We start from the raw sequence: 55,542 nt of genomic DNA, 5'->3' as shown, positions 1-55,542 counted from the left end.
AGACCGTCTTGAGGTTCAGCGGGGCCACCGCGTCGCCGAGGAAGTGGTACATGGCGATACGTCCCTGCATGGCGGCGACGGACGCGAGCGCGAAGACACCGGTCACGTCACCGGCCGCGTAGACGCCGGGAGCGGTCGTACGCGAGACCTTGTCGGTCCAGATGTGGCCCGAGTCGCGCAGCTTCACGCCCGCCTCCTCCAGCCCGAGACCCGCGCTGTTCGGGATGGCGCCGACGGCCATGAGGCAGTGCGAGCCGGTGATGACGCGGCCGTCGGCCAGCGTCACCTCGACCCGGTCGCCGACGCGCTTGGCGGACTGCGCGCGGGAGCGGGCCATGACGTTCATGCCGCGGCGCCGGAAGACGTCTTCCAGGACGGCGGCGGCGTCCGGGTCCTCACCCGGCAGCACGCGGTCGCGCGAGGACACCAGGGTCACCTTGGAACCGAGCGCCTGGTAGGCGCCGGCGAACTCGGCACCGGTCACACCGGAGCCGACCACGATCAGCTCTTCCGGCAGCTCGGTGAGGTCGTAGACCTGGGTCCAGTTGAGGATGCGCTCGCCGTCGGGCTGGGCGTCGGGCAGCTCGCGCGGGTGACCACCGGTGGCGATGAGGACGGCGTCGGCGGTGAGGGTCTCCTCGGTGCCGTCGGCGGCGGCGACGACCACCTTGCGGGAACCGTCGAGGGCCTGCATGCCGTCCAGCCGGCCGCGGCCGCGCATGACCCGGGCGCCGGCGCGCGTGACGGACGCGGTGATGTCGTGCGACTGGGCGAGCGCGAGCCGCTTCACACGGCGGTTGACCTTCCCCAGGTCCACGCCCACCACCCGGGCCGCCTGCTCCAGCGGCGGGGTGTCGTCGGCGACGATGATCCCCAGCTCCTCGTAGGAGGAGTCGAAGGTGGTCATCACCTCGGCCGTAGCGATAAGGGTCTTCGACGGCACGCAGTCGGTCAGCACCGACGCTCCGCCCAGACCGTCGCAGTCGACGACGGTCACCTCCGCACCGAGCTGAGCGGCGACCAGCGCCGCTTCGTATCCGCCGGGTCCGCCACCGATGATCACGATCCGAGTCACGTACCCCATTGTCCCGCACGCTTCAAGGTGCTACTGCCCGGGGGGCGTCGGGCGGCTGTCTCCGGTACGGAAGAGACAGGTGTTTCTCCTGCCGTACCCTCTCCCCATGTCGCTCTATGCCGCGTACGCCGGAAACCTCGAAGCGCGGTTGATGTCCCGCCGCGCCCCGCACTCCCCGCTGCGCGCCATCGGCTGGCTGAACGGCTGGCGGCTGACGTTCGGCGGCGAACAGCTGGGCTGGGAGGGCGCGCTGGCGACGATCGTCGAGGAGCCCGGCGCCCAGGTCTTCGTCGGCCTGTACGACGTCGCGCCCATGGACGAGGAGTCCCTCGACCGCTGGGAGGCCGTCGGCCTCGGCATCTACCGCCGGATCCGGGTCCGCGTGCACACCCTGGACGGCGAGGAGTCGGCATGGACGTACGCCCTCAACGCCTACGAGGGCGGCCTGCCCTCGGCCCGGTACCTGGGGGAGATCGCGGACGCGGCCGAATCGGCCGGGGCGCCCCACGACTATGTGATGGAACTCCGCAAGCGCCCCTGCTGAGGCCGGCCGGGCAGCGGCCTTCCTGCGGCTTTGCCCACGCTTCGTCGGAAACGACAAGACAACGAAAGCATTCCCGTGAGGTCTGTCATCTACGCGCGTAGGCGAAGACCGGCTACCCTCATCGGCGTGAACGCATCTCTTCTTCCGGACGACATCCAGGGCGACCCCTACGCCGCCGCCGACGCCGCCGCCTCGCGCCTGCGCGAACTCACCGGCGCCGAGACCCACGACGTCGCCCTCGTGATGGGCTCCGGCTGGGCTCCGGCCGTCGACGCCCTGGGCGCTCCCGACGCCGAGTTCCAGGTCACCGAGCTGCCCGGCTTCCCGCCGCCGGCCGTCGAGGGGCACGGCGGCAAGATCCGCTCGTACTCCTTCGGTGACAAGCGCGCCCTGGTCTTCCTGGGCCGCACGCACTACTACGAGGGCCGCGGCGTGGCCGCCGTCGCGCACGGCGTCCGCACGGCCGTCGCCGCCGGCTGCAAGACCGTGGTCCTCACCAACGGCTGCGGCGGCCTGCGCGAGGGCATGCGCCCCGGCCAGCCGGTCCTGATCAGCGACCACATCAACCTGACGGCCACGTCCCCGATCGTCGGCGCCAACTTCGTCGACCTGACGGACCTCTACTCCCCCCGTCTGCGCGCCCTGTGCAAGGAGATCGACTCCTCCCTGGAGGAGGGCGTCTACGCACAGTTCCCCGGCCCGCACTACGAGACCCCGGCCGAGATCCGCATGGCCCGTGTGATCGGCGCGGACCTGGTCGGCATGTCCACGGTCCTCGAGGCGATCGCCGCCCGTGAGGCCGGCGCCGAGGTGCTGGGCATCTCCCTGGTCACCAACCTCGCGGCGGGCATGACCGGCGAGCCCCTCAACCACGAGGAGGTCCTCCAGGCGGGCCGTGACTCGGCGGCGCGCATGGGGCAGCTGCTGACGCAGGTGCTGGGCAGGCTGTAAGCGGGCTCTGCGGCCCACCGATCCGGGTGGGCCGGTGGGCGAACGGGGGTCTGGGGGCGGAGCCCTCGGACGGCAGGCAGACACAGGAGAGGTTGATCCCAAGGTGCACGACGATCTCATCGCCAAGGCCAGCGCATGGCTCGCCGAGGACCCGGACCCGGAGACCCGCGACGAACTGGCCAAGCTGATCGAGGCCGGGGACGTCACCGAACTCTCCGCCCGCTTCAGCGGCACCCTCCAGTTCGGCACAGCCGGCCTGCGGGGCGAACTCGGCGCCGGCCCGATGCGCATGAACCGCTCGGTGGTCATCCGCGCCGCCGCCGGCCTCGCCGCCTACCTGAAGAACAAGGGCCGGCACGGCGGCCTCGTGGTCATCGGCTACGACGCCCGCCACAAGTCCGCCGACTTCGCCCGGGACACCGCCGCCGTCATGACCGGTGCCGGCCTGCGCGCGGCCGTCCTCCCCCGTCCCCTGCCGACCCCCGTCCTGGCCTTCGCGATAAGGCACCTGGGCGCGGTCGCGGGCGTGGAGGTCACCGCCAGCCACAACCCGCCCCGGGACAACGGCTACAAGGTCTACCTCGGCGACGGCTCCCAGATCGTCCCGCCTGCGGACGCGGAGATCGCCGCCGAGATCGACGCGATCGTCTCGCTGAACGACGTCCCCCGCCCGGACGGGGGAAGCTGGGAGACCCTGGACGACTCGGTACTGGACGCCTATCTGGCCCGTACCGACGCCGTCCTTGCCGCCGGCTCGCCGCGCACCGCCCGCACGGTCTACACGGCGATGCACGGCGTCGGCAGGGACGTCCTGCTGGCCGCGTTCGCCCGCGCCGGCTTCCCCGAGCCGGTGCTGGTCGCCGAGCAGGCCGACCCGGACCCGGACTTCCCGACCGTCGCCTTCCCCAACCCGGAGGAGCCGGGCGCGATGGAACTGGCGTTCGCGCAGGCCCGCGCGACCGACCCGGACCTGGTCATCGCCAACGACCCCGACGCCGACCGCTGCGCGGTGGCCGTCAAGGAGGGGTCCGACTGGCGCATGCTGCGCGGCGACGAGGTGGGTGCGCTGCTCGCCGCACATCTGGTGAGCCGCGGAGCCACCGGCACCTTCGCGGAGTCGATCGTCTCCTCCTCCCTGCTCGGCCGGATCGCCGAGAAGGCGGGCCTGCCGTACGAGGAGACCCTCACCGGCTTCAAGTGGATCGCCCGCGTGGACGGCCTGCGCTACGGCTACGAGGAGGCCCTCGGCTACTGCGTGGACCCGGACGGCGTCCGGGACAAGGACGGCATCACCGCCGCGCTTCTGATCACCGAGCTGGCCTCGGTGCTCAAGGAGCAGGGCCGCACCCTCCTCGACCTGCTGGACGACCTGGCCGTGGAGCACGGCCTGCACGCCACCGACCAGCTGTCGGTCCGCGTCCAGGACCTCTCCGTCATCTCGGACGCGATGCGCCGCCTGCGCGAGCAGCCCCCGACCGAGCTGGCCGGTCTGGCCATCACCCGCGCCGAGGACCTCACCCAGGGCACGGACAAGCTCCCGCCCACCGACGGCCTGCGCTACACCCTCGACGGCGCACGCGTCATCGTCCGCCCCAGCGGCACCGAGCCCAAGCTCAAGTGCTACCTGGAGGTCGTCGTACCGGTCGCGGCCCACGCCGGCCTCCCGGCCGCCCACACCCGCGCGGCCGACCTGCTCGCGGCCATCAAGCGGGACCTGTCCGCCGCCGCCGGCATCTGAGTTCACCTACGCCGAAGGGGTGCCCCTGGAATCAGGGGCACCCCTTCGGTGTACCCGGGCAGCGGCCTACGGGCGGAACACGACGGCCGCCGTCCATGCCACGGCCAGCACCACCGCGAGCGCCACAGGTGATCTCGGCCGCCGTCCGCTCGTAGGGGTTTGGAACTGCTGGCTCTCAATTGCGTTCAAGCGCGTCCTGGCGGGAGCGAGCGAGTACCGCCTGTCGGCGCCTGGCCCGGATGACAGGTTTGCCACGCACTCGACCTTCCTCAGGTCGTCCCAGGCGATGTGCTGGCTGCCGCGCAGCCCGGTGAACCACGGCCCCTCGCTGTCGGCGGTGATCCGCCAGGCGAACCTGCGCGGCAGCCTCCGGATGCCGCCGATCCAGAGGGCCGTGCCGAGCAGGGATGCCACGGGCCGCTCGCGCCACAGAGGACGTACCCGCCCCACAGCATCAGCAGCAGCCCGCTGAGCCAGTCGAGCAGGCCCGCCCGCCGGCGCCGTACGCCCTCCGGGGCCTCGGTGGGCGTCCCGTGGGCGACGGCCGCGCGAACCGCCTGGCGGCACTCCTCGTAGGCCGCCTCGCGCACCGCGGTCCGCTTCTCCTTGGCCAGCAGAGGCCGTAGCGCCCCGTCGGACAGGGGCCGCACCGGCCCCGTCGACCGCTCCGGCAGCGGCGACTTCCAGACTGTCGGACGGCACAGCAGGTCGCGGTCCCGGCGGTTGCGCGCAGCGGCAGCCGATGATGACCCGTACGACTGTGAGCGGGCTGGGCGTCAGGCCCCGGCGGCCGCCCTCACCCGATCGCCAGCAGCACGGCCAGCAGCACCGCCCCGGCGACCACGGGCGCGATCACCTCGTAGGCCCAGCGCACGGTCACCTCGCCCTGCGCCGACTTGGCCTGCCCGCGCCGCTCCTGGGCGGCGCGCAGGTCGTCCATGATCTGGTCGGTCTCGGCACGGGTCGGCCCGTCGTGGCCGCCGAAGCCGCCGAAGATGCCGAAGCCGGGCCCCGGGCCGGAGGAGCGTCCCTCGCCCTTGGCCGCCGCGTTCGCCCGGCTCTGCTGGCGCGCCGCCTTCTTGCGGGCGCGCAGCGACACGGGGATGGCCCACAGCTGGTACTTGGTGCCGGAGTTGTCGATGACCTCGTTGGTGTAGCCGGAGCGCAGGGAGGCGACCTCCCCCCAGGGCAGGGTGATCAGCCGGAACGGGTTGCGGACCCGCAGCCGGTCCTCGCCCGAGAAGACCGCCGGCCGCAGGGTGAAGGCGATCACCAGCGGGACGACCAGGATCAGCACGGCGAGTGCGATCCAGGGGGTGCGCCCGCCGCCGTGCACCAGCGCGTCGAAGCCCAGCCAGGCGGCCAGCGCGAGCAGCAGCACACCGGCCATGAGCGCCAGGGGCGAGCGGTAGGTCAGGTCCTTGGTGGTGCCCGACTGGTGGTCCGGGGTCGTCATGGTCCCGATTCTGCACGACGCCGGCGCGAGCGCCGCCATGCGCCCCCGTGGCGGCGCTCATCCGTGATCGACAACGAGGCAATGAGCACCCGGGGCTATACAGCCGCTACGCGCGTAGATATGCTCGTCTGGTGACCATGCCCACTGCACCCACAGCACACGCTCTCGCTGACGTCGCCGCGTCCGACAGCACGCTGCGCCGCTTCCTCCACGGGCTGCCCGGCGTCGACGCGGTCGGCCTGGAGGCGCGCGCCGCGTCTCTCGGCACCCGTTCCATCAAGACCACCGCGAAGGCGTACGCCATCGACCTCGCCATCTCGATGGTCGACCTGACGACGCTGGAAGGCGCGGACACCCCGGGCAAGGTCCGGGCGCTCGGCGCCAAGGCGGTCCACCCGGACCCGACGGACCGGACGACGCCGACCACGGCCGCCGTCTGTGTCTACCCCGACATGGTGGCCGTCGCCAAGGAGGCCGTCGCCGGCTCCGGCGTGAAGGTCGCCTCGGTGGCCACCGCGTTCCCGGCCGGCCGCGCCGCCCTCGACGTGAAGCTCGCCGACGTCCGTGACGCCGTCGCCGCGGGCGCCGACGAGATCGACATGGTGATCGACCGGGGCGCGTTCCTCGCGGGCAGGTACCTGAAGGTGTACGACGAGATCGTCGCCGTGAAGGAGGTCTGCGGGTCGAGCGCCCGGCTGAAGGTCATCTTCGAGACCGGCGAGCTGTCGACGTACGACAACATCCGCCGGGCGAGCTGGCTGGGCATGCTGGCGGGCGCGGACTTCATCAAGACGTCCACCGGCAAGGTCGGCGTGAACGCGACCCCCGCCAACACCCTGCTGATGCTGGAGGCGGTGCGCGACTTCCGCGCCCAGACCGGCGTCCAGATCGGCGTGAAGCCCGCCGGCGGCATCCGCACCACCAAGGACGCCGTCAAGTTCCTGGTCCTGGTCAACGAGACCGCGGGCGAGGACTGGCTGGACAACCACTGGTTCCGCTTCGGCGCCTCCTCGCTCCTGAACGATCTGCTGATGCAGCGTCAGAAGCTGGCCACCGGCCGCTACTCCGGCCCCGACTACGTGACGGTGGACTGATCACCATGGCATCCGCATTCGAGTACGCACCGGCGCCCGAGTCCCGCTCCGTCGTCGACATCGCGCCCTCCTACGGCCTGTTCATCGACGGTGAGTTCACCGAGGCGGCCGACGGCAAGGTCTTCAAGACGGTCAGCCCGTCCACCGAGGAGGTCCTCTCCGAGGTCGCCCAGGCGGGCGAGGCGGACGTCGACCGTGCGGTGAAGGCCGCCCGCAAGGCGTTCGAGAAGTGGTCGGCGCTGCCGGGCTCCGAGCGCGCCAAGTACCTGTTCCGCATCGCCCGCATCGTCCAGGAGCGCAGCCGTGAGCTGGCCGTGCTGGAGACGCTGGACAACGGCAAGCCGATCAAGGAGACCCGCGACGCGGACCTCCCGCTGGTCGCCGCGCACTTCTTCTACTACGCGGGCTGGGCGGACAAGCTCGACCACGCCGGCTTCGGCGCGAACCCGCGCCCGCTGGGTGTCGCGGGCCAGGTCATCCCCTGGAACTTCCCGCTGCTGATGCTGGCATGGAAGATCGCCCCGGCGCTGGCGACCGGCAACACGGTCGTCCTCAAGCCCGCCGAGACCACCCCGCTCTCCGCGCTCTTCTTCGCGGACATCTGCCGCCAGGCGGGCCTGCCCAAGGGTGTCGTCAACATCCTTCCGGGCTACGGCGACGCGGGCGCCGCGCTCGTCGGGCACCCGGACGTCAACAAGGTCGCCTTCACCGGCTCCACGGCCGTGGGCAAGGAGATCGCCCGCACGGTCGCGGGCACGAAGAAGAAGCTCACCCTCGAACTGGGCGGCAAGGGCGCCAACATCGTCTTCGACGACGCCCCGATCGACCAGGCCGTCGAGGGCATCGTCACGGGCATCTTCTTCAACCAGGGCCAGGTCTGCTGCGCGGGCAGCCGCCTCCTGGTCCAGGAGTCGATCCAGGACGAACTGCTGGACTCCCTCAAGCGCCGCCTGTCGACCCTGCGCCTCGGCGACCCGCTGGACAAGAACACCGACATCGGCGCGATCAACTCCGCCGAGCAGCTCTCCCGCATCACCTCGCTCGTCGAGCAGGGCGAGGCGGAGGGCGCCGAGCGCTGGTCCCCCGCCTGCGAACTGCCGGCCTCCGGCTACTGGTTCGCCCCGACGCTGTTCACGAACGTCACCCAGGCGCACACCATCGCCCGCGACGAGATCTTCGGCCCGGTGCTGTCGGTCCTCACCTTCCGCACGCCCGACGAGGCCGTCGCCAAGGCGAACAACACCCAGTACGGCCTCTCCGCCGGCATCTGGACCGAGAAGGGCTCCCGGATCCTGGCCGTCGCGAACAAGCTGCGCGCCGGCGTCGTCTGGTCCAACACGTTCAACAAGTTCGACCCGACCTCGCCGTTCGGCGGTTACAAGGAGTCGGGCTTCGGCCGCGAGGGCGGCCGCCACGGCCTGGAGGCGTACCTCGATGTCTGAGAAGTCCGAGAAGACCGAGAAGTCCGAGCAGCAGCGGCTCAGCGTTTTCAAGACCTACAAGCTGTACGTCGGCGGGAAGTTCCCGCGTTCCGAGAGCGGCCGGGTGTACGAGGTGACCGACTCGAAGGGCAACTGGCTGGCCAACGCTCCCCGGTCCTCCCGCAAGGACGCCCGTGACGCGGTCGTCGCCGCCCGCAAGGCGTTCGGCGGCTGGTCGGGGGCCACGGCCTACAACCGCGGCCAGATCCTCTACCGCATCGCGGAGATGCTGGAGGGCCGTCGCGAGCAGTTCGTCCGCGAGGTCGCCGACGCGGAGGGCCTGTCCAAGTCGAAGGCCGCCGCCCAGGTGGACGCCGCGATCGACCGCTGGGTCTGGTACGCGGGCTGGACCGACAAGATCGCCCAGGTCGTGGGCGGCGGGAACCCGGTCGCGGGCCCGTTCTTCAACCTCTCCTCGCCGGAGCCGACGGGCGTCGTGACCGTCCTCGCCCCCCAGGAGTCCTCCTTCCTGGGCCTGGTGTCCGTGATCGCCCCGGTGATCGCGACCGGCAACACGGCGATCGTGATCGCGAGCGAGAAGTCCCCGCTCCCCGCCCTGTCGTTGGGCGAGGTGCTGGCCACCTCGGACCTGCCCGGCGGTGTGGTCAACGTCCTCTCCGGCGGTACGGCGGAGATCGCGGCCCCGCTGGCCGCGCACCAGGACGTCAACGCGATCGACCTCGCCGGCGCCGACGACGTCCTGGCGAAGGAGCTGGAGATCGCCGCGGCCGACAACCTGAAGCGTGTCCTTCGTCCACAGCCTGTGGACGACTGGTCGGCGACTCCCGGCATCGACCGCATGACGGCGTTCCTGGAGACCAAGACGGTCTGGCACCCGACGGGTTCGCTGGGCGCGTCGGGTTCGTCGTACTGACGGCCTGACGGCCCCGCAGAGCCGGAGAGCCGCGCCACCCCTCCGTCCGGGGGCGGCGCGGCTCTCCTCGTGCCGGTCGGGGTTCAGCCCAGCGGGGCGCCCGTACCACCGCCCAGCAGGCCGGTCACCAGCCCCACTCCCGGCACCGCGTTCAGCGACCGGGCCTGCGCGACCGGAGCCGTCAGCATCTGCGAGCCGACCGGCTTGAAGTCGGCGACCTGGGTGCTCACACCGTTGTCGAGCGGGTCGACGCCGGTACCGGCGAGCGGGTTGGGCTTGAGGCCGGCGACCGGGCCGGTGACGTAGCCGACCGTCCCGGTGAGGGCCGTCAGGCCCGCCTTGGGGTCGACGTTGCCGAGCGAGGTGGGACGCCACGGCACGTCGAGGACCGGGGCGGCGGCCGCGTGCGCCGTCGCCGCGCCCGCTCCCAGGGCCGCTCCGGCGGTCGCGAGGGCGATCAGGGCGCGCTGCGCGGTGGGGTGCTGGGGGGAAGCGTGTCGGGCCATCGCTGGTGCCACCTTCTGGTGCGCAGGGTAATGAGGTCGGCACATAGGGTAGTTGAGGTGAGGGTCACGCTCAAAAGCCGACCCGCGGGGTCGGCAGGCGGCCGACCATGCGTCAAACTGGTGTTCCGTGAGCATTCATCCCCCGTCCCCCGCCCGCGTCGTGCTGCTGTGCGGCCCCTCGGGCTCGGGCAAGTCACTCGTCGCCGCCCGTTCCGGGCTCCCCGTCCTGCGCCTCGACGACTTCTACAAGGAGGGCGACGACCCGACACTGCCGCTGGTGGACGGAAGTTCGGACATCGACTGGGACCATCCGGAGTCGTGGGACGCGGACGTCGCCGTCGAGGCCATCACCCGCCTGTGCGCCTCCGGGTCGACGCCGGTACCGGTGTACGACATCTCGCTGAGCGCCCGTACCGGCGAGGAGACGCTGCACATCGGGCGCACCCCGCTGTTCATCGCGGAGGGCATCTTCGCCGCGGAGATCGTGGAACGCTGCCGTGAACTGGGGGTGCTGGCGGACGCGCTGTGCCTGACCCGCGGCCCGGCCACCACCTTCCGCCGGCGTTTCCTGCGCGACCTCAAGGAGGGCCGCAAGTCGGTCCCGTTCCTGCTGCGCCGAGGCTGGCGGCTGATGCGCGCGGAGCGGTCGATCGTGACCCGCCAGGTCTCGCTGGGCGCTCACCCCTGCGACCGGGACGAGGCGCTGGGCCGGCTGGCGGCCGCCGCCGCGGGGCGGCAGGCGCGGCAGCAGACGGCGGCGTAACAGAACGCGCGAGCACGCAAAGCGGGACTGGACGGACCCCCCGGCCCTCCAGCCCCGCTTCTCGGTGCTCCCCCGTGTTTCCCCGTTTCCCCCGTGGGCCCACCCCCCAGTGGTCCCCCGTTGGCCCCCCGTCGTTCCCCCCGAACCTTCAGGCGACCAGCTCGCCGAAGGCGTCCTCCTCGTCACGGCCGAAGCTGAGGACCTCGTCCTCGCGCAGCCGACGGAGCGACCGCCAGATGCTGGACTTCACCGTGCCGACACTGATGTCGAGGATCTCCGCGATCTCCGGGTCCGTGCGGCCCTCGTAGTAGCGCAGGACCAGCATGGTGCGCTGGAGTTCGGGCAGCCGGGACAGCGCCTGCCACAGGACCGCGCGCAGCTCGGTGCCGCGCATCGCGTCCGTCTCGCCGGGCGTCTCCGGCAGTTCCTCGGTCGGGTACTCGTTCAGCTTGCGGCGCCGCCAGGCGCTGATGTGCAGGTTGGTCATGGTGCGGCGCAGATAGCCGCCGACCGCCGCCTTGTCGCTGATCCGGTCCCACGCCTTGTACGTCGAGAACAGCGCGCTCTGCAGCAGGTCCTCGGCCTCGAAGCGGTCACCGGTCAGGTGGTAGGCAGTGGCGTACAGGGAGGCGCGGCGCTCCTGGACGTAGGCGGTGAACTCCGCCTCGGTCAGCGAACGGCGCTCCCCCGAGTCCTCCCTGTACGCGGATCCCCCGTGCGTTTCCCCCGTGTACGCGTCAACCACCGTGATGTAACCGGTGTGCTGACGCCCGGCGCCGCGAGCGCACCCCCGCCCGCTCACGGCGCCGGACTTCTCGGAACCCCGGTGCACGTCGTGCAGGCGCGTGACCACTGCGCTGGTGCTGATGCTGTGCAGCGTGTTCATCTCGCGCTCCCCCGTCGTGGACTTCCGGTGTCCGGCTTGCTCGGCGTTACTTCCTTGCCTGTGCCGAAAAGCTTGCCGATCGACCTTCATGGCCGTGTCCGCCGACTGTCACAGACCTGTCACAGGGGTGCGGCCCAGGACCGTCACAGAGCGCGCACAGGAGGTGGCGGTAGGGAGGGCATGGTGTCGGCAGGTCGTACGAGAGCCCGTCCATGGGCCAGAATGAGCCCGTGCCTTCCCTGTTGCTGATCGAGGACGACGACGCCATCCGCACGGCCCTGGAGCTCTCCCTGACGCGCCAGGGTCACCGGGTGGCCACCGCTGCCAGCGGTGAGGACGGTCTGAAGCTGCTGCGTGAGCAGCGACCGGATCTGATCGTGCTGGACGTGATGCTGCCCGGCATCGACGGATTCGAGGTGTGCCGGCGCATCCGGCGCACCGACCAGCTGCCGATCATCCTGCTGACCGCCCGTAACGATGACATCGACGTGGTCGTGGGACTGGAGTCCGGCGCCGACGACTACGTCGTGAAGCCGGTGCAGGGCCGCGTGCTGGACGCCCGGATCCGGGCCGTGCTGCGCCGCGGCGAACGCGAGTCCAGCGACTCGGCGGCCTTCGGCAGCCTGGTCATCGACCGGTCCGCGATGACCGTCACCAAGAACGGCGAGGACCTGCAGCTGACGCCGACCGAGCTGAGACTGCTGCTGGAGCTGAGCCGGCGGCCCGGTCAGGCGCTGTCCCGCCAGCAGTTGCTGCGGCTGGTGTGGGAGCACGACTACCTGGGCGACTCGCGCCTGGTGGACGCGTGTGTGCAGCGGCTGCGCGCCAAGGTGGAGGACGTGCCCTCGTCCCCGACCCTGATCCGTACCGTCCGTGGTGTCGGCTACCGCCTGGACACCCCTCAGTGACCGATACGCAAGGGGGGCTGCGCGGCTGGGCCGCGGGGCGCAAGGGAAATCTGTCGCGGCTGCGGTTCACCAGCCTCAGGCTGCGACTGGTCGTCGTCTTCGGTCTGGTCGCGCTCACCGCCGCGGTGTCGGCGTCCGGCATCGCGTACTGGCTGAACCGGGAGGCCGTGCTCACCCGGGCCCAGGACGCGGTGCTGCGCGACTTCCAGCAGGAGATGCAGAACCGGGCGGGTGCGCTGCCGGTGCACCCCTCACAGGACGAACTGCAGCACGCGGCGGGCCAGATGGCCGGCAGCAGCCAGCGGTTCAGCGTGCTGCTGGTCGCCCAGGACCCGAGCGGCGGCACGGTGTACGGCAACTCGGGCGGCATCAACGGCTTCGCGCTGGAGGACGTGCCGGGGTCGCTGCGTGCCGCGGTGAACAAGCGGCAGAAGGTGACCGACTCCAACCAGTCGCCGTACCACCTGTACTGGCAGCGGGTCGACAACCACGGCACGCCGTATCTGGTCGCCGGCACGCGGCTGATCGGCGGCGGTCCGACGGGCTACATGGCCAAGTCGCTGGAGCCGGAGGCCAAGGACCTCAACTCGCTGGCCTGGTCGCTGGGGATCGCGACGGGTCTCGCGCTGATCGGCTCCGCGCTGCTCGCGCAGGCCGCCGCCACGACCGTGCTGAAGCCGGTGCACCGGCTCGGGGTGGCCGCCCGGCGGCTCGGCGAGGGCAGGCTGGACACCCGGCTGAGGGTCTCGGGCACGGACGAACTCGCGGATCTGTCACGGACGTTCAACAACGCGGCCGAGGCGCTGGAGAAGCGGGTGGCCGAGATGGCCGCGCGCGACGACGCGTCCCGGCGCTTCGTGGCCGACATGTCCCACGAGCTGCGCACCCCGCTGACCGCCATCACCGCCGTGACGGAGGTGCTGGAGGAGGAGCTGGACGCGGACGCCGGGAGCATCGACCCGATGATCGAGCCGGCCGTACGGCTGGTGGTCAGCGAGACGCGGCGGCTGAACGACCTGGTCGAGAACCTGATGGAGGTCACCCGCTTCGACGCGGGCACCGCCCGCCTGGTCCTGGACGACGTCGACATCGCCGACCAGATCACCGCCTGCATCGACGCCCGCGCCTGGCTGGACGCCGTCGAGCTGGACGCCGAGCGCGGCACCCACGCCCGCCTCGACCCGCGCCGTCTGGACGTCATACTGGCCAACCTGATCGGCAACGCGCTCAAGCACGGCGGGTCGCCGGTGCGGGTGTCGGTGCGCATGGACGATGAAGAGGGCGCCGACCTGGTCATCGCGGTGCGCGACCACGGACCCGGCATCCCCGAGGACGTCCTGCCGCACGTCTTCGACCGCTTCTACAAGGCCAGCGCCTCCCGGCCGCGTTCGGAGGGCAGCGGCCTGGGCCTGTCCATCGCCCTGGAGAACGCCCACATCCACGGCGGTGAGATCACCGCGGCCAACTCCCCCGACGGGGGTGCGGTGTTCACGTTGCGGTTGCCGCGGGACGCCTCACGGCTGACGGAGGAGAGCGGCGAGGGCACCAAGAACGACGAGGTCGGGAATTCCGGGAAGGAGGGGTCATGAGAGCAGGGACCGTACGCAGTCTGCTGGCGGCGCCCCTCCTGGCCGCGCTGCTCACCGGCTGCGGGATCCGGCCCACCGAGGTGCCGACGGACTTCGGCGGTGCGCCCTCCCGGGTCCCGTGCACGCCGTCCGGGCCCGGTGTGTCGACGCAGTCCTCGCAGGGGGTGGCCGTGCAGGTCTTCCTGCTGTGCGGTTCGTCCCTGGTCGCCGTCGACCGGACCGTCCGGGTCCCGCAGGGCACCCCGGACGCGCGGCGCCGGGTGATCGTGGCGCAGGGTCTGCTGGACCAGCTCGCCGCGTCCCCGTCGGCCGGGCAGAAGGCGGCGGGCTACACGACCTACGTGCCGGGCGGCCTGAGCGTGACCGGGCCGGGCCCGAAGGACCCGGACGACACGCTCAGGCTGAGCACCGCGCCGGAACAGCTCACCTCCTACGCCCTCGCCCAGCTCGTGTGCACGCTGTCCGACTCGGCGGCGACCGAGGGCGACGGTTCGGTCGTCCTGGGCGGCCCGGGCGCCGCCCCGCTGCGCCGCTACGAGTGCACCGACGACGTCCGCAACCGCCCGGGGACGACCGAGCCGCCGTCCAGCGAGGTCACGGCGGGCTGAGCGGCCGCGCGCGGGCGGGTGTGGCGGACACCTCATGTGCATCCGCGTGACGGATGCGGAACCGATCGTGCACAGGGGTGCGTCTAGGGGGGCGTGCAGCGTCAAGGCTCCATCGGCGGCAGTGCCGCGATCCGCATCCGTGCGACAGGGGGTGTCCTCCTCGTCGCGCACCTCGGGCTCGTCGCCTGGCTGATGCTGCGACCCCTGGACGTCCCCTGGGTGATGCCTGCCAACCTGCGCCCGCTGGCCGGCATCCGGGCCGATCTGTCGCTGGGCTGGCCCGAGGCCGCCAGACGCCTCGGCGAGGGGCTGGCGCTGCTCGCGCCGCTCGGTGTGCTGCTGCCGATGTCCGGCAGGCTCGACGTCTCCCCGCTCACCTCCCTGGTCCGTACGGCGGCCACGGGCGCCCTGATCTCGCTGGGCATAGCCCTGCTGCAGACGGGGGTGCCCGGCAGGGTCGTGGACGTCGACTCGCTGCTGCTGAACACCGTGGGCGTGATCCTGGCCCACCTGGCCGTGGTGCCCGCGGGCCGGGCCTGGCTGCGGCGCCGGGGCGAGCGCGAACCCCAGGAGGCGGAGCAGGTCACCGTCCAGGAGGACCTCCCTCAGGGTCGTACCCCGACGATTCCCAGGGTCGGGATCGCCCCGTAGAGCGACGCTTCGTCCCCTTCGTCTCCGTACCGTGGAAGACAGTTGAGGCGATCGACGGGAGAGCCTCACCCGACGCTCACGAAGGAGCCGCAGATGTCCAGCCTCGCCCGCCCCACCCACGGCCGCATGATCGGCGGAGTGTGCGCCGCGCTGGCCCGGCGCTTCGGCACCTCCGCGACGACGATGCGGGTCGTCTTTCTGCTCTCCTGCCTGCTCCCCGGCCCGCAGTTCCTGCTCTACATAGCGCTGTGGATCCTGCTGCCGGCGGAGGACAAGGCCAAGGCCGCCGCCTGGTGAGTCCGGGCGCGCGAACGCCGCTGGGGCGCTCCGGACTCCTCCGGGGCGCCCCAGCGGCGTCGGGCGCGCGGCGGATGTCAGCCGAGCGGGATGCCGTTCACCGGCACGCCGTGCGTGGGCAGACCCTGCAGCGGCAGTCCGCCGAGCAGGCCGGCGGCCGGCGCGGTCGGGCCGCCGGCGAGGACCTTCTGGACGGTCGGCTGCGCGGCGGCCAGCCCGGCACCGAGGGCACCCTGCCCCTGGGCGAGCGCCTCACCGGCGCCCGGCAGCGCCTTGCCGACGTTCTCGGCCGGCAGCGTCTTGGTGACGGTGTCCAGGGCCTGCGTGGCGTCGGGAACGGCCGGGGCCGCGTTGGCCGCGCCCGCACCGACGGCGGCGAAGGCGGCACCGAGGGCGGCGACACCGAGGGTCTTGGCAGCAGACTGCTTCATGGTGAATGCGTCCTTGAATGCGGAGACAGGAGACAACAAAAGATCTGAGCGGTCCACGACCGTAAACATGCCGGACCGCCGCCCGCAAACACCGAAATGCGGACGACTTGTGAAAGCCCGTCCGCATTCCGTGCCGCCGTTCGCCCCGCCGCTACCCCTCGGATCCGAAAGAACCGCTGGTGGAGGCGGTCTGCTGGAACAGCCACTCGGACTTCAGCTCTGCGTATCCGGGCTTGACCACGTCATTGATCATCGCCAGCCGTTCATCGAAAGGAATGAACGCTGATTTCATCGCATTGACGGAGAACCATGCGAGGTCGTCGAGCGTATAACCGAACGCCTCGACGAGATGCTCGAATTCCCGGCTCATGCTGGTGTGCGACATCAGCCTGTTGTCGGTGTTGACCGTCGCCCGGAAGTGCAGGCGCCGCAGCAGCCCGATCGGGTGCTCGGCGTAGGAGGAGGCGGCCCCGGTCTGCAGGTTGGAGCTGGGACACAGCTCCAGCGGGATGCGCTTGTCACGGACGTAGGAGGCCAGCCGCCCGAGCCGCACCGAGCCGTCCTCGCGGACCTCGATGTCGTCGATGATCCGCACCCCGTGCCCGAGCCGGTCGGCGCCGCACCACTGCAGCGCCTGCCAGATGGACGGCAGTCCGAAGGCCTCGCCGGCGTGGATGGTGAAGTGGTTGTTCTCGCGCTTGAGGTACTCGAACGCGTCCAGGTGCCGGGTGGGCGGGTAGCCGGCCTCGGCGCCGGCGATGTCGAAGCCGACCACGCCCAGGTCCCGGTAGCGGTTGGCGAGTTCGGCGATCTCCAGGGCGCGGGCCGCGTGCCGCATGGCGGTCAGCAGGGCGCCGACCCGGATGCGGTGGCCGTTCTCCCGGGCGAGCCGCTCGCCCTCCCGGAAGCCCTCGTTGACCGCCTCGACGACCTCTTCGAGGCTCAGCCCGCCCTCCAGGTGCTGCTCGGGGGCGTACCGCACCTCCGCGTAGACGACCCCGTCCTCGGCGAGGTCCTCGGCGCACTCGCGGGCGACCCGGACGAGCGCCTCCCGGGTCTGCATCACGCCGACGGTGTGCGAGAAGGTCTCCAGATACCGCTCCAGCGAGCCGGAATCGGCCGCTTCGCGGAACCAGATGCCCAGCTTGTCGGGGTCGGTCTCGGGGAGCTGGGAGTAGCCCGTCTCCTGGGCGAGTTCGACGACGGTTCCGGGACGGAGCCCGCCGTCGAGATGATCGTGCAGCAGAACCTTGGGGGCCCGGCGGATCTGGTCCGGCGTCGGGACGTGCGTCGGGACGGTCCCAGTCGGTGGAATCTGGCTCGTCATTGCCGCACTGTAGCGCCTACGCGCGTAGAGAGCCGCTGTACGGCATGTACTTTTCCGTCGATATTTAACGGTGACCGCACGGACGGGTTTCGTACACCGTCGCTTCTGACACTGTTCTGTCATGGGACAGCAAGCGACGCCGGTCCGAACGGCCAGGCTGGGAAAGGCAGTCGGCCCGGAGCCGACGTCAGTGAGCGGAGCGGTACTGCTGCTCCCCGGGGGCGAGGAGGTCTCCGCCCGCAGGCCGTCGCCCCTCCATGCGACGGCCTTCGTCCGCTCCCTCGGCCGCCGGTTCGCTCGCGCGGGCCGTACGGAGGGCTTGGCTGTCCATACCGTCCACTACCGCTACCGGGGCTGGAACGGCAGCGAGGCGCATCTGGCGGGGGACGCGCAGTGGGCCGCCGACGAGGTCGTCCGGCGGTACGGGGACGTTCCCGTGTGCCTGGTCGGACTCGGCATGGGCGGACGGGCGGCGCTGCGGGCGGGCGGGCACGAGGCGGTGAACTCGGTCGTCGCGCTCGCGCCCTGGCTGCCGGAGGAGGACGTGGCCGCGGCCGTCGAGCCGGTGAAGCAGCTGGTGGGGCGGCGGGTGCTGGTCGTGCACGGCACGAACGACGAACGGACCGATCCCGAGCTTTCGTTCCGGCTGGCGGCTCGGGCCAAGAAGGTGAACCGGGACGTGTGCCGGTTCGAAGTGCACTCCGACGGTCACGGGTTGCATCAGCATCGGGACGAAGTGCTGAGCCTTGCGGTGGACTTCGTGATGGGGGCCTTGTTCGGGTGTTCGGTGTCGCGGCCTGTGGAGGATGCGCTTGCTGCTCCGCCGCCCATCGGGCTTCGGATGCCGTTGGCTGCGGGGTTCGGCAAGTCGCTGAGACGGTAGAGCACCCCTAGGTGGGGAGCAGATTCCCTCTTCTGGAGAGCAGGAACTTCTTGAAGGCGGCCACCGGTGGGGTGTCCGGGCGGTCGGCCAGCCAGGCGACGCCGATCTCGCGGGCCGCCCTGGGGGCTGTCACCGTCAGTTCCACCACGCCCGGACGCGGGACCGTCGGCGGGGGCAGGAGAGCGACACCCAAACCCGCTGCCACCAGTCCCCTCAGGGTTTCTGCCTCCTCGCCCTCGAAGGCGACTCTCGGGCGGAAGCCTGCTTCTTTGCACAGGTCGTCGGTGATGCGGCGGAGGCCGTAGCCGGGTTCCAGGGTGACGAAGGTTTCGTCCGACGCCTCGGCCAGGCGGATGCGGCGGCGGGTGGCCAGGCGGTGGTCGGCGGGGACGACCAGGCGGAGTTTCTGTTCGTCCAGGCGGCGGGCGACCAGGTCGGGCGCGTCGGGGACCGGGGAGGTGAGGCAGAGGTCCAGCTCTCCTGCGCGCAGCCGCTCCAGCATCGCCTCGCCGTAGTTCTGGACCAGGCTGAAGCGGATGCGCGGGTGGTCGGCGCGGAAGGCGTGCAGCAGGCCGGGTACGGTCTCGGCGCCCATGGTGTGCAGGAAGCCGAAGGCGACCTTGCCGGTGGCCGGGTCGGCGTCGGCGCGAACCTCCTCGGCGGCGCGCTCGACCTCGGCGAGCGCGCGTTCGACGGAGGCGAGGAAGGTGCGGCCGGCGGTGGTGAGGGAGACCGTACGGCCGTGTCGGGCGAACAGGTCGACGCCCAGGTCCTGTTCCAGGCGGGCCATCGCGCGCGAGAGGGTCGACTGGGGGACGTTCATCTCGTGGGCGGCGCGGGTGACGTGCTCGGTGCGGGCTACGCCGGCGAAGTAGGCGAGGCGGGGGGCGAGCAACCTCGACATCGCAGTCATGTCTTCTGTGTCACTGGACGGTGACAGTCGCGCCTGTGAGCTCTGCTGATGCACCATGGGAACGATTATGGCGAATCCATGCATTGGACGGATGAGTGGATCCGTACGTAGCTTCGAGGCATGTCTCCCGCCAGTACCGGGGCGTCCACCAGCGTGGACGCCGTCTCGCCCGTCCGTTCCTCCCACTCCGCGTCCGACTCCCGCATGGCGCCGGGCGGCCCCGGTTACCGCCGGATGAGCTTCGCCCTCTTCCTCGCCGGAGTCGCGACCTTCGCCCTCCTCTACTCCACACAGGCACTGCTGCCGCTGATCTCCGGGGAGTTCGGGGTCGCGGCGAGCGAGGCGAGCTGGACGGTGGCGGCCGCGACCGGCGGTCTGGCGCTGTTCGTGCTGCCGATGAGCGCCCTGTCGGAGCGCTTCGGCCGCCGTACGGTGATGACGGCCTCGCTGGCGGTCGCGGTGAGCGTCGGGCTGCTGGTGCCGTTCGCGCCGTCGATCGGCGCGCTGGTGGTGCTGCGGGCGGTGCAGGGCGCGGCGCTGGCCGGTCTGCCGGCCTCGGCCACCGCGTACCTGGCCGAAGAGGTCCGGCCGAAGGCGCTGGTCACTGCGATCGGGCTGTTCGTGGCGGGCAACAGCGTCGGCGGGATGAGCGGCCGGGTGATCACCGGCTGGGTCGCGCAGGAGTGGGGCTGGCGGGTGGCCGTCGGCGTGATCGGCGCGATCGCGGTGGCCTGCGCGGTGGCGTTCCGGCTGCTGCTGCCGACGCCGAAGCACTTCAGGCCCGGCTCGCTGCGCCCCCGCGTCCTGCTCGGCACGGTCCGCGACCACCTCTCCGACCCGCTGCTGCGTCGCCTGTACGCGATCGGCGCGCTGTTCATGACGGTGTTCGGCGGTGTCTACACGGTGATCGGGTACCGGCTGACGGAGGCCCCCTTCTCCCTCCCGCAGGGCATCGTCGGCTCGATCTTCCTGGTGTACCTGGTCGGTACGGTGTCGGCGTCGACCGCGGGCCGCCTGGTGGGTCGCCTCGGCCGCCGGGGCGCCCTGTACCTGGCCGGCGGTACGACGGCGGCGGGCCTGCTGCTCTCCCTGGCGGACTCCCTGCCCCTGGTCCTGCTGGGCCTGGTCCTGATCACCGCGGGCTTCTTCGCGGGGCACGCGGTCGCCTCCTCGGCGGTCAGCAAGACGGCCACCCGCGGCCGCGCCCAGGCATCGGCCCTCTACCAGTCCGCGTACTACGTCGGCTCCAGCGCGGGCAGCACGGTCGGCGCGATGGCCTTCCACTCGGGCGGCTGGGCCGGCACGGTCACCGTGGGCGTCCTCGCGGTCCTCGGGGTCGTGGCGATCACGGTCCTCGGCTCGCGGGCGGCCCGGGTGGCGGCCCGGCGGCAGCCGGTGGCGGCGCACTGAGCCGGTGCCAGGTCCGCTCAATTCCCTGAAACAACCGGTCTGAACTGCGCTTTTCCGCGCTCGGGGGGCCATTGTCAGTGGGCTGCGGTAGCTTCCGGAGTGCTGGAGCGCGAAAGCGCGTGAACAGAACGGCCACAGGGGTGGGTGGACGATGGGCGACAGCACGGCGACGGCGGACCTGGACGTCGCACTGGAGAAGCACCGGACCGAGCTGACCGGGTACTGCTACCGCATGCTCGGCTCCTCCTTCGAGGCCGAGGACGCGGTGCAGGACACCCTGGTGCGGGCCTGGCGGAGCTACGACAAGTTCGAGGGCCGTTCCTCCTTGCGCTCGTGGCTGTACCGGATCGCGACGAACGTGTGCCTGGACATGCTGACGGCCGGGAACAGGCGGGCCCGTCCCATGGACCTCACCGACTCGACACCCCTAGCCCAGGCGGCTCTCGCCCCCCGCCCGGACAACACCTGGCTGGAGCCGGTGCCGGACGCGCGCGTGCTGCCGACGGTCGAGGACCCGGCGGAGGCGGCCGTCGCCAGGGAGTCGATTCGGCTGGCGTTCATGGCGGCCCTGCAGCAACTGCCGCCCAAGCAGCGGGCGGTGCTGATCCTGCGCGAGGTGCTGGCCTGGAGGGCGAGCGAGGTCGCCGAGCTGCTGGACACCACGGTCGCCTCGGTCAACAGCGCGCTGCAGCGGGCCCGGGCGACGCTCGCCGAGCGGGAGCAGGCCGGTGCCGAGGCGGCGGTCTCCGACCCGCTCGACGAGGAGCAGCAAAAGCTCCTGGAGCGCTATGTGAAGGCCTTCGAGGGCTACGACATGACGGCGCTCACGGCGTTGCTGCACGAGGACGCCATCATGACGATGCCGCCGTTCGACCTGTGGCTGACCGGCCACGACGACATCACCGGCTTCATGACCACCCTGGGCGCCGCCTGCGCCGGCTCCCGTCTGCTGCCCGTGCAGGTCAACGGGCTGCCGGGTTTCGCCCAGTACAAGCCGGACCCGGAGGCGGGCGGCTTCACACCGTGGTCGATCCAGGTCCTGGAGATCTCAGACGGCCGGCTGACCGGGTTCCACTTCTTCCTCGACACCCAGCGCTGGTTCCCGCTCTTCGGCCTCCCCCTCCGCCTGGAAGCGGAGCCCGACAAGATCGAGTAGGGCGCGTAGCGCGGGGTCCGGATCGCGCAACCGTATCCGGCCCCCGGCCCGCCGTGCGGCCAGCTCCAGCCGCGCGAGCAGATCGACCACCGCCAGGCCGGGCGGCCCCAGCCCGCCCACGTCACAGACGACGACCCCGGCCCCGGTGACCTCCAGCAGCGCCCGTACGTCGTCGCACAGCCCCGCCACCTCGTCCCTGGTGACGGGGCCGGCCGGCACGAGCACGGCGGGTGTCCTCTCATCCACGTGCGGTAGACCGGCGAGCCGCCCGTAACTCATCGCGCCGGCCCGCACCCGGGCGGAGATCACATTGACCCGCCGCCCTGCTCCGCCGGAGGGTAAACTCCGTGCAGGGGGTGCTGAGCGGGTTCGCGGTGATCGCGGTCGTCATCGGGGTGGGTTACGTACTCGGGCGGCGCGGTTCGCTCGGCGACCAGGGCCGCGAGGTCCTGACCGGGCTGGCGTTCACCGTGGCGGGCCCGGCGCTCCTGTTCACGACCCTGGCCAGGGCCGACCTGTCGGTGCTGTTCTCCAGCCGGCTCCTGGTGACGGCCCTGAGCACGGCCGCGGCCTGCGGGGTCTTCGTGGCGATCGGCGCGCTGCGCCGCTGGGGCGTGGGCCGCACCACGATCGGCGCCCTGTGCTCCGGCTACGTCAACTCGGGCAACCTCGGCATCCCGATCGCCGCGTACGTCCTGGGCGACGCGTCCCTGGTGGCACCGGTACTGCTCTTCCAGGTCGTCCTGGTCACCCCCATCGCCCTGACGGTCCTGGACCTCTCGGGGATGGGCGAGAAGGGCGCGCTGTGGCGCCGCCTGCTGACCCCGCTGCGCAACCCGATAGCGGTCGGCTCGCTGTCGGGCGTCGTGGTGTCGGCGGCAGGCTGGAAGGTCCCCGCCCCGGTCATGGATCCCCTCACCCTGATCGGCAACATGTCCGTCCCTGCCGCCCTCCTGGCCTTCGGCATGTCCCTGCACGGCAGCGCGGCCCCTGGCCGGGGGCGGGACCGCCAACTGGTCCTGTTGTCGGTGGCGCTGAAGTCGGTGGGGCAGCCGCTGGTGGCGTGGGTGCTGGCGAGCGGGGTCTTCGGGCTGCACGGTGCGCCGTTGCTGGACGTGGTGGTGACTTCGGCGCTGCCGGCCGCGCAGAACCTGTTCACGTACGCGAGCCGCTATCGGGTGGCCGAGTCGTTGGCCCGGGAGTCGATCCTGTTGTCGACGGTGGTGTCGGTGCCGGTGTTGGTGGGGGTGGCGGCGGTTCTGGGGTGAGGGTCGGTCGGCAGGGCGGCCTCGGGGCGCTCCGGCACCGGAGTCACCATCAGGTCCGGGATGAGGAGATCACCGTGTCACCTGCTCCCGCAGCATGCCGAACGGGACCGGCAGTGGTCTACCGATCCCGTTCACCCGAAGAGGGAAACCGCAGGTCAGGCAATACGCTCCAGCACCACCGGCGAAGCCGTGAAGTCCGTGCCCGGGGCCGCGATGTCGTACGAGCCCTCGACCGCCTGGAGGGCGTACTCGAAGCGCTCCGGGGTGTCCGTGTGGAGGGTCAGCAGGGGCTGGCCCTCGGTGACCGTGTCACCCGGCTTGGCGTGCATCTCGATGCCCGCCGCCGCCTGCACCGGGTCCTCCTTGCGGGCGCGGCCCGCGCCGAGGCGCCAGGCGCCGACACCGATGTCGTAGGCGTCCAGGCGGGTGAGCACGCCGGAGGAGGGGGCCTTGATGACGTGCTGCTCGCGGGACGTGGGCAGCACCGCGTCCGGGTCGCCGCCCTGGGCCGCGATCATCCGGCGCCAGACGTCCATCGCCGAGCCGTCGGCCAGGGCCTTCGCCGGGTCCGCGTCCTTCACACCGGCGGCGTCGAGCATCTCGCGGGCGAGCGCGATCGTCAGCTCGACGACGTCCGCCGGGCCGCCGCCGGCCAGGACCTCGACCGACTCGCGGACCTCGAGGGCGTTGCCCGCGGTCAGGCCGAGAGGGGTGGACATGTCGGTCAGGAGGGCGACCGTCTTCACGCCGTGGTCGGTGCCGAGGCCGACCATCGTGGAGGCGAGCTCGCGCGCGTCCTCGATCGTCTTCATGAAGGCGCCCGAGCCGACCTTCACGTCCAGGACCAGGGAGCCGGTACCCTCGGCGATCTTCTTCGACATGATCGAGGAGGCGATCAGCGGGATCGCCTCGACCGTGCCGGTGACGTCGCGCAGGGCGTACAGCTTCTTGTCGGCGGGGGCGAGGCCGTCACCGGCCGCGCAGATGACGGCGCCGGTGGTGTCGAGGACGTGCAGCATCTCCTCGTTGGAGAGCAGCGCGCGCCAGCCCGGGATCGACTCCAGCTTGTCCAGGGTGCCGCCGGTGTGGCCGAGGCCGCGGCCGGACAGCTGCGGGACGGCGGCACCGCAGGCCGCCACCAGGGGCGCCAGCGGGAGGGTGATCTTGTCGCCGACGCCGCCCGTGGAGTGCTTGTCCGCGGTCGGGCGGGACAGCGAGGAGAAGTCCATGCGCTCGCCGGAGGAGATCATGGCCGCGGTCCAGCGGGCGATCTCGCGGCGGTTCATGCCGTTGAGCAGGATCGCCATGTTGAGCGCGGCCATCTGGTAGTCGGCGACCTCGCCGCGGGTGTACGCGTCGATGACCCAGTCGATCTGCTCGTCGGTCAGCTCACCGCGGTCCCGCTTGGTACGGATGACGGAGATGGCGTCCATGGCCATGGCTGATGGCTTCCTTCCGGGAGGTGCGAAGTGCACGGCCCCCCTGCGCAGGTCAGGGGGGCCGTACGGGAGTTACTTGGTGAGATGGTCCGGGCCGAAGGCCTGGGGCAGCATCTCGGCGAGCGGGAGGATGCCCGCGGGGGTGTCCAGCAGCAGGTCGGGGCCACCGAACTCGTAGAGCAGCTGGCGGCAGCGGCCGCACGGGACGAGCAGCCCGCCCGTGCCGTCCACGCAGGTGAAGTGCGTGAGGCGGCCGCCCCCGGTGCGCTGCAGCTGCGAGACCAGCCCGCACTCGGCGCACAGGCCGAGGCCGTAGGAGGCGTTCTCGACGTTGCAGCCGGTGACCGTGCGCCCGTCGTCGACCAGAGCCGCCACACCGACCGGGAAGCCCGAGTAGGGGGCGTAGGCGTGGGACATGGCCTCCCGCGCCTCGGCGCGCAGCGCCTCCCAGTCGAAGTCGGCGGCCGCGGTGGTCACTTGCCCTGTCCCTTCCGGTACGGCAGGCCGTCCGCCTTCGGCATGCGCAGCTTCTGCGCGGACAGTGACAGGACGAGCAGCGTGACGATGTACGGGGTCGCCGTCACCAGCTGGCGCGGAACCTCGTTGGTGGAGGCGTACCAGACGAACATCAGGACCGCGATGACGGCCGTGACGAGGGCGGGGACGTACTTCTTGCGCCACGCCTGGTAGGCGGCGCCGAACACCAGGAGGATCGCCAGCAGCAGGATCAGCGCGTGGACGTTCACCGTGCCGCCGCGCAGGTTGAGGCTGTCGGTGTAACCGAACAGGCCCGCGCCGAGGGCCAGGCCGCCCGGCATCCAGTTGCCGAAGATCATCGCGGCGAGACCGATGTAGCCGCGGCCGGCCGTCTGGCCGTCGAGGTACACGTTCGAGGCGACGATGGACAGGAACGCGCCACCGAGGCCGGCGAAGCCACCGGAGACGATCACGGCGATGTACTTGTACTTGTACACGTTGACGCCGAGGGACTCGGCCGCCACGGGGTTCTCACCGCAGGAACGCAGGCGCAGACCGAAGGAGGTCCGCCACAGCACCCACCAGGTCAGCGGGACCATGGCGACCGCGATCACGGTCAGCGGCGACAGGTCGGTGACCAGACCGCCGAGCAGGCCGGCGATGTCGGAGACCAGGAACCAGTGCTTCTCGTTCAGCGTGTTCAGCCAGTCCGACAGGCCCGGGATGCTGAACTCGCCGAGCGAGTCGATCGGCGGGGACTGCTTGGTGGAGCCCTGCGGGGCGTTGGCGAAGGTGAACTTCGACAGGTAGCGGGTGGTGCCGAGGGCCAGGATGTTCAGCGCCACACCGGAGACGATGTGGTTGACGTTGAACGTGACGGTGGCGATGGCGTGCAGGACGGCGCCGAGCGCGCCGCCGATGATGCCGAAGACGACACCGACCCACGGGCCCCACTGGTAGCCGGCCCAGGCGCCGAACCAGGTGCCGAGGATCATCATGCCCTCGAGGCCGATGTTGACGACGCCCGCGCGCTCGGCCCACAGACCGCCGAGGCCGGCGAGGCCGATCGGGACCGCGAGCTGCAGCGCGGCGGACATCTGCCCGACCGAGGTGATCCCGTCCGCACCGGTGATGATGCGGACGATCGAGGTCAGCACCAGCACACCCGCGATGACCAGCAGGAGTACCGGGAGCGACATACGGCGGCCGCCCTTGCCGGGCTGCTTCGCCTGCGGCTTGGCGATGGTCGCGGTGGACATCAGGCAGCCACCTCCTTGTTGGTGTTCTTGGCGGCGGCCGCGGCCAGCTCGGCGCCGACTCGCTGTTGCTGGCGGCGCAGACCCCACTGCCGTACGGCCTCGTACGAAATGACGACCGCGAAGACGATCAGGCCCTGCATGATCGTGGCGATCTCCTTGTCGTACGCCACGGGGGTCGCGTAGTCGAGGGCGGGCGAGGCCTTGTCGAGGAAGGCCCACAGCAGGGCGGCGAGCGCGATGCCACCCGGGTTGTTCCGGCCGAGCAGGGCGATGCCGATGGCGGTGAAGCCGAGGCCCACGGGGAAGCTCAGGCTGTAGGTGTGGCTTTCGCCGAGCAGCAGCGGCAGACCGGCGAGGCCCGCGATGGCGCCGGAGATCAGCATCGAGATCAGCACCATGCGCTTGGCGTCGACGCCGGAGGCCGCGGCGGCGGTCTCCGAGGCGCCGGTGGCGCGCAGGTCGAAGCCGAAGCGGGTGCGGTTGAGGACGACCCAGTAGCCGATGCCGAGGAGGACGGCGAGGAAGACCAGGCCGTAGATCTCGCCGACGTCCGAGCCCAGGTTGATGCCCGGGAACCAGCCGGACTTCTTCATGATGCCGGTCGTCGAGTTGTTGCCGACCTGCACGCCCCACACGTCGGTGAGGGTGACGTAGCCGATGACAGCGGTGGCGATCGCGTTCAGCATGATCGTCGCCACGACCTCGCTGACACCCCGGGTGACCTTCAGGACACCGGCGATGCCGGCCCAGAAGGAGCCGGTGCCCATGGCGACCAGCAGCAGCAGCGGGATCTGCAGGAAGCTGGGCAGGGCCATGTGCGCGCCGACGACGGCGGTCATCACCGCGGCGAGGCGGTACTGGCCGTCGACACCGATGTTGAACAGGTTCATGCGGAAGCCGAGGGCGACCGCGATGGCGGCGATGTAGTACAGCGACGCCTGGTTGATGATCAGCACCTGGATGTCCGAGTACGGCAGCTGCTGCAGCATCAGGGTGTACGGCTCGATCGGGTTCTTGCCCGAGGCGAGCAGGACCACCGAGGTCAGCGCGATCGCCAGGACGAGCGCGATGACCGGCCCGGCCACCGCGACGAGCACCCGCTCTTTGTCGAACTTCTTCATCGGGCCTCGTCCTCCGGACCGGCGTTGTCGTCGCCCTCGGGGGCGGTCTCTTCGTGCTCCAGGTGACCGGACGCGGCACCCGTCATGGCCGAACCCAGCTCCTCCGGCGTGATGGTGGCCGGGTCGGCGTCGGCGACCAGCCTGCCGTCGTAGATGACGCGCAGGGTGTCCGACAGGCCGATCAGCTCGTCCAGGTCGGCGGAGATCAGCAGCACGGCCAGACCCTCGCGGCGGGCCTCGCGGATGCGGTCCCAGATCTGCGCCTGGGCGCCGACGTCCACACCGCGGGTGGGGTGGGCGGCGATCAGGAACTTCGGGTCGTGGCTCATCTCGCGGCCGACGATCAGCTTCTGCTGGTTGCCGCCGGACAGGGAGGCCGCGGTGACGTCGATGCCGGGGGTGCGGACGTCGTACTCCTCGACGATCCGGCGGGTGTCGTCCTGGGCGCCCTTGGGGTTCAGCCAGAAGCCCTTGGCGTTGGGCTTCTCGGTGACGTGGCCGAGGATGCGGTTCTCCCAGAGCGGGGACTCCAGCAGCAGGCCCTGGCGGTGACGGTCCTCGGGGATGTAGCCGACGCCGGACTCGCGACGCTTGCGGGTGGGCCAGGGGGTGATGTCCTCGCCCAGGAAGGTGATCGAGCCGGAGTCGGCGTGCTTGGTGCCGATCAGCGCGTCGATCAACTCGGTCTGGCCGTTGCCCTCGACGCCGGCGATGCCCATGACCTCGCCGGCGTGGATGGTGAAGGAGACGTCGTCCAGGACGCGCTTGGCCTCGCCCGCGGGCGCGAACTCGGTGAGTCCCTCGCCGGTGGGCTCGTCCTCCGTGCCGAGGGAGACGGCGCCACGGGCGTAGACGGTGAGGTTGTCGACCGTCAGCACCGGCCGGTCGGTGACCGTGGATTCGGCGGTCTCCGGGGTGGGCAGCTCGCTGCCGACCATCATCTCGGCCAGCTGGCGCGGGGTGGTCTTGGAGGGGATCGCGGTCCCGACCGTCGTACCGCGCCGGATGACGGTGATGTCGTCGGCGACGGACAGCACCTCGCCCAGCTTGTGGGAGATGAAGATGACGGACAGGCCCTCGGACTTCAGCTCGCGCAGGTTGTCGAAGAGCGCGTCGACCTCCTGCGGGACGAGCACCGCGGTCGGCTCGTCGAGGATCAGGGTGCGGGCGCCGCGGAAGAGGACCTTGAGGATCTCCACGCGCTGGCGGTCGGCCACACCGAGGTCCTCGACCAGCACGTCCGGGCGGATGCCCAGGCCGTAGCGGTCGGAGATCTCCTTGATCTTCTTGCGGGCGCCACCGCCGATGCCGTGCAGCTTCTCGCTGCCGAGCACCACGTTCTCCAGCACGGTCAGGTTGTCGGCCAGCATGAAGTGCTGGTGGACCATGCCGATGCCGCGGGTGATGGCGTCGGCGGGGCTGGAGAAGCTCACCTGCTCGCCGTCGACCTGGATGGTGCCCTCGTCCGGCTTCTGCATGCCGTAGAGGATCTTCATCAGGGTCGACTTGCCGGCGCCGTTCTCGCCGACGAGGGCGTGGACGGTGCCCTTGCGGACCGTCAGGTGGATGTCGTGGTTGGCCACGACACCCGGGAATCGCTTGGTGATGCCCGCGAGCTCGACCGCGACTGTCGACGGAGCGGTGAGCGGAGGGCTGCTGGACGCGTCGATGGCGCACTCTCCTCGGGAAAGGGGCCGCTCTACGCGCGTAGCGCCCCTGCTTTAAATAGTGCCCGGACCTGACCGACCTTGATCGAGAACTGCACCTCGAGCAAAAATCCGATCCGTTCCGAGCATTCTGCCGCGCGAACGGGGTGCGGGCAGGTCATCCTCTCCGCACCCCGTTCCGTGGCCGTAACGCTGCCATTACAGCGTTCTGTTGGCCAAGGCCTCCGACCTAGATAGTCAGGAGGTCTTCACCGTGATGGTGCCGTTCTTGATGCCTTCCTCGGCCTTCTTGATCGCGGCCTGGATGCCCGCGTTGTTCGCAAAGGCCGGGTTGGACTGGGCGATGCCCACGCCACCCGACTTCAGGTCACCGCGGATGTCGCCGGAGAGCGGCTTGTTGTCCTTGATGACGGACTTCGACAGGCCGTAGACCGCGCCCTCGACGTTCTTCAGGGCCGAGGTCAGGATGTAGTTCTTGTACTTGGCCAGCGCGGCCTGCTTGTACTGGTCGGAGTCGACGCCGATGGCCCACACCTTGTGCTCGGCGGCGGACTTGATCACACCCTGGCCGGAGAGGCCGGCGGCGGCGTAGATCACGTCGGCGCCCGAGTCGATCTGACCGTTGGCCGCGTTCTCCCCCTTGTCGGGGCTGGCGAAGCCACCCTCCTGGGGCGTCTGGGTCAGGTACTGCGACTCGATCTTGATCTTCGGGTTGACGGACTTGGCGCCCTGCTCGTAACCCGCCTCGAACTTGTGGATCAGCGGGATGTCCACGCCGCCGATGAAGCCGATGTGGTTCTTCTTGGTCGCCTTCGCGGCCGCGACACCGGCGAGGTACGAGGACTGCTCCTCATGGAAGACCATGTCGGCGACGTTCTTCGCCTGGACCGTGTTGTCGTCGATGATGCCGAAGGTGACCTTCGGGAACTTCGCGGCGACCTGCTTCACGGCTCCCGCGTAGACGAAGCCGACGCCGATGACGGGGTTGTAGCCGGCCTTGGCCAGGGTCTCCAGGCGCTGCACCTTGTCGGCGTCGGTCTCGTTCTCCTGCGGCTCGACGTCCCGGCCACCGACGCCGAAGTCCTTCTGCGCCTTCTGGAAGCCCGCGTAGGCGGCGTCGTTGAAGGACTGGTCGCCCTTGCCGCCGATGTCGTAGGCGAGGCCGATGCCCTTGGACTTGCCCTCGCTGGAGGAGGAGGTGGACGAGCTGCCACAGGCAGAGACGGTGACGGCCAGCGCTGCGGTCGCAACGCCTGCAATCGTGATACGGGACACCCGGCGCATGGAACGTGACTCCTTTGTGCAAGCGCCCAAACCAGGCGCTGGTTCCGCCGCAGCGTAACGCGCGTAGACCTGACGGAAAACCCCCAATGTCCGGTCCGTTATCTAGCTGTGGCCACAGTCACTGCCAAGGTTACGGACAGCAGTACGCCCCTTGCGGGAGGCAAGGAGCGCGCAAGTACAACGATGCCCGGACCGGGGTGCGACGACGCCCGTCGGCCACCGCTCGCACCCTCACCGCACGCCGATCCGCCGGTAACAGCTCTTGCCGGATACCAGTGTCCGACGCCCGACCGAATCCTTCGCAGGAGTGATCTTCACCCGTCGGTCACATGACAAAGTCCTTTCTTGATCGAAACGAACGTTCCCGCAGGTCCGACCAACCTGACGGGTTCTGTGATCCAGGGGAGGATCATGAAGTTCTCGAAACTCACCGCCGCGGCGGCCGGTGCCGGCGTCGCTCTGTCGGCCACCGTCGTCGGCCTCGCGTCGCCCGCCATGGCGTCGTCGACCTGCTCGACGTGGACCTCCAAGGACGGCACGGCCGGCTACGGCAAGTGCACGGGCGGCAACACCCGCTTCAGCGTCCACCGGGTGAAGGTCGTGTGCGTCAGCCCGCACGGCACCAAGTGGAACGTGTACGGCGACTGGGCCAACACCCGTAAGGCCGAGACGTCGAAGGCCGTGTGCGCGACCGACCACGGCTACTCCGGCACCGGGGTGCTCTCGATCAAGATCGAGACGGACGAGCCTGTCTGACCGGGCCGACAGCACCCTGACCCGTCGAAGGGGGACGCCCCCGCCACCGGCCTCGCCGGCGGCGGGGGCGTCCCCCTTCGGTACGACCAGGAAAGGTCACGTCACTTGGTGTTGACCGTGATCTTGCCGCTGATGATGCCCTGCTTGGCCTTGTCCACGGCCGAGACCACGTCGGTCAGAGCCTTGTACTTCGGGTTGGAGTCGGCGAAGCCCACGCCGCCGGACTTCAGGTCACCGCGGACCTCGCCGGACAGCGGCTTGCCCTCGTACACGGACTTGGCCAGGTCGTAGACCGCGCCGCCGACGTTCTTCAGGGCCGAGCCGAGGATGTAGTCCTTGTACTTGGCCAGCGCGCTCTGGGAGTACTGGTCGGAGTCCACTCCGATGGCCCACACCTTGTGCTCGGCGGCGGACTTGATCACACCCTGGCCGGAGAGGCCGGCCGCATGGTAGATCACGTCGGCACCGGCGTCGATCTGGCCGTTGGCGGCGTTCTCACCCTTGTCCGGGCTGGCGAAGCCGCCCTCCGCCGGCGTCTGGGTCAGGTACTGCGACTCGATCTTGATCTTCGGGTTGACGGACTTGGCGCCCTGGTCGAAACCGGCCTCGAACTTGTGGATCAGCGGGATGTCCACGCCGCCGATGAAGCCGATGTGGTTCTTCTTGGTCGCCTTCGCGGCCGCGACACCGGCGAGGTACGAGGACTGCTCCTCATGGAAGACCATGTCGGCGACGTTCTTCGCCTGGATCGTGTTGTCGTCGATGATGCCGAAGGTGATCTTCGGGTGCTTGGCGGCGACCTGCTTCACGGCCGGCGCATAGGCGAAGCCGACGCCGATGATCGGGTTGTACCCGGCCTTGGCGAGGGTCTCCAGACGCTGCACCTTGTCCGCGTCGGATTCGTCGGCCTGCGGCTCGACATCCCGGCCGCCGATCTTGAACTCGTCCTGGGCCTTCTTGAAGCCGGAGTAGGCGGCGTCGTTGAAGGACTGGTCGCCCTTGCCGCCGATGTCGTAGGCGAGGCCGATGCCCTTGGCGGAGTACTTGCCGTCCTTGGAGGAGGTATCGGTGGACTCGGTGCTGGACTTGCCGCATCCGGCGGCCGCGAGGGCGACGACCGCGACGGTCACCGCAGCTTGGGAGAACCTCGTTCTCCGGGAGATCTTCCGAGACATCAGACGCACAACAAGCACCCCTTCATCCCCACGGCGCCGTCACGGGCCGCTGTCCCCAATGTGCCGCCAGTGGTGGCGATTCGGCGCACAGTAACGCGCGTAGAAGGGGAGGGGAACGGGGTTTTTCCCGGCCGTTATCGATTCGTGCCGACTCCGGGTTACAGCCGTGCGCCGCCGGTTACACCGGGATGACACAAGGGGACGAAGAGGCACCGAACGGGTGCCCCTCCCCCCTCCGGGCGGCCTACTGGTCGTCCAGCAGCACGGCGGCCGTGAACAACTCCACGCCGACCGTGATGGCGCGCTCGTCGGCGTCGAAGTCGCCCTGGTGCAGGTCACGGGACGTGCGGTCGCCGGGGGTGCGGACGCCGAGGCGGGCCAGGGCGCCGGGCACCTGCTCCAGGTACCAGGAGAAGTCCTCGCCGCCGAGGCTCTGCTGGGTGCTCTCGACGGACCGCATGCCGCGCCGGGCGACCATGGCCCTGCGCAGCAGCTCGGTGGACTCCCGGTCGTTGACGACCGGCGGCACGCCCCGCACGTAGGTGATCTCCGACTTGGCGCGGTGCAGGGTGGCGACCTCGTCGATGGCCGCGTGCACGATGTCGGGCGCCTCGCGCCAGGCATCCAGGTCCAGGCAGCGGACGGTGCCGGACAGCTCGGCGTGCTGCGGGATGACGTTCGGGGCGTGGCCCGACTCGATCCGGCCCCAGGTCAGCGCGAGGCCGCTGCGGGTGTCAACGCGCCGGGCGATCAGCGCGGGCACGTCGACGGCGACGCGGGCGGCGGCGGTGACCAGGTCGGTGGTCAGGTGCGGGCGGGCGGTGTGGCCGCCGGGCCCGTCCAGGGCGATTTCCAGCCGGTCGCAGGCGCTGGTGATGGGCCCGTGTCGCAGCCCGACCCGGCCGACGTCGACCTTGGGGTCGCAGTGCACGGCGAGGATCCGGCCGACCCCGTCGAGCACCCCGTCCTCGATGGCGCCGAGGGCGCCGCCGGGCATGACCTCCTCGGCGGGCTGGAAGAGCAGCCGCACCGGGCGGGACAGCAGCCCCTTGGCGTACAGGTCGGCGAGGACGAGCCCGGCGCCGAGCACGACCGAGGTGTGCACGTCGTGGCCGCAGGCGTGAGCGCGATCGGGCACCGTGGACCGGTACGGGCAGTCGGTCTTGGTGTCCGGGATGGGCAGGGCGTCGATGTCGGCCCGCAGGGCGATCATCGGGATGGCGGGCCGCTCTCCCGCTGCGAGCTGATGTCCCTCCGGGAGCCCGATGTCACAGATGAGCCCGGTTCCGGTGGCGAGCACGCGGGGGCGCAGCCCGGCCTGCTCGAGCCGCTCCTTGATCGCGGCGGTCGTGCGGAACTCCTGGTTGCCCAGCTCCGGGTGCATGTGCAAGTCGCGCCGGAAGGCTACGAGTTCGGCGTGCAGGGACTCGCTGAGCACGCCGGGGAGAACATCCCCGGGGACATCGGCCTCATACTCTAGGGACATCAATTGGTTCACCCTCTGAAGGGTAGGACGCCCAACCGGTCAACTGAGCCTCGATCAACAAAACTTCAGCCCGTTAGGTGAAGAAAATCTGACCGGCGGACGCATGGCGGCGGACTCTGGTGGGTAAAACCTCTGTTTCCTCCTTCCACGGATACCACGCCCACCCATACTCCCGCTCTACAAGTCCACGGACCGGACCAAGGCCGGGCCAGTAGGCTCCGCGGTCGTGAGCGACTCGACCGCCGATTTCCTGCAGACCACCCGCTCCTCCTACGACGCGATCGCCAAGGACTACGCGTCCCGCTTCCCGGACGGCCTGTTCCACCCCCTGGACCGGCAGCTGGTCACCGCCTTCGCCGAGCTGGTCACGGCGAACGGCCCGGCCCCCGTGGCCGACCTCGGCAGCGGTCCCGGCCATGTCACCGCCCGCCTGCAAGCGATGGACGTCCCGGCCTTCGGGGTGGACGTCTCCCCGGCGATGGTGGCCCTGGCCCGCGAGGCACACCCCCAACTCCGCTTCCACGTGGGCTCGATGACGTCCCTCGACCTCCCCGACGCCACTCTGGGCGGCATCCTCGCCCTCTACTCCACCATCCACGTCCCCGACGATCACCTCCCGACCGCCTTCGCCGAGTTCCACCGCACCCTGGCCCCCGGCGGGCCGGTCCTGCTCGGCTTCCAGTCCGGCCCGGAATCCGGCCACCTCCATCTGGCGGAACGCTTCGGCCATCAGATCGACCTGGACTACTACTGGCGCACCCCGGAGCAGGTCACGGCGCTGCTCACGGAGGCGGGCCTGGAGGTGGTGGCGACGGTGGTCCGGGAGCCGGACGGGGAGGAGACCCGCCCGAGGGCGTTCCTGCTGGCCCGCCGGCCCTAGCTGAACCGCCCAGAGCTGTACGCCGCGCTCTCAGTCGCCCTGGCTCCGTCCCGGTTCGATGCCCGTGGTGACGGCCTCGCGCTGGAGGTCGGCCACGCGGTGGAGGGCCGTCTTGAAGGCGGCGTACTCCGGCTCGCCCAGCGCCTGCGCGTGGCGTTCCTCGATCGCGCGCATGATGGAGGCGGCGGCCTCCATCTGGAGCAGGCCGCGTTCGGTGGGGAGGATCAGTTTGGCCCGGCGGTCCGCGGGGTCGGGTCTGCGTTCGACGTAGCCGAGGCGTTCGAGGTCGTCGACGAGGGTGCCGATGACCTGCTTGTGCTGTCCGGAGGCGCGGGCGAGTTCACTGGCCCTGATGCCGTCGGCCCGCAGGTGGGCGAGGACGGCGCCGGTGCGGGGCTGGATGTCGTCGAAACCCTGCCCGGCGAGCGTGGCGAACAGCTCGCGCTGCACGGAGAAGAGGATCCTGGCGGCGAGCACGCCGAGGTCCGGTTCCGCGGTCTGGTGCCCGGTCAACGCCCCTCCCGTCCCGGCGGCCGTCCGCCGCTGTGCCGTGTGACCAGCGATTTTAGTTGAGCACCCGGTGGGCCGGACAGTGCTGCCCAGGCCCCGGGCAACCCACCCCGGCCGTTGCTTGCACCCCGAAGGGCCCGGGTATAGCCTCAAATAGTCACTAGCATTGACTATCAAGATTACTGACCAACAAGCCTCGGCTCCACCCCCGAAGGAGCGGAAGATGAGCGAGCGCAGCAAGTTCCTGGAATCGATCACCCGGGAGAACGCCGCCGTGGTGCTGGTCGACCACCAGGTGGGACTTCTGACCGGCGTCCGGGACATCCCTCTCGGCGAGCTGAAGCACAACGTGGTGGCCATGGCGCGGGCGGCGACCGTGCTGGGCATCCCGCTGGTCGTCACCACCACCGCGGCCGACAGCATGTGGGGGCCGACCACCCCGGAACTGGTCCAGGCGCTGCCGGCCGGACAGAAGATCATCGACCGCAGCACGGTCAACGCCTGGCACGACGCCCCGGTCCGCGAGGCCATCGAGGCCACCGGGCGGCAGAAGCTGATCTTCGCCGGGGTGTCGCTCGAAGTGTGCGCGGCGCTTCCCGCGATCGCCGCGACGGCCGCCGGATACGACGCGTACGTCGCCGTGGACGCCTCCGGCACCTTCAGCCGGACCAAGCGCGAGGCGGGGCTGCTGCGCATGCAACAGGCGGGCGTCGTCGTCAGCGACTACGCCACCCTCCTGGTCGAGGCCCTGGCCGACAACGCGGCCCCCGAGGCCGGCGCCCTCTACGCCGCCCTCGACATGCCCTTCGCCGTCCTGGTCGGCCAGATCTCCGGGGCCTACCAGGCCTAGGACACGTCCAGCACACCTGCGCGCCGCCACCGGGAGCACGTGATGTCCGCCATCGAAATGACCACCTTCCGCGCGAGACCGGACTAGGTCGCCGACATGCCGGCTGCCCGCCCCGGCATGCCGGCGGCCTTCCGGGCCGGTGCAGTCGGCGAGCCCACTGAGCACCACAGACGGGTCGGCCGCGACGATACCTCGGTCTTCAGTCCCACCAGTTGAACAGCAGGTCGCTCAACACGGCGGGGCACCAGTAGCGGCCTGAAAGGCCCTTGGGCATGCCTGCGCCCATCAGCAGTAGAGGTTGCCGCCCGCCGAGGTACCCAGGATCTGCACGAACCGCTGGTAGGCATCCACGCGGCTCTGCACCTGCGCGGGGTTCCTGCCGTCGCACTCCAGGGAGCCGTTGATGCTGCGGATGGTCTGGCCGAATCCGGCACTGTTGACCATCGCGTTGTGGGGCGTCATCGTGCCGGGTCCGGTCTGCGTGTTCCAGTACCAGAGCCCCGTCTTCCAGGCGACGGAGGCGTCGGCCTGAACGAGGTTGGGGTTGTTGAGCAGATCGATGCCGAGCGCGTCCCCCGCCGCCTTGTAGTTGAAGTTCCAGCTGAGCTGGATGGGACCGCGGCCGTAGTAGGCGGCCTGACCGGCCGGGCAGCCGTAGGGCTGGCTCCAGTCGCAGTAGTGCGGATAGTTGGCAGTGTTCTGCTCGACCACGTACACCAGCCCGCCGGTCTCATGGCTGACGTTGGCGAGGAAGGCGGCCGCCTCCTGCTTCTTCACGGTGTCGCTGCCGGTGTTCGCGAAGCCGGGGTAGGCGCCGAGGGCCGCGGTCAGCCCGCTGTACGTGTAGAACGAATTCCGGTTCGGGAACATCTGGTTGAACTGCGCTTCGCTCACGACGAAGTTGCCCGAGGGGTTGGTGCCGCCGTCGCAGGCGTAGGGGTCCCAGTACCAGGTACTGATGGTGGGGTCGTAGCCCGGGTTGTCGTGCTCTGCGATGTAGGTCTTGCCGTCGGTGTACCGGACGATGTCACCGGTGACGTAGGACTTGCCGGCCGTCCAGCTCGGGTAGCTGGAACAGGCCGCGGCGGAAGCTCCCGCGGCCGGCAACAGCACCGGTGTGGCGGTTCCTATCGCGATCGCGGCCAGGAATGCGGAGAGGCGGCGCTTCGACACGAGGTCAACTCCTTTGCGGAGCAAGGGTGGGGGGCTGAAGCCACACTCAACCGCGTTGGTATGTACCAGTCAAGGTCTAGACCAGTCAAATCTGACAACGTTGGCACGCATCAGGCCACCCCCAGCTCGCACCACACGAACTTGCGCCCCGGTTCCCGAACCTGGCCGACGGCTGCCAACCCCAGTAGTCCGCGCAGACCCGGATCAACGCCAAGCCCCGCCCCTCCTCCACCAGCTCGGCGGCCTGCTCCAGCGGCCGCGGAGGCTCCGGCGGCCCCGGGTCCGTGTCCCACGCCCCGATCCACACCACCCCCTCCGGCGAGCGACGCACCCTCAGCGCGGCCGGCCCCTTCGTGTGCCGCACCGCGTTCGAGACCAGCTCCGTCGCCAGCAGCTCCGCCGTGTCCACCAGACCGGTCAGGCCGTGCATCGCCAGGATCAGGCGCAGGGTTCGGCGACAGATGGTGACAGCTCTGAGGTCGTTGGGGATGTAGAGGGTGTAGTCCCAGGTTTCGGGCATGGGTCAACTCCGTTCAGAGACAAGGGAATTCGCGCGCGGTGGCATTGCCGCAGCCGTCATGGCACGGCGGAGCGGTGCGCTTCCGCTGCGTGTGCGCTACGTCACTGACCGTAGGGGTAACCTGTTACCCGTGACAAGCTGATCGCGCGATCCGCCCCCGAAAGAGCAGGAGCAACCCATGGTCCAGAGGCGCGAACCAACAGCACGTCAGTTGCGCCTTGGGGTTGAATTGCGCAGGCTCCGCGAGGCGGCCGGACTCACCGCCGTCCAATCGGCCGCGCTCCTCGGGGCGAACAGGGTCCAGATGAGCCACATCGAATCAGGGCTCACGGGGGTGAGCGAGGAGCGACTGCGTCGACTCGCGTCCCATTACGCCTGTACAGATGCGGAGTTCATCGATGCGCTGGTCGAGATGGCCACGGACCGAACTCACGGCTGGTGGGAGGAGTACCGGGGCCTGCTGCCCACGTCGTTCCTGGACCTGTCCGAGCTTGAGCACCACGCCCGCTCTCTGCGCCACGTGGCAATTCTGTATGTGCCCGGCCTCTTGCAGACGGAGGACTACTCGCGTGCCGTCTTCTCGTCCAGGCTGCCAGAACTGACCGACGAAGAGCTTGAGTTGCGCATCCAGCACCGAAAGACGCGCCAGCAGTTCGCCATCCCGTACGAGGCGGTGATCCATGAAGCAGCGCTGCGGATCAGAGTCGGCGATCGTGCCACCTCAAAGGTTCAACTCGCCCGGCTCCTCGAACTCTCCGAAGCGGACCACATCACCTTGCGTGTCATCCCTTTCGACCTGGACGGCTTCGCCATGGCCTCAAGCACGATGACGTATGTGGGCGGTCGGCTGCCGAGGCTGGACACCGTGGTCCGCGACGCGCTGCACGGCACAGCCTTCATTGATTCCGCGGCTCAGCTCAACACCTACCGAACAAGTTTCCGTAAGGTGGAGGACGCGTCACTCGAACCAGGACAGTCCCGTGAGTTCATCCACAGGCTGGCGAAGGAGCTATGAGGAACCCCATGGACAACTGGCGGAAGTCGTCCTACTCGGGCCCGGGCGACGGCAACGAATGCGTGGAGATCGCGAACTCACCCAGCCACGTCGGCGTCCGGGACACGAAGGCCCCGACCCGGGCAACCCTCATCTTCCCGGCCGAGGCCTTCACCCCGTTCATCGAGGCGCTGAAAGCCACACGCTAGGCCAACCCCACCGCCGCCAGCCGATGCACATCCTTCGCCGTCCCCGTCACCCCCGACAGGAACCCCTGCGCCCGCGGTGAGGCGTTCTGCGTCAGCCAGCTCGGGTCGATGTCGCACACCGCCACGCGGACGCCCGTGCCGGCCAGGGCCAGGGGCAGGGTGTGGACGACCGTGGAGGGGAAGCTGAGGATCGTGCGGCCGATGGGGCCCCGGCGCGCGATCAGTTCCAGGGGCAGGTCCGGGCGGACTATCTCCAGACCCGTCTCGGTGGCCAGGCGGTGCAGCTTGTCGGTGTGCTCACGGCGGTGCGCGAAGTAGCGCGTGGCACCGTGGGTCTTGGCGAGGGACTGCACGGCCTCCAGGTAGCGGTCACCGTCCACCACGCCGGTCTCCACCAGGGAGGTGCCGACCATGTCGGCGCCCTTGGTGATGCGCGGCGGCCCGAAGCGGGCGCGGGTCCAGGCGAAGTCGTTGGCGGTGACCGTGACGCCCTCGGGGGTCTCCGTCACCGGCATGGAGGAGAAGACCTCGACACGGCGCCGGTCGCTCGGCGTGAGGCGGCGGCGGGCCGAGGAGGAGACCGGGGCGAAGAGCAGGTCCCTGGCTCCGGGGCGGCCGCCCTTGCGGTGCCAGCGGACCAGGCGCTCGCCGCGGGCGAGCTGGGCGACGAACTCCATCGTCGCCGTGCCGTCGTCGACCACGACCAGGTCATGGGCCCGGGTGATCGTCAGCAGCAGTTGTACGTAGCGGGAGAACGGGTCTCCCATGACGATGCGGTCGGCCCGGCGGAGGGAACCCGCCAGGCCGCCGATCGTGTGGAAGGGCGCGGTCGTACCGCCCCGCGCCTCCTCCCAGCGCACCCGGTACCCCTCGTCCCGGGCCAGGTCCGCCATGCGGCGCAGCTGGCCCCGGGTCATGGGGTCGGTCGGGGACAGGACGACGACCGTGAGCTCCGCGCCGGCGGGTGCCTGGGCACCGTCAGGCGACCGCCGTGCCTGTGCGGGCACGGACAGCCGGACCGGCTCGGGCGCGCCGCGCAGGCCGTGGAGGTGAGCCCACTCCAGTACGTTCAGCAGCTGTACCGGGCTCTCCACGAAGGCGAGCGTGTGGGCAGGGTGGCCGGCCTGACCGGCGCGGGGGCTCATCGTCGTACGACCGTCCCGTCGTAGGGCATGTAAGGCGATCAGGGCGCTCAGACCGCGACCGGCTCGCCCGCCGCCGCCGCGATCTCCGCCTCGGCGACGACACCGGCGACGCGGCGCAGCTTCTTCATCGGGCCCAGCTCGGAGTCGTAGACCTTCTTGACGCCGTCACCGAGGGAGGCCTCGATGGTGCGGATGTCACGGACGAGGCGCGTGAGGCCCTGCGGCTCGACGGAGGCGGCCTGGTCCGAGCCCCACATGGCACGGTCGAGGGTGATGTGACGCTCGACGAACGTGGCGCCGAGGGCGACGGCGGCCAGCGTGGTCTGCAGGCCCGTCTCGTGGCCGGAGTAGCCGATCGGGACGTTCGGGTACTCCTCCTGCAGGGTGTTGATCACGCGGAGGTTGAGCTCCTCGGCCTTCGCCGGGTACGTCGAGGTGGCGTGGCAGAGCAGGATGTTGTCGCTGCCCAGGACCTCGACCGCGTGGCGGATCTGCTTCGGGGTCGACATGCCGGAGGACAGGATGATCGTGCGGCCGGTCGCGCGCAGGGCGCGGAGCAGCTCGTCGTCCGTCAGGGAGGCGGAGGCCACCTTGTGGGCGGGGACGTCGAACTTCTCCAGGAAGGCGACGGCCTCGGTGTCCCACGGGGAGGCGAACCAGTCGATCCCCTTCTCCTTGCAGTACTCGTCGATCTGGCGGTACTCGTCCTCGCCGAACTCCACGCGGTGGCGGTAGTCGATGTAGGTCATCCGGCCCCAGGGGGTGTCACGCTCGATGTCCCACTGGTCGCGCGGGGTGCAGATCTCCGGCGTGCGCTTCTGGAACTTCACGGCGTCGCAGCCGGCCTCGGCGGCCACGTCGATCAGCTTGAACGCGTTCTCCAGCTCACCGTTGTGGTTGATGCCGATCTCGCCGCAGATGTAGACGGGGCGGCCCGGGCCGGCCTCACGCGTACCGAAGGTGCGGATACGGGAGTTGGTGCTCATCAGGAGATGTCCTTACTTGGGGAGGGAATCGAGAGAGGGGCCGAGGATCCAGCTGGCGATCTCTCGGATCGCGCCGTCACCGCCGGGGACGGTGGTGACCGCGCGTGCGGCGCCGCGTACGACGTCGTGGGCGCTCGCGACCGCCACGGGCCAGCCGACGAGGGCGAAGCACGGGAGGTCGTTGACGTCGTTGCCGACGTAGAGCACGCGCTCCGGCGCGATGCCCTGCTCCTCGCACCACTGCTTGAGGGCGAGGTCCTTGCGGTCGATGCCGTGCAGGACCGGGAGCTTGAGCTTCCGGGCGCGGGCGGCGACCACCGGGTTCTGTTCCGTGGACAGGATCAGCATCCGCAGCCCGCTCCTGCGCAGGGCGGCGATGCCGAGTCCGTCTCCGCGGTGCACGGAGACGAACTCCCGTCCGTCGGAGTCGATCAGCACCCGGTCGTCGGTCTGGGTGCCGTCGAAGTCGAGGACTACGGCGTCGATGTCGTCGTAGGTGGGGAGCGAACCGGGGCGGTCCGCGTCGAAGAGGGGGGCCAGCGCGCGGGCGCGGGCCAGGTCGTGCGGGTCGTCGATCTCCAGGACCCGGGCGGGGTCGGTGCGGACGAGTTCCGTACGGCCGAAGAAGCGGTGCTGGTGCTTGCGGAAGCCGGCCGCGTCCATCGCGTAGGCGGCACCGGTCTCCAGGAAGTCCTGGGGACGGTCCTGGCGGCGCGGGCGGAAGGACTTGTCGTGGTTGACGCCGAAGCCGCCCTCGCCCGCCTCGTCGGAGTGGCGCCAGACGAAGCCGTGGAAGGGGGCGACGGTGACGGCGGTGTCCGCGCCCTGCTCGGCCACCGCGCCGGCGACACCGTCGACGTCCTCGCGGACCAGGAAGGGGCTGGTGCACTGCACGAGCAGGACGACGTCGACGGGGGCTCCGTGCAGGGCCTCGTGGGCGTCCATCGCGTGCAGGACGGCCGCCTCGGAGGTGGCGGTGTCGCCGGCGATGGCGGCCGGGCGCAGCACGACCTCGGCGCCCGCCTCACGCGCCGCTGCCGCGATGGCCTGGTCGTCGGTGGAGACCACCACGTCCGTGACGAGCCGGGTGGCCAGGCACTCGCGGACCGCCCGGGCGACCAGCGGGACGCCGCCGATGGGGGCCAGGTTCTTGGCGGGCACTCCCTTGGAGCCACCACGTGCGGGGATCACCGCCAGGACGCGACGCATCGCAACTGCTTTGTCGGACACGGGATTTACTCCTTGGAAGGTCACAGCTCCCCCATCCGTCGGATCACGGGGGCCACGCGCTGCACGCCGTGCCGGTAGGCACCCCGCGCGGCCCGGCGCACGATCTGGCGGACGGGTCCTGGCTCCTTGTCGGCGGCGGGCGCGCCGGGCAGCGGTGCTCCGTCGGGGCCGAGGTGGTGGCGGGCGAGGATGCCGGGCAGGTAGCCCGGCGCGGTCTCGGGTGTGTAGTAGGGGGTGAGGGGCGGCAGCCCCCCTGGCCGGTCCAGCAGCTCGGCGATGCGTTCACGGGCCGCGTCGAAGGCGGTGGCGTACGTGCCGTCGGCGGCGACGCCCTGCCGTGCCACCCACTCCTCGTTCGGCGCCGGGTGGTGTCCGGCGTCGAGCTGGTCCCAGGAGGCGAGGCACCCGGAGCCGGTGAAGTGGTGGTTGCCGAGCACCTCGCGCACACCGAGGTCGGTCAGGACGACCGTCGGGATGCGGCGGTGCAGGGCCTCGAGGGCGGCCGTGGAACTGACCGTGACCAACAGGTCGGTGCGGTCGAGCACCTCGCCCATGTGGCCGTACACCAGGCGGAAGTTGGCGGGCAGGTCCTTGCCCTGGACCAGCTTCTGGTACGGCAACTCCTCGATGTGGGTGGTGTGTTCACCCGGCTTGGAGCGCAGCTTCAGCAGCACCTCGCGCTCGGGGTGCCTGCGGGCGTGCTCGATCAACCGGCCGAGCAGGTAGGTACGGTCCTTGCGGCTGTCCGGGACGGAGGGCTGGGCCGCGAACACGACCGTGTAGGGCTCGTGTTCACCGGTGTACGGCTCTCCGCCGAGGAACGGCAGCGCGACCTCGGTCACCGCGGAGGCGTCGGCGCCGACTCCCTCGTACACGGTGCGGAAACGGTCCGCGTCGTGACGGGAGTTGGCGAGGACGAGGTCCGCGCCGTGCCGCAGCAGCAGGCCGTCGGCGAGCTTCTCGTAGACGACGCCGACGTAGCCGGTGACGACGACGGGACGCTTCCCGGAGCCCCGGGCGCCTCGCAGCCCGTGCAGCATCGCCTGCACGCCGCCGCCGACCAGGGCGAGGACGAGGACGTCGTACGACTGCTCGTTCATCGCGCGCAGGAACTCGACGCCGGTCACCTCGCGGAGGGAGTCCGCTCGGACGCCGACCTCCTCGAGCTGGCGGGCGGTGGGGGTGGCTCGTCCCCGTAGGAGGTAGCCGTCGAGCCGGATCTCGGCGCCGGTGGGGGTGACGCGCTGCGCGGTGAGCGCACCCCACTTCCACCGGGTATCGGAATCCGCGAGGACGGCGACCCGCAGGGACTTCGTTGCACTTGCTGGCACGCCGAAGACGCTAGGAAGGCATTCCGAGGTTCCGCCCAACCCGAATGCAACAAACGGTTAACAGCACATCGCCGAATGGCGAATCAGGCCATGATCGGGCCGGAAAAAAGCCCGGTTCACAGCTTCGCCACGTGTCGTTCACCTGGCATCAAGCCGACGGTCAAGACACATGACGGGCTTCGCCCTAACGTCCGTGACGTGGTCAAGCTCTCCGTCATCGTGCCGTTCTACAACGTGCAGCAATACGCGCCCGACACCCTGAGGAGCCTCAGTGCGAACGCGCGTGAGGACTTCGAATTCATTCTCGTCGACGACTGTTCCCGCGACGGGACACCAGAGATTCTCGCGCGCGCGGAGCGCGAGCTGCCAGGTGCGGTCCTCGTCCGGCACGAGAAGAACGGAGGGCTGGCGACCGCCCGCAACACCGGTATCGACCGGGCGCGCGGCGAGTACCTGACCTTCCTGGACGGCGACGACTGGCTCGCCCCCGGCTACTTCCCGAAGCTGGTCAGCGCCATAGAGGATCTTGGCTGCGACTTCCTGCGCACCGACCATGTGCAGTGCACGGCGCGGTCGCGCACCGTGCACCGGGTGCCGGTCGGCCGGCGGAACGTGGTGCTGAACCCGCGCGAGGCGATCCTGCCCGCCGACCGGTCCACCTCCGTGGACTACGCCTTCGCCTGGGCGGGCATCTACCACCGCCGGCTGGTGGACAAGGGTCTGCTGCACTTCACCGACGGGCTGCGCACGGCCGAGGACCGGCCGTGGATCTGGAAACTGCACCGGGAGGCGGAATCCTTCGCCGCGGTCAGCATGCTCGGTGTGTTCTACCGGCGCGGTGTGGCCTCGTCACTCACCCAGATCGGTGATGTCCGGCAGCTCGATTTCATTCGCGCGTTCGATCAGGTGATCGCGGAAACCGCCGCCGACCCGGACGCCGACGCGCTCCTGCCGAAGGCCGTGCGTACCTATTGCGCCATCATTTCCCATCACCTGGGATCCATCGAAAGGTTCGAGCCCGCGGTGGCGAAGAAACTGAAATCCCTGAGCGCCGGGGCGCTGCGGCGCATGCCGCAGGACGTGCTGGACGAGGCTTTGGACTCCATGGACCTGCAGCGCGCCACCAAGCTGCGCCGGCTGCGCCGCCGTCCCGCCTCCACGGGGGTCGCCGCGTGACCACCCAGATCTTCCAGGCGTCGACGCTGTACGGCACGGCGACGCTCGCCGCAGCCCTGGACTCGGGCTGCTTCGGCCCGGCCGGCCGGCGCATCCTGCTGGTCTGCAACAACGCCGCGACGCCCGAGACCACGCCCGGCCTGGACGAGATGCCCGGCTTCGAGCGGCTGCGCGAGCGCTTCGACGACGTGATCTCGTACAACGAGACGATCTTCCCCTTCCACCCCGGCGGCTGGGCGCCCCGGGTGGACGACATGCCGCTCTGGGAGCGGTATCTGCGCCACGAGTGGCAGCTGGGCGACGACGACGTGGAGCTGGCCGTCGAGTCGATCCAGGTCAACCCGTCGCTGGCGCTCGCCCAGATCTTCACCGGCGCCCCGGTCACCGTCTACGCCGACGGTCTGATGAGCTACGGCCCGACCCGCAACAAGATCGACCCGCTGGTCGGCACCCGCGTGGACCGGGTGCTCCACCTCGACCTGGTGCCGGGCCTGAAGCCGCTGCTGCTCACCGAGTTCGGCGTCCCGGGCGAGATCGTGCCGACCCAGGCCTTCACCAAGGTGCTGGCCGAACTCGCCCCGCTCGGTGACGACCTGCCCGAGATCGAGGAACCCGCGCTGCTGCTCGGGCAGTACCTCTCGGCGCTGGACATCCTCACCGCCGAGCAGGAGGAGAACCTGCATGTGCGGATGCTGAAGGGCGCGGTGGCGCTCGGGCACACCAAGGTGGTGTTCAAGCCGCACCCCACCGCCCCGGCCCGTTTCACCCGCACCCTGGAGCAGGAGGCGGAGAAGCTCGAGGTGGAACTGACCGTGCTGGACACGCCGGTCCTCGCCGAGGTGGTGTACCAGCGGATGCGTCCGGCGCTGGTCGTCGGCTGCTTCTCCACCGCGCTGCTCACCGCCTCCGCGCTGTACGGCGTGCCGGTCGCCCGGGTCGGCACCGATCTGCTGCTGGAGCGGCTGACACCGTTCGAGAACAGCAACCGGGTGCCGGTCACCGTGGTCGACGCGCTGCTGCCCGAGCTGGGCGACCGTGAGGCGGTCACCGAGCAGCGCCCGGGCACGGACGTGGAGGCGCTGGGCTCGCTGGTGCGTGCGGTGGGCTTCGCGATGCAGCCGAAGATCCTGCCGAGGCTGCGCGAGGAGACCGAGCAGTACCTCGCCCGGAACCTGAACCCGCACACCCTGCGCTACTTCAAGCGCAAGCGTCTGACCGCGCTGGCGCTGCCCGGTGGGGTGCCCGCCCAGCTGTCGTTCATCCCGCGCAACGCCACGGTCCGCCGGGTGGCGCGCAAGGCGCGCAATCTGCGCCGGGTGGTACGCCGCTGAACCCACCCCCCTCGCCGACCGCCGAGGGCGGGCCTGTCACAGGCCCGCCCTTTCGGCCTTTCAGCGGCCCAGGACCGTCCGGATCCGGGCCGCGTTCTCCTGCGTGGCCTTCCACAGCAGCTCCTGCCGCTCGTGCACGTCGGCGACGGTCCGGCTGTGGTGGTCCAGGATGTTCAGCGCCCGCTCGGTGAGCACCGCGCCCAGGTTCCTCTCGTGGACGGAGACACCCCACTCGGGGCGCTCGATGTCGTTGAGGAAGTACGCCATCTTCGGGTGCGAGATCAGGCTGATGATGGGCGTGCCGACCCCGAAGGGGATCATTCCGGCGTGCCCGCGCATGCCGATGACCAGGCGGGTCCTGGCGTACGTCTCGCGGATCTCGTCGTTGGAGAAGTCGTACATCGGGATCACCGGCAGCGAGATCCCGTGCTCGCGGCGCAGATCGAAGGCGATGCGCTCGTCGTCCAGCGAGTGGGCGACGCACCGCACCTCGGTGTGGGCGCCGATCGCCCGGACCGCCTTCGCCGTCTCGGCGAGGAAGTGTCCGTAGTCGTGGCCGAAGCGCAGGCCCGCGCGGTCGTAGGCCGCGTTCAGCAGGACGGTGTCCTCGCGGTGCAGCGGGTCGCTCCAGCCGGCGACCAGCCGGCGCATGACCGTGGTCGGGCAGGGCTGGAAGACGACCTTGTCGTGCAGCTCGGGCGGGAGCAGCGAGCGGACCTTGGCGATGGAGCCGTGGTTGCGCAGACCGAAGAAGGAGGCCTTCTCCACCAGCAGGCGCAGGCTCTCGTTGAACCGCCGGGCCCGGTAGGACTGCCCGTCGAAGGCGTTGAAGCCGACCGCGAACACCATGATCGGTACGTCGACGGCGCGCAGGTGCTCGTCCGGGACGTTCCACTGCCAGGCGCTGTTGCCGTTGGGCATGGTGTCCGGGATGAACAGTCCGCCGCCGCCGATGACCAGTCCGCGCCGCGCGTTGACCCGCTCCAGGGCGGCCCTGTCGAACAGCCGGTGGGCGTGGACGGAGTGCCAGCGCCGGGAGGTGAAGTCGGGGCCGAAGGCGAGCCGGACCGTCTCGGGCAGCAGCTTGTCGCCCGCGTTGCCCTGTCGGTCCATGTAGAAGGCCACGTGCGCGAGTTGGTCCTCGGCGGCGCCCTGCTCCTGGGCCGGTACCGCGGCCGCGCGCTGCGCCCACAGGCGGCTGGAGCGGTGGGTGGGGTCGACCGTGAGGCCGGCGGTGGCGTACTTCAGGGCCTCGGCGTTGTCGCCGTGCACCCAGGCCATCTGGGCGAGGCGGGCGTAGGCGGTGGCGGCCCGGTTGGGGGCGGCGGTGGCCAGCAGCAGCTGGGTCTTCGCCTCCTCGTGGCGGGAGACGCTCATCAGGGCGTGCCCGAGCACCTCGTGCGGCCAGGCCTCGTCCACCGGGATGCGGACGCTGCCGAGGAGGTCGACGGCGGCCTGGTACTCACCGGCGGCGATGTGGCTGGCTGCGACCTTGCGGGCGGCCTCCACGTCACCGGTGCGCCGCACGTGCGGGGTGCCGTAGTGCACGAGCAGGTCGTGGTGGAGGTTGCCCTTGGACAGGTAGGCGGCGTGGAACTCGGCGTCGCCCATCTCGAACTCGCGCCAGCGGTCCTCGGCGAGTGCGTACCCGGCCTCGCCGCCCTGCCAGGGCTTGTGCCGGCCGGTGAAGTGCAGGATCGCGGTGTCGTCGGGAACCGGCAGGTCGCCCGAGAGCCGCCGCTTCACGAAGTTGTAGCGGGCGTCCAGGCGGACGAAGTCGCCGTCGAGGACGGCGTTGAGGATGCCCTGGTCGTGCTTGTCGAGCTCGTAGCTGCCGCTGCGCCCGACCTGGTCGATCTTCGCGCAGAACGCGTCGGACAGGTACTCGCGCTGGATGACCAGCAGCCCGGAGTTGAGCTTGTGCTGCCCGTAGAAGAACTGCGGTACGGCCGCGAGACCCTCGCGCAGCTGCAGGAGTTCACCGAGGTCACCGAGGACGACCATGTCGGTGTCCAGCGTGATGACGGTGTCGTAGTCGCGCAGCCGGAAGATGTCGAGGATGAAGTACGCCTTGCGCACCAGGTAGTTGTCCTGGTCGCCCTTGACGTACGAGTCGTAGTGCTCGGCGTCGACGCGGCGCAGCACGATGCGCGGGTGCAGGGCGCGGATGCGGGCGATCGAGGAGGGCTTCAGGTCGTCGTGGAGGACCACGAAGTCCTCGCAGACGCCCGGGTTGGACAGGGCGAGGCTGCGCAGCAGGACGAGGAAGCCGGGCAGGTAGTTCTCGTCGACGAAGCTCGCGAAGGCGATGCGCCGCTTGCCGGTCAGGGCAGTGCCGGAAGCGGGGGCGGTCTCCGGTGCTACCGGGGTGAAGGTGGTCATCGCAGGGATATCCTCAGGTCGGTCACGCTCTGGGCCCGCTCCATGACCCATGCCTTCTCGCTGGTGTATTCGTGCACGGAGGTGATGGCGAGCTTCATGGCTTCCTGGACGCGGTAGGCGCCGCTCTCGTAGAAGTCGAACCCGATCAGGTCCAGGGTCGGGCTGACGTCCAGGAAGTCCAGCATCCACAGCATGTTGAAGCCGGTGGTCGGGATGCCGGACCAGACGTCGTTGCCGAGCCGGCCGATGTTGCGGACGGGCCAGCGCAGCGACTCGTCGCCGAGGTACCGCTGGGCGCCGGGCACCAGGCGGTTGCGCAGCGAGTGCTTCCAGTCGCCGGAGACCCCGCCGAAGACGAGCCGGGTGGTCACTGGCTGGTCCCAGTTGAAGCCGTGCTTGTGGATGGTGGCATGGATGTCGGTACGGCTGCCGGTGTGCTTCGGGTCGATCCGGTACGAGTTGAAGCGGACGACCAGGTCGTAGCCGTCGATCCGGGCACCCATCGAACTCTCGCCCACGCGGCCGGAGTTGGCGATCAGGCAGATCGACTTGCCGGCGATCCGGTTGCGGAACTCGCCGAGGCTGATCCACTCCACCCCGCCGACGGTGGGGTCGGCGACCGGGCCGCGCATGCGGATGCGGCGCTGCTCGGCGTAGAGGGCGACGGCCTCGGTGAGGGCGGCGGGGTCGGCGGCGATCCCGGTGCGCAGGTCGAGGTACTGGCTGAGCAGTTCCTGCCGGTCGGCGACCGGGGCCTCCTCGGCGGCGAGCGCGAGCAGTGCGCCGACCAGCCGGGGCTCGGCCGCGTCCCAGTCGCCGAGGGCGTTGCGGGCCAGGCCCTCGGCCCACACGTCGGTGGCGGGACCGCGGGCGAAGTCGGCGGCGCGCGGGCACTGGCGCTGCAGCAGGGCGAGCAGCTCCCGCTCACGCTCGGCGGCCCGGCGCAGGCCCGTGATCCGGGCGGCCACGCCGAAGCCGTCCTCCTCGGTCAGCTCCAGGTAGCGCTCGTAGGCCTGGACGGCCTCGTGCTCCTCGCCGAGGGCCTCCAGGACCCGGGCGCGCAGCCGCCAGCCGGCCCGGGAGTTCTTGCGCTGGGCGAGGACGGTGTCGCCGATCTGCAGGGCGAGGTGCAGCTCGTCGTCGTAGCCGCATTCGAGGGCCTTGTTGCCTACGGCCAGCAGGGCGTCCAGCAGGTCGCCCGGGATGCTGCCGGTGGGCGCGGCGGCCCCCTTGACGGCACGCTTGAGCAGAGCGGTCGCGCCACCGGCCGGGGCGGAGGCGGGAGCGGACGTACCGGTGGTGCTGAACACGACGAGCAACTTGCGCAGCTGCTCGGCCAGTTCCGTGCGGCGGCGGTCGAGACTGCCCACGAGTTTGCCGCTGTGCACGGCGCAGGCACGCAGGCAGTCCTCCAGCTCCCCTCCACGCGCAGGTGTCCGCCGGTTCTGGACCCTCGTCATAGCTCTCCTGGTTTTGCCAAGCAAATACGGTGTTTACGGCGGCATGCCGTGGGTTTGCGAAAACGTGGGGGTGGATGGAGAAACTAGGAAGCCAAAGCGACCGCCGGGTTAACGAATCCGGACAGGTAAGAGAATGGTTAGACGGTCAATCACATCATTCCTGTGATTCCTCCAGGTGACGGTGGAGCGGCTCCCTCATGCCGGGGACTTTCACAAAAGAGCCCGAGATGATCAGCGCATCGCCGGGTAGGCGCCGAGCATCATGGCTGCTTCGTCCCCCGCCCTCACCACCGCTCCCGCTCCCCCCACACCCGCGCCGGCTCCCGCCCCGTCGCGCCGGGGCCGCCTGCTCGTCCTGGACGGCCTGCGGCTCGTGGCCGCGCTGATGGTCTGCCTCTACCACTACGCCGGACGCGGCGGCACGGTCTCCGCGTCCTGGCACCAGACACCGGCCCACGTCTTCCCGGCCCTGTCCCAGGTGGCCACCTACGGCTGCCTCGGCGTCCAGTTCTTCTTCGTCATCAGCGGTTTCGTCATCTGCATGAGCAGTTGGGGCCGCACCCTCGGCGACTTCTTCCGCTCCCGCGTCGCCCGCCTCTACCCCGCCTACTGGGTCGCCCTGGCGCTCGTCACCGGCGCGGCCCTCGTTCTGCCGGCCGTCGTGCACCCGGTCCGCCTGGACGAGTTCCTGGTCAACCTGACGATGCTGCAACAGCCCATGGGCGCCCCGCGCGTGCTGGGCGTGTGCTGGACGCTCTGGGTCGAGGTCCGCTTCTACGCGCTGTTCGCCCTCCTCGTCGTCCTGCGCGGGGTCACCTACCGCCGGGTGGTGCTCTTCTGTTCCGTGTGGACGCTGGCGGCGGTGGTCTGCCGCACGTCCGGCAACGCGCTGATCGACCAGCTGGTCATGCCGGACCACGCCCCGTTCTTCGTCGGCGGTCTCGCCCTCTACCTGATCCACCGCTTCGGCGGCGACCTGCTGCTCTGGGGCATCGTGGCCGTCTCCTGGCTGCTCGGGCAGAGCAACGCCACGCGCGGACTCTGGCACACCGGCGCGCACGGCGACTTCGTGCGCGACCCGTACGTCATCCTGCTGGTCGTCACCCTCGCCTTCGCCGCCGTGGCGGCCGTGGCGCTGGGCTGGACCCGCCGGGCCGACTGGCGCTGGCTGGCCACGGCCGGCGCTCTGACGTACCCGTTCTACCTGGTCCACGAGCATCTGGGCTGGTTCGTCATCCGGGCGCTGCACCGGGGCCTGGGCCTGCCCGCGTGGCCGACGCTCGTGACGACGGTGCTCGGCATGCTGCTGCTGGCGTGGCTGATGCACCGGTTCGTGGAGAAGCCGCTCGGCCCGAAGCTGAAGCGAGCGCTCCGTGGCCGGAAGTTGGGCAGTCGTTCATCTCGCCTTGGGTTTTGAACCGGCCCCGGGGGCAGGCACCGTAGTGCCCCACCCCCCGCGCCACAGGCTTTCCGCAGAGAACCCACAGACTGCCGTACCGAGGGAGTGCCCCCGCCTCATGGCCACCACCCAGGAAGCGACCCGACCACCCCACCGGCTCGACGACGTGCCCGGCTGGTTCCCGGTGCTCGACCAGCTGCTCTTCGACTGGTTCCTGAGCCGGCAGGAGGCCGGGGGAACCCGCGGCGACCTCCTGGAGGTCGGTGTCTACATGGGCAAGAGCGCGATCTTCATCGGCCGGCACCAGCAGCCGGGCGAGAAGTACACCGTCTGCGACCTCTTCGAGGGCGACGCCCCGGACGACGCCAACCGGGCCGAGTCGACCAAGTCCTACAGCGCGCTGACCCGGCGCGTCTTCGAGGACAACTACCACTCCTTCCACGACGAGCTGCCCCGGGTGCTCCAGGGGCCCAGCTCCCTGGTTCCCGACGAGGTCGCGGCCCGCTCCTGCCGGTTCGTGCACATCGACGCCTCGCACCTGTACGAACACGTGCACGGCGACATAGGAGCGGCCCACGACCTGCTGCTGCCCGACGGCATCGTCGTCCTCGACGACTTCCGCTCCGAGCACACACCCGGCGTGTCCATAGCCACCTGGGAGGCCGTCCTCAACCGGGGCCTGCATCCCATCTGCCTGAGCACGCAGAAGCTCTACGGCACCTGGGGCGATCCCGAGCCGGTCCAGGAGGCGCTGCTCGCCATGGCGCGGGAGCGGTCCGACTGCCACCTGAGCGTCCAGGAGGCCGCGGGGCACCGGATCGTCCGCCTGAAGTCCAAGGGGATGGCCGCGCCGGCCTTCCCGCCCTCCAAGCACGCGGTGGCGGCCGAGGCGCCGGAGCCGACGCCGGCCGCGGTGTCCGTGCCGGAACCGGCGCCCGCTCCCGCGGCACGGCCCGTCCGGCCCGCGCCCCGACGGGGCAGCCGGGTCCGCCGGGTCGCGGTGGACCTGTTGCCGCCGGTCGTCACGCGGGCGATCCGCAAGGCGCGCGCGGCCCGGAGCCGACCGCCCGCTCAGCCGATCCCGTAGCGGGCCTCGATGCCCGCGATCACCAGGGCCAGCCCTTCCTCGAACTGCCCGTCGTAGTCGTCGAAGAGCACCTTCCCGGCCTCGGCCGCGAGCGGGAAGTCGGCCATGCGCCGGGCGCGTTCCTCGATGTCGTACCCCTCCCGGCGCTCGCCCGGGAGGGGCTGCACGCCCTGTTCCTCGGTGACGAACCCGATGGTGAACATGCTCGCGGTCCGAGCCGCGTTGACCGCCTGCGCCAGGGTGAAACCGGCGTCCGTGAGGACCCGCAGATGCGCCTCCATCTCGCGGGCATGGTCCGTGCCCGTGAAGCGTGAGCCGCTGAAGACCTTGGCGCCGTCGCGGTAGCCGAGCAGGGCGGCACGCAGCCCGCGGCTGGTGCCGAGCAGCCGCTCCTGCCAGCTGTCGGCGGGGTCGAGCGCCGTGTCGGCGACCATCCGCCGGTACATCTCCGTCGCCATCTCGTCGAGCAGCGCCTGCTTGTCCTTGAAGTGCCAGTACAGCGCCGGGGCCTTGACGTCCAGCTCCTTGGCGATGGCACGCAGGGTCAGCCCGTCGAGGCCGACCTCGTTCAGCAACCGCAGCGCCGTGTCCGCGACCCGTTTGCGGTCCAGGGGCGCGCGTCGTTCCGTACTCACGCTTGACAGCTTAACAGCGTTAAGGGCACTCTCGTGGGCAACGGCACTTAACGGCGTTAAGGAGAATCGTGATGGATGTCCTGATCGTGGGGGCCGGCCCGACCGGCCTCACCCTCGGCATCGAGCTGGCCCGGCGCGGCGTGGACGCACTGGTCGTGGAGCGGGCGGAGGGCCTGTTCCCCGGCTCGCGCGGCAAGGGGATCCAGCCGCGCACCCAGGAGGTCTTCGACGACCTCGGCGTGCTGGACGCGATCCGCGCGGCCGGCGGCCCCTACCCGGCGCGGATGATCTGGAAGGACGGCGAGCGGCTCGGCGAGCAGCCGATGTTCGAGCCGGTGGAGGCGGACGAGGGCGCGCCGTACACCGAGCCGCTGATGGTCGCGCAGTGGCGGACCCAGGAGGTGCTGTACGCGCGGCTCGTGGAACTGGGAGGCCGGGTGGACTTCGGCCGCGAGGTGACAGGCCTGGAGCAGGACGCGGAAGGCGCGAGCGTGCGGTTCGCCGACGGTACGACCGTCCGCGCGCTCTACGTCGTCGCGGCCGACGGCGGGCGCTCCGCGGTGCGGCGCGCGGTGGGCGTGGGCATGGCCGGGGAGACGGTCGACCCGAGCCCGTTCCTGGTGGCGGACGTGCGGGTGAAGGGGCTCGACCGGGAGTACTGGCACGCCTTCCCCGGGGCCGACGGCACCGGCGTGGCGCTGTGCCCGCTCGCCGGAACGGACGTCTTCCAGCTGGCCGGGAAGCTCGCCGAGGGCACGGAGGTCGACCTGTCCCTCGACGGCATCCGCAAGCTGGTCGCCGCCCGCACGCACCTCGACGCCGAGGACGTCACCGAACTGCACTGGGCCTCGGAGTTCCGGCCGCGCACCGGACTGGCCGACCGGTTCCGGGTGGACCGGGTGTTCCTCGCGGGCGACGCGGCCCACGTGCACTCACCGGCCGGCGGGCAGGGCCTGAACACCAGCGTCCAGGACGCGTACAACCTGGGCTGGAAGCTGGGCGCGGTGCTGCGCGACGGGGCTCCGGTGTCCCTCCTCGACACCTACGAGGAGGAACGGCGCCCCAATGCCGCGGCCATGCTGGGCCTGTCGACGGGCGTGCACCGCGGGGAGGTGCAGCGCGGGAAGGCGACGGTGCAGCTGGGGCTGGGGTACCCGGAGTCGTCCCTGAGCGAGGAGACCCGGGCCGTCCCGTCCGAAGTCCGGGCGGGTGACCGGGCCCCCGACGGGACGGTGGACGGCGTACGCCTCTTCGACGCGTTCAGGGGTCCTCGCTGGACGCTGCTGGCGCTGGGTGCGGAGGTGCCGTCCGGGGTGCCGGAGAAGGTCCGGGTCGTCAGCGGACCGGCTTCCGGCGGATACGGGACCGGGCTGTTCCTGGTCCGTCCGGACGGCTACGTGGGCTGGGCGGGCAAGACGGCCCAGGGATTGACGGGGTACGCGGCGCGGACGGGAGCCTTCGCAGCCAGGTGACTCACGCGCCGGCGAGCGACAGCTTCACCGCGAACCCGAGGAAGAGGGCGCCCGCCGCCGAGGTCGCCGTCGCGGACAGACGCTTGCGGCGGCGGAAGGCGGCGGCCAGGCGGGTGCCGCCGAATATCAGGGCGCTGAGGTAGAGGAAGCTGGCGAGCTGCGCGAAGGCGCCGAGGACCACGAAGGACAGCGCCGGGTAGGCGTACCCCGGGTCCACGAACTGCACGAAGAAGGCGACGAAGAACAGGATCGCCTTGGGGTTGAAGAGGCTGACGACGAGGGCTCGGCGGAAGGGCCGCTCCTCGGCCGACGCGACCGGCGCGGCCTCCTCGGCGGCCTGCTCCCGTCGGCTGCGCCACATCCCCCACGCGGACCGCAGCATCCCGATCGCGAGCCAGGTCAGATATCCGGCGCCGGCGTACTTCACGATCCCGAACAGCACGGCGTTCCCCTGGAGCAGCGAGGCGACCCCGGCGGCGGACAGCGTCATCAGCACGGTGTCCCCGCACCAGACTCCGGCGGCGGCGGTGTAACCGGACCGCACACCGCGCCGGGCGGCCACGGAGAGCACGTACAGGGAGTTGGGGCCGGGTAGCAGGACGATCAGGACGAGGCCGGCCAGGTAGGTGGGGAGGTCGATGACGCCGAACATGAGAAGGAGTGTCGCACGGGGGTACGACATCGACTCCGGGGCGGGGCGGGCGCTCAGAACGCGTCCGAGGGCACGTAACTCCCCCACACCTCCCGCAGCGCGTTGCACACCTCTCCCACCGTCGCCCGCCCCCGCAGCGCCTCCTTCATCGGATACAGCACGTTCTCCTCGCCCTCGGCCGCCTTCTTCAGCGCGGTCAGGGCCGAGTCCACCGCCCCCTGGTCCCGCTCGGAGCGCAGCCTGGTCAGGCGTTCCCGCTGGCGTACCTCGATGGCGGGGTCGACGCGGAGCGGCTCGTACGGCTCCTCCTCGTCGAGCTGGAAGCGGTTGACGCCCACGACCACCCGCTCGCCGGAGTCCGTCTCCTGGGCGATGCGGTACGCGTTGCGTTCGATCTCGGACTTCTGGAAGCCGCGCTCGATCGCCGCCTCCGCGCCGCCGAGATCCTCGACCCTCCGCATCAGGTCCGACGCGGCCGCCTCGACGTCGTCGGTCAGCTTCTCCACCGCGTAGGAGCCCGCGAACGGGTCCACGGTCGCCGGTACGTCCGTCTCGTACGCGAGGACCTGCTGGGTGCGCAGGGCGAGCCGGGCCGCCTTGTCCGTCGGGAGCGCGATCGCCTCGTCGAAGGAGTTGGTGTGCAGCGA

54 protein-coding genes and 1 pseudogene (1 of these 55 only partly in view) are annotated in these 55,542 nt (G+C 70.5%); 26 read left to right on the top strand and 29 right to left on the bottom strand.

Annotation, left to right across the window (positions count from 1 at the left end):
* Positions 1-1,084: the 5' portion of an NAD(P)H-quinone dehydrogenase gene (locus ACIF83_RS39460; protein ID WP_393468102.1), read on the bottom strand. It extends 365 nt beyond the left edge of the window; only the first 1,084 of its 1,449 coding nucleotides appear in the window; it begins with the start codon at positions 1,082-1,084; its stop codon lies beyond the left edge, outside the window.
* Between the two features lie 97 nt (positions 1,085-1,181).
* Between ACIF83_RS39460 and ACIF83_RS39455 the strand changes: the two genes are divergently transcribed.
* From ACIF83_RS39455 to ACIF83_RS39445, 3 genes are all read left to right on the top strand, one after another.
* A complete protein-coding gene (locus tag ACIF83_RS39455) occupies positions 1,182-1,619 on the top strand; it encodes a gamma-glutamylcyclotransferase (RefSeq protein ID WP_393468100.1) in 438 nt (145 codons plus the stop codon).
* Between the two features lie 126 nt (positions 1,620-1,745).
* Positions 1,746-2,570 carry a purine-nucleoside phosphorylase gene (locus tag ACIF83_RS39450; protein ID WP_393468097.1) on the top strand — a complete coding sequence of 275 codons (825 nt, stop codon included), beginning with the start codon at positions 1,746-1,748 and terminating at the stop codon, positions 2,568-2,570.
* Positions 2,571-2,673: 103 nt separating this feature from the next.
* Complete coding sequence (locus ACIF83_RS39445; RefSeq protein ID WP_399734552.1) at positions 2,674-4,308, top strand: phospho-sugar mutase; 1,635 nt, start codon at positions 2,674-2,676, stop codon at positions 4,306-4,308.
* Between the two features lie 66 nt (positions 4,309-4,374).
* Here ACIF83_RS39445 and ACIF83_RS39440 read toward each other — a convergent pair whose 3' ends face one another.
* Together ACIF83_RS39440 and ACIF83_RS39435 are read right to left on the bottom strand one after the other, a co-directional pair.
* Entirely contained in the window at positions 4,375-4,722 is a 348-nt protein-coding gene (locus ACIF83_RS39440) for a hypothetical protein (RefSeq protein WP_399734550.1), read from the bottom strand.
* Between the two features lie 382 nt (positions 4,723-5,104).
* Positions 5,105-5,764, bottom strand: coding sequence for a PH domain-containing protein (locus ACIF83_RS39435; RefSeq protein WP_399734547.1), 660 nt, complete (start codon positions 5,762-5,764; stop codon positions 5,105-5,107).
* A 137-nt stretch (positions 5,765-5,901) separates the two neighbouring features.
* On the opposite strand from ACIF83_RS39435, the gene deoC reads away from it, so the two are divergent.
* The 3 genes from deoC to ACIF83_RS39420 are packed head-to-tail and all read left to right on the top strand — an operon-like array spanning position 5,902 to position 9,213.
* A complete protein-coding gene (gene deoC / locus ACIF83_RS39430; RefSeq protein ID WP_145880007.1) occupies positions 5,902-6,858 on the top strand; it encodes a deoxyribose-phosphate aldolase in 957 nt (318 codons plus the stop codon).
* Between the two features lie 5 nt (positions 6,859-6,863).
* The gene (locus tag ACIF83_RS39425; RefSeq protein ID WP_399734544.1) at positions 6,864-8,300 is read left to right on the top strand and encodes an aldehyde dehydrogenase family protein; all 1,437 of its coding nucleotides are present in this window, start codon (positions 6,864-6,866) and stop codon (positions 8,298-8,300) included.
* Positions 8,293-9,213 (top strand): aldehyde dehydrogenase family protein, encoded by a 921-nt coding sequence (locus ACIF83_RS39420; RefSeq protein WP_398137069.1) that lies wholly within the window; start codon positions 8,293-8,295, stop codon positions 9,211-9,213. The genes ACIF83_RS39425 and ACIF83_RS39420 overlap by 8 nt, the downstream gene beginning before the upstream one ends.
* An 83-nt stretch (positions 9,214-9,296) precedes the next feature.
* Here ACIF83_RS39420 and ACIF83_RS39415 read toward each other — a convergent pair whose 3' ends face one another.
* Positions 9,297-9,719: a hypothetical protein gene (locus ACIF83_RS39415; RefSeq protein ID WP_393468077.1), complete on the bottom strand. Its 423-nt coding sequence runs from the start codon at positions 9,717-9,719 to the stop codon at positions 9,297-9,299.
* 127 nt (positions 9,720-9,846) lie between these two features.
* Here ACIF83_RS39415 and ACIF83_RS39410 point away from each other — a divergent pair, with 127 nt between their 5' ends.
* Positions 9,847-10,482 (top strand): uridine kinase, encoded by a 636-nt coding sequence (locus ACIF83_RS39410; protein ID WP_393468075.1) that lies wholly within the window; start codon positions 9,847-9,849, stop codon positions 10,480-10,482.
* Between the two features lie 148 nt (positions 10,483-10,630).
* Here ACIF83_RS39410 and ACIF83_RS39405 read toward each other — a convergent pair whose 3' ends face one another.
* The gene (locus ACIF83_RS39405; RefSeq protein WP_393468072.1) at positions 10,631-11,368 is read right to left on the bottom strand and encodes a SigE family RNA polymerase sigma factor; all 738 of its coding nucleotides are present in this window, start codon (positions 11,366-11,368) and stop codon (positions 10,631-10,633) included.
* 230 nt (positions 11,369-11,598) lie between these two features.
* On the opposite strand from ACIF83_RS39405, the gene afsQ1 reads away from it, so the two are divergent.
* The 5 genes from afsQ1 to ACIF83_RS39380 all read left to right on the top strand — a co-directional run bounded on the left by afsQ1 (position 11,599) and on the right by ACIF83_RS39380 (position 15,421).
* On the top strand, positions 11,599-12,276 hold the full coding sequence (gene afsQ1 / locus ACIF83_RS39400; RefSeq protein ID WP_208643022.1) for a two-component system response regulator AfsQ1: 678 nt from the start codon (positions 11,599-11,601) through the stop codon (positions 12,274-12,276).
* The gene (locus ACIF83_RS39395) at positions 12,273-13,865 is read left to right on the top strand and encodes an ATP-binding protein (protein WP_393468068.1); all 1,593 of its coding nucleotides are present in this window, start codon (positions 12,273-12,275) and stop codon (positions 13,863-13,865) included. The genes afsQ1 and ACIF83_RS39395 overlap by 4 nt, the downstream gene beginning before the upstream one ends.
* The gene (locus ACIF83_RS39390) at positions 13,862-14,473 is read left to right on the top strand and encodes a hypothetical protein (RefSeq protein ID WP_399734538.1); all 612 of its coding nucleotides are present in this window, start codon (positions 13,862-13,864) and stop codon (positions 14,471-14,473) included. The genes ACIF83_RS39395 and ACIF83_RS39390 overlap by 4 nt, the downstream gene beginning before the upstream one ends.
* A gap of 93 nt (positions 14,474-14,566) precedes the next feature.
* Positions 14,567-15,124, top strand: a complete 558-nt coding sequence (locus ACIF83_RS39385) for a VanZ family protein (RefSeq protein ID WP_398137065.1) — start codon at positions 14,567-14,569, stop codon at positions 15,122-15,124.
* A 93-nt stretch (positions 15,125-15,217) separates the two neighbouring features.
* Positions 15,218-15,421, top strand: a complete 204-nt coding sequence (locus ACIF83_RS39380) for a PspC domain-containing protein (protein ID WP_398137064.1) — start codon at positions 15,218-15,220, stop codon at positions 15,419-15,421.
* Positions 15,422-15,498: 77 nt separating this feature from the next.
* Here ACIF83_RS39380 and ACIF83_RS39375 read toward each other — a convergent pair whose 3' ends face one another.
* A complete protein-coding gene (locus ACIF83_RS39375) occupies positions 15,499-15,852 on the bottom strand; it encodes an ATP-binding protein (protein ID WP_393468058.1) in 354 nt (117 codons plus the stop codon).
* A 151-nt stretch (positions 15,853-16,003) separates the two neighbouring features.
* Positions 16,004-17,179, bottom strand: coding sequence for an adenosine deaminase (locus ACIF83_RS39370; protein WP_393468055.1), 1,176 nt, complete (start codon positions 17,177-17,179; stop codon positions 16,004-16,006).
* A gap of 121 nt (positions 17,180-17,300) precedes the next feature.
* On the opposite strand from ACIF83_RS39370, the gene ACIF83_RS39365 reads away from it, so the two are divergent.
* On the top strand, positions 17,301-18,062 hold the full coding sequence (locus ACIF83_RS39365) for an alpha/beta hydrolase (protein ID WP_393468051.1): 762 nt from the start codon (positions 17,301-17,303) through the stop codon (positions 18,060-18,062).
* Positions 18,063-18,069: 7 nt separating this feature from the next.
* Here the strand turns inward: ACIF83_RS39365 and ACIF83_RS39360 are convergent, their stop codons facing one another.
* The gene (locus ACIF83_RS39360) at positions 18,070-19,032 is read right to left on the bottom strand and encodes a LysR family transcriptional regulator (RefSeq protein ID WP_399734533.1); all 963 of its coding nucleotides are present in this window, start codon (positions 19,030-19,032) and stop codon (positions 18,070-18,072) included.
* A 63-nt stretch (positions 19,033-19,095) separates the two neighbouring features.
* On the opposite strand from ACIF83_RS39360, the gene ACIF83_RS39355 reads away from it, so the two are divergent.
* Both ACIF83_RS39355 and ACIF83_RS39350 read left to right on the top strand, forming a co-directional pair.
* Positions 19,096-20,385: an MFS transporter gene (locus tag ACIF83_RS39355; protein WP_399734530.1), complete on the top strand. Its 1,290-nt coding sequence runs from the start codon at positions 19,096-19,098 to the stop codon at positions 20,383-20,385.
* Between the two features lie 151 nt (positions 20,386-20,536).
* Positions 20,537-21,541 (top strand): sigma-70 family RNA polymerase sigma factor, encoded by a 1,005-nt coding sequence (locus tag ACIF83_RS39350; protein ID WP_399734527.1) that lies wholly within the window; start codon positions 20,537-20,539, stop codon positions 21,539-21,541.
* On the opposite strand, the gene ACIF83_RS39345 is transcribed toward ACIF83_RS39350, so the two are convergent.
* Positions 21,434-21,820: an STAS domain-containing protein gene (locus tag ACIF83_RS39345; protein ID WP_399734726.1), complete on the bottom strand. Its 387-nt coding sequence runs from the start codon at positions 21,818-21,820 to the stop codon at positions 21,434-21,436. The genes ACIF83_RS39350 and ACIF83_RS39345 overlap by 108 nt on opposite strands.
* A gap of 68 nt (positions 21,821-21,888) precedes the next feature.
* Between ACIF83_RS39345 and ACIF83_RS39340 the strand changes: the two genes are divergently transcribed.
* The gene (locus tag ACIF83_RS39340) at positions 21,889-22,809 is read left to right on the top strand and encodes an AEC family transporter (protein ID WP_399734524.1); all 921 of its coding nucleotides are present in this window, start codon (positions 21,889-21,891) and stop codon (positions 22,807-22,809) included.
* 155 nt (positions 22,810-22,964) lie between these two features.
* Here ACIF83_RS39340 and ACIF83_RS39335 read toward each other — a convergent pair whose 3' ends face one another.
* The 6 genes from ACIF83_RS39335 to ACIF83_RS39310 all read right to left on the bottom strand — a co-directional run bounded on the left by ACIF83_RS39335 (position 22,965) and on the right by ACIF83_RS39310 (position 30,056).
* Positions 22,965-24,248, bottom strand: a complete 1,284-nt coding sequence (locus tag ACIF83_RS39335; protein WP_393468036.1) for a thymidine phosphorylase — start codon at positions 24,246-24,248, stop codon at positions 22,965-22,967.
* 72 nt (positions 24,249-24,320) lie between these two features.
* Positions 24,321-24,725, bottom strand: a complete 405-nt coding sequence (locus ACIF83_RS39330) for a cytidine deaminase (protein ID WP_393468033.1) — start codon at positions 24,723-24,725, stop codon at positions 24,321-24,323.
* On the bottom strand, positions 24,722-25,984 hold the full coding sequence (locus ACIF83_RS39325; protein WP_393468031.1) for an ABC transporter permease: 1,263 nt from the start codon (positions 25,982-25,984) through the stop codon (positions 24,722-24,724). Before ACIF83_RS39325 ends, ACIF83_RS39330 begins: the two co-directional genes overlap by 4 nt.
* Positions 25,984-27,105 carry an ABC transporter permease gene (locus ACIF83_RS39320; RefSeq protein ID WP_393468028.1) on the bottom strand — a complete coding sequence of 374 codons (1,122 nt, stop codon included), beginning with the start codon at positions 27,103-27,105 and terminating at the stop codon, positions 25,984-25,986. The genes ACIF83_RS39325 and ACIF83_RS39320 overlap by 1 nt, the downstream gene beginning before the upstream one ends.
* Entirely contained in the window at positions 27,102-28,775 is a 1,674-nt protein-coding gene (locus tag ACIF83_RS39315) for an ABC transporter ATP-binding protein (RefSeq protein ID WP_399734723.1), read from the bottom strand. Before ACIF83_RS39315 ends, ACIF83_RS39320 begins: the two co-directional genes overlap by 4 nt.
* Before the next feature lie 234 nt (positions 28,776-29,009).
* Positions 29,010-30,056 (bottom strand): BMP family protein, encoded by a 1,047-nt coding sequence (locus tag ACIF83_RS39310; protein WP_393468025.1) that lies wholly within the window; start codon positions 30,054-30,056, stop codon positions 29,010-29,012.
* 411 nt (positions 30,057-30,467) lie between these two features.
* On the opposite strand from ACIF83_RS39310, the gene ACIF83_RS39305 reads away from it, so the two are divergent.
* Entirely contained in the window at positions 30,468-30,812 is a 345-nt protein-coding gene (locus ACIF83_RS39305; protein WP_393468022.1) for a hypothetical protein, read from the top strand.
* A 101-nt stretch (positions 30,813-30,913) separates the two neighbouring features.
* Here the strand turns inward: ACIF83_RS39305 and ACIF83_RS39300 are convergent, their stop codons facing one another.
* Positions 30,914-31,942 carry a BMP family protein gene (locus ACIF83_RS39300; RefSeq protein ID WP_393468019.1) on the bottom strand — a complete coding sequence of 343 codons (1,029 nt, stop codon included), beginning with the start codon at positions 31,940-31,942 and terminating at the stop codon, positions 30,914-30,916.
* Positions 31,943-32,231: 289 nt separating this feature from the next.
* The gene (locus ACIF83_RS39295; RefSeq protein WP_393468016.1) at positions 32,232-33,473 is read right to left on the bottom strand and encodes an amidohydrolase; all 1,242 of its coding nucleotides are present in this window, start codon (positions 33,471-33,473) and stop codon (positions 32,232-32,234) included.
* Between the two features lie 226 nt (positions 33,474-33,699).
* Between ACIF83_RS39295 and ACIF83_RS39290 the strand changes: the two genes are divergently transcribed.
* A complete protein-coding gene (locus ACIF83_RS39290; RefSeq protein ID WP_393468013.1) occupies positions 33,700-34,353 on the top strand; it encodes a class I SAM-dependent DNA methyltransferase in 654 nt (217 codons plus the stop codon).
* Positions 34,354-34,383: 30 nt separating this feature from the next.
* Here ACIF83_RS39290 and ACIF83_RS39285 read toward each other — a convergent pair whose 3' ends face one another.
* Positions 34,384-34,866 (bottom strand): MarR family winged helix-turn-helix transcriptional regulator, encoded by a 483-nt coding sequence (locus ACIF83_RS39285; RefSeq protein ID WP_393468010.1) that lies wholly within the window; start codon positions 34,864-34,866, stop codon positions 34,384-34,386.
* Between the two features lie 220 nt (positions 34,867-35,086).
* On the opposite strand from ACIF83_RS39285, the gene ACIF83_RS39280 reads away from it, so the two are divergent.
* Entirely contained in the window at positions 35,087-35,713 is a 627-nt protein-coding gene (locus tag ACIF83_RS39280; protein ID WP_393468008.1) for an isochorismatase family protein, read from the top strand.
* A gap of 285 nt (positions 35,714-35,998) precedes the next feature.
* Here ACIF83_RS39280 and ACIF83_RS39275 read toward each other — a convergent pair whose 3' ends face one another.
* Both ACIF83_RS39275 and ACIF83_RS39270 read right to left on the bottom strand, forming a co-directional pair.
* Positions 35,999-36,886 carry a glycoside hydrolase family 19 protein gene (locus ACIF83_RS39275; protein WP_399734516.1) on the bottom strand — a complete coding sequence of 296 codons (888 nt, stop codon included), beginning with the start codon at positions 36,884-36,886 and terminating at the stop codon, positions 35,999-36,001.
* A 110-nt stretch (positions 36,887-36,996) separates the two neighbouring features.
* A pseudogene (locus ACIF83_RS39270) lies at positions 36,997-37,406 on the bottom strand (ATP-binding protein).
* A gap of 178 nt (positions 37,407-37,584) precedes the next feature.
* Between ACIF83_RS39270 and ACIF83_RS39265 the strand changes: the two are divergent.
* The gene (locus tag ACIF83_RS39265) at positions 37,585-38,421 is read left to right on the top strand and encodes a helix-turn-helix domain-containing protein (protein WP_399734513.1); all 837 of its coding nucleotides are present in this window, start codon (positions 37,585-37,587) and stop codon (positions 38,419-38,421) included.
* Complete coding sequence (locus ACIF83_RS39260) at positions 38,418-38,609, top strand: DUF397 domain-containing protein (RefSeq protein ID WP_399734510.1); 192 nt, start codon at positions 38,418-38,420, stop codon at positions 38,607-38,609. Before ACIF83_RS39265 ends, ACIF83_RS39260 begins: the two co-directional genes overlap by 4 nt.
* Here the strand turns inward: ACIF83_RS39260 and ACIF83_RS39255 are convergent.
* Genes ACIF83_RS39255 through ACIF83_RS39240 form a run of 4 tightly spaced genes read right to left on the bottom strand, consistent with a single transcriptional unit; the run spans position 38,606 to position 43,301 of the window.
* Positions 38,606-39,754: a hypothetical protein gene (locus ACIF83_RS39255; RefSeq protein ID WP_399734507.1), complete on the bottom strand. Its 1,149-nt coding sequence runs from the start codon at positions 39,752-39,754 to the stop codon at positions 38,606-38,608. The genes ACIF83_RS39260 and ACIF83_RS39255 overlap by 4 nt on opposite strands.
* Before the next feature lie 47 nt (positions 39,755-39,801).
* Positions 39,802-40,740 (bottom strand): N-acetylneuraminate synthase family protein, encoded by a 939-nt coding sequence (locus ACIF83_RS39250; protein ID WP_097252789.1) that lies wholly within the window; start codon positions 40,738-40,740, stop codon positions 39,802-39,804.
* 12 nt (positions 40,741-40,752) lie between these two features.
* Complete coding sequence (locus ACIF83_RS39245) at positions 40,753-41,949, bottom strand: cytidylyltransferase domain-containing protein (RefSeq protein WP_393469762.1); 1,197 nt, start codon at positions 41,947-41,949, stop codon at positions 40,753-40,755.
* A gap of 41 nt (positions 41,950-41,990) precedes the next feature.
* The gene (locus tag ACIF83_RS39240; protein WP_393467973.1) at positions 41,991-43,301 is read right to left on the bottom strand and encodes a DUF6716 putative glycosyltransferase; all 1,311 of its coding nucleotides are present in this window, start codon (positions 43,299-43,301) and stop codon (positions 41,991-41,993) included.
* 198 nt (positions 43,302-43,499) lie between these two features.
* On the opposite strand from ACIF83_RS39240, the gene ACIF83_RS39235 reads away from it, so the two are divergent.
* Together ACIF83_RS39235 and ACIF83_RS39230 are read left to right on the top strand one after the other, a co-directional pair.
* Complete coding sequence (locus tag ACIF83_RS39235) at positions 43,500-44,477, top strand: glycosyltransferase family 2 protein (protein ID WP_393467970.1); 978 nt, start codon at positions 43,500-43,502, stop codon at positions 44,475-44,477.
* Complete coding sequence (locus tag ACIF83_RS39230) at positions 44,474-45,808, top strand: alpha-2,8-polysialyltransferase family protein (RefSeq protein WP_399734502.1); 1,335 nt, start codon at positions 44,474-44,476, stop codon at positions 45,806-45,808. Before ACIF83_RS39235 ends, ACIF83_RS39230 begins: the two co-directional genes overlap by 4 nt.
* A 60-nt stretch (positions 45,809-45,868) precedes the next feature.
* On the opposite strand, the gene ACIF83_RS39225 is transcribed toward ACIF83_RS39230, so the two are convergent.
* Both ACIF83_RS39225 and ACIF83_RS39220 read right to left on the bottom strand, forming a co-directional pair.
* Entirely contained in the window at positions 45,869-48,190 is a 2,322-nt protein-coding gene (locus ACIF83_RS39225) for a glycosyltransferase (protein ID WP_399734499.1), read from the bottom strand.
* On the bottom strand, positions 48,187-49,650 hold the full coding sequence (locus tag ACIF83_RS39220) for a glycosyltransferase family 29 protein (protein WP_399734496.1): 1,464 nt from the start codon (positions 49,648-49,650) through the stop codon (positions 48,187-48,189). The genes ACIF83_RS39225 and ACIF83_RS39220 overlap by 4 nt, the downstream gene beginning before the upstream one ends.
* 262 nt (positions 49,651-49,912) lie before the next feature.
* On the opposite strand from ACIF83_RS39220, the gene ACIF83_RS39215 reads away from it, so the two are divergent.
* Both ACIF83_RS39215 and ACIF83_RS39210 read left to right on the top strand, forming a co-directional pair.
* Positions 49,913-51,067: an acyltransferase family protein gene (locus tag ACIF83_RS39215; RefSeq protein WP_399734493.1), complete on the top strand. Its 1,155-nt coding sequence runs from the start codon at positions 49,913-49,915 to the stop codon at positions 51,065-51,067.
* Between the two features lie 100 nt (positions 51,068-51,167).
* On the top strand, positions 51,168-52,136 hold the full coding sequence (locus ACIF83_RS39210) for a class I SAM-dependent methyltransferase (RefSeq protein ID WP_393467956.1): 969 nt from the start codon (positions 51,168-51,170) through the stop codon (positions 52,134-52,136).
* Here ACIF83_RS39210 and ACIF83_RS39205 read toward each other — a convergent pair.
* Positions 52,121-52,771, bottom strand: a complete 651-nt coding sequence (locus ACIF83_RS39205; RefSeq protein WP_398137041.1) for a TetR/AcrR family transcriptional regulator C-terminal domain-containing protein — start codon at positions 52,769-52,771, stop codon at positions 52,121-52,123. The two genes, ACIF83_RS39210 and ACIF83_RS39205, sit on opposite strands and share 16 nt — an antisense overlap.
* A 71-nt stretch (positions 52,772-52,842) precedes the next feature.
* Between ACIF83_RS39205 and ACIF83_RS39200 the strand changes: the two genes are divergently transcribed.
* Entirely contained in the window at positions 52,843-54,243 is a 1,401-nt protein-coding gene (locus tag ACIF83_RS39200; protein WP_399734489.1) for an FAD-dependent monooxygenase, read from the top strand.
* Between the two features lies 1 nt (position 54,244).
* Here ACIF83_RS39200 and leuE read toward each other — a convergent pair whose 3' ends face one another.
* Together leuE and ACIF83_RS39190 are read right to left on the bottom strand one after the other, a co-directional pair.
* Entirely contained in the window at positions 54,245-54,895 is a 651-nt protein-coding gene (leuE, locus tag ACIF83_RS39195; protein ID WP_393467948.1) for a leucine efflux protein LeuE, read from the bottom strand.
* A 53-nt stretch (positions 54,896-54,948) separates the two neighbouring features.
* The coding region (locus ACIF83_RS39190) for a methylmalonyl-CoA mutase family protein (RefSeq protein ID WP_399734486.1) at positions 54,949-55,542 on the bottom strand (594 nt) is incomplete at its 5' end.

Origin of the sequence: Streptomyces sp. NPDC085866 (assembly GCF_044541035.1) — a bacterium.
In the GTDB taxonomy this organism is placed as follows: Bacteria; Actinomycetota; Actinomycetes; order Streptomycetales; family Streptomycetaceae; genus Streptomyces.
The sequence above is the reverse complement of the archived record's forward strand: the minus strand, read 5'-3'. Positions and strand labels throughout refer to the sequence as shown.

Bases quoted from the DNA above. Each gene is read 5' to 3' on its own strand.
- ACIF83_RS39455 (WP_393468100.1), top strand. From the start codon at position 1,182: ATGTCGCTCTATGCCGCGTACGCCGGAAACCTCGAAGCGCGGTTGATG.
- ACIF83_RS39435 (WP_399734547.1), bottom strand. From the start codon at position 5,764: ATGACGACCCCGGACCACCAGTCGGGCACCACCAAGGACCTGACCTAC.
- deoC (WP_145880007.1), top strand. From the start codon at position 5,902: ATGCCCACTGCACCCACAGCACACGCTCTCGCTGACGTCGCCGCGTCC.
- ACIF83_RS39425 (WP_399734544.1), top strand. From the start codon at position 6,864: ATGGCATCCGCATTCGAGTACGCACCGGCGCCCGAGTCCCGCTCCGTC.
- ACIF83_RS39420 (WP_398137069.1), top strand. From the start codon at position 8,293: ATGTCTGAGAAGTCCGAGAAGACCGAGAAGTCCGAGCAGCAGCGGCTC.
- ACIF83_RS39415 (WP_393468077.1), bottom strand. From the start codon at position 9,719: ATGGCCCGACACGCTTCCCCCCAGCACCCCACCGCGCAGCGCGCCCTG.
- ACIF83_RS39405 (WP_393468072.1), bottom strand. From the start codon at position 11,368: ATGAACACGCTGCACAGCATCAGCACCAGCGCAGTGGTCACGCGCCTG.
- ACIF83_RS39390 (WP_399734538.1), top strand. From the start codon at position 13,862: ATGAGAGCAGGGACCGTACGCAGTCTGCTGGCGGCGCCCCTCCTGGCC.
- ACIF83_RS39380 (WP_398137064.1), top strand. From the start codon at position 15,218: ATGTCCAGCCTCGCCCGCCCCACCCACGGCCGCATGATCGGCGGAGTG.
- ACIF83_RS39375 (WP_393468058.1), bottom strand. From the start codon at position 15,852: ATGAAGCAGTCTGCTGCCAAGACCCTCGGTGTCGCCGCCCTCGGTGCC.
- ACIF83_RS39370 (WP_393468055.1), bottom strand. From the start codon at position 17,179: ATGACGAGCCAGATTCCACCGACTGGGACCGTCCCGACGCACGTCCCG.
- ACIF83_RS39365 (WP_393468051.1), top strand. From the start codon at position 17,301: ATGGGACAGCAAGCGACGCCGGTCCGAACGGCCAGGCTGGGAAAGGCA.
- ACIF83_RS39360 (WP_399734533.1), bottom strand. From the start codon at position 19,032: ATGGTGCATCAGCAGAGCTCACAGGCGCGACTGTCACCGTCCAGTGAC.
- ACIF83_RS39355 (WP_399734530.1), top strand. From the start codon at position 19,096: ATGTCTCCCGCCAGTACCGGGGCGTCCACCAGCGTGGACGCCGTCTCG.
- ACIF83_RS39350 (WP_399734527.1), top strand. From the start codon at position 20,537: ATGGGCGACAGCACGGCGACGGCGGACCTGGACGTCGCACTGGAGAAG.
- ACIF83_RS39345 (WP_399734726.1), bottom strand. From the start codon at position 21,820: ATGAGTTACGGGCGGCTCGCCGGTCTACCGCACGTGGATGAGAGGACA.
- ACIF83_RS39335 (WP_393468036.1), bottom strand. From the start codon at position 24,248: ATGGCCATGGACGCCATCTCCGTCATCCGTACCAAGCGGGACCGCGGT.
- ACIF83_RS39325 (WP_393468031.1), bottom strand. From the start codon at position 25,984: ATGTCCACCGCGACCATCGCCAAGCCGCAGGCGAAGCAGCCCGGCAAG.
- ACIF83_RS39320 (WP_393468028.1), bottom strand. From the start codon at position 27,105: ATGAAGAAGTTCGACAAAGAGCGGGTGCTCGTCGCGGTGGCCGGGCCG.
- ACIF83_RS39310 (WP_393468025.1), bottom strand. From the start codon at position 30,056: ATGCGCCGGGTGTCCCGTATCACGATTGCAGGCGTTGCGACCGCAGCG.
- ACIF83_RS39305 (WP_393468022.1), top strand. From the start codon at position 30,468: ATGAAGTTCTCGAAACTCACCGCCGCGGCGGCCGGTGCCGGCGTCGCT.
- ACIF83_RS39295 (WP_393468016.1), bottom strand. From the start codon at position 33,473: ATGTCCCTAGAGTATGAGGCCGATGTCCCCGGGGATGTTCTCCCCGGC.
- ACIF83_RS39280 (WP_393468008.1), top strand. From the start codon at position 35,087: ATGAGCGAGCGCAGCAAGTTCCTGGAATCGATCACCCGGGAGAACGCC.
- ACIF83_RS39265 (WP_399734513.1), top strand. From the start codon at position 37,585: ATGGTCCAGAGGCGCGAACCAACAGCACGTCAGTTGCGCCTTGGGGTT.
- ACIF83_RS39260 (WP_399734510.1), top strand. From the start codon at position 38,418: ATGAGGAACCCCATGGACAACTGGCGGAAGTCGTCCTACTCGGGCCCG.
- ACIF83_RS39255 (WP_399734507.1), bottom strand. From the start codon at position 39,754: ATGAGCCCCCGCGCCGGTCAGGCCGGCCACCCTGCCCACACGCTCGCC.
- ACIF83_RS39250 (WP_097252789.1), bottom strand. From the start codon at position 40,740: ATGAGCACCAACTCCCGTATCCGCACCTTCGGTACGCGTGAGGCCGGC.
- ACIF83_RS39245 (WP_393469762.1), bottom strand. From the start codon at position 41,949: ATGCGTCGCGTCCTGGCGGTGATCCCCGCACGTGGTGGCTCCAAGGGA.
- ACIF83_RS39225 (WP_399734499.1), bottom strand. From the start codon at position 48,190: ATGACCACCTTCACCCCGGTAGCACCGGAGACCGCCCCCGCTTCCGGC.
- ACIF83_RS39220 (WP_399734496.1), bottom strand. From the start codon at position 49,650: ATGACGAGGGTCCAGAACCGGCGGACACCTGCGCGTGGAGGGGAGCTG.
- ACIF83_RS39215 (WP_399734493.1), top strand. From the start codon at position 49,913: ATGGCTGCTTCGTCCCCCGCCCTCACCACCGCTCCCGCTCCCCCCACA.
- ACIF83_RS39210 (WP_393467956.1), top strand. From the start codon at position 51,168: ATGGCCACCACCCAGGAAGCGACCCGACCACCCCACCGGCTCGACGAC.
- ACIF83_RS39200 (WP_399734489.1), top strand. From the start codon at position 52,843: ATGGATGTCCTGATCGTGGGGGCCGGCCCGACCGGCCTCACCCTCGGC.
- leuE (WP_393467948.1), bottom strand. From the start codon at position 54,895: ATGTTCGGCGTCATCGACCTCCCCACCTACCTGGCCGGCCTCGTCCTG.